Annotated in this window: 49 protein-coding genes (1 of these 49 running past the window's edge); 35 read left to right on the top strand and 14 right to left on the bottom strand. The window is 57.1% G+C overall.

The window, feature by feature from the left end:
- The coding region (locus H6G07_RS27100; protein WP_422393855.1) for a transposase-like zinc-binding domain-containing protein at positions 1-61 on the bottom strand (61 nt) is incomplete at its 3' end.
- A 1,322-nt stretch (positions 62-1,383) separates the two neighbouring features.
- Between H6G07_RS27100 and H6G07_RS14295 the strand changes: the two genes are divergently transcribed.
- From H6G07_RS14295 to H6G07_RS14310, 4 genes are all read left to right on the top strand, one after another.
- On the top strand, positions 1,384-3,489 hold the full coding sequence (locus tag H6G07_RS14295) for an AMP-dependent synthetase/ligase (RefSeq protein WP_199312102.1): 2,106 nt from the start codon (positions 1,384-1,386) through the stop codon (positions 3,487-3,489).
- Positions 3,490-3,693: 204 nt separating this feature from the next.
- Positions 3,694-6,066 (top strand): 3-hydroxyacyl-CoA dehydrogenase NAD-binding domain-containing protein, encoded by a 2,373-nt coding sequence (locus H6G07_RS14300; RefSeq protein ID WP_073611046.1) that lies wholly within the window; start codon positions 3,694-3,696, stop codon positions 6,064-6,066.
- 186 nt (positions 6,067-6,252) lie between these two features.
- Positions 6,253-7,437 carry a thiolase family protein gene (locus H6G07_RS14305; RefSeq protein ID WP_073611047.1) on the top strand — a complete coding sequence of 395 codons (1,185 nt, stop codon included), beginning with the start codon at positions 6,253-6,255 and terminating at the stop codon, positions 7,435-7,437.
- A gap of 156 nt (positions 7,438-7,593) precedes the next feature.
- Positions 7,594-9,927, top strand: a complete 2,334-nt coding sequence (locus H6G07_RS14310; RefSeq protein WP_073611048.1) for an acyl-CoA dehydrogenase — start codon at positions 7,594-7,596, stop codon at positions 9,925-9,927.
- 149 nt (positions 9,928-10,076) lie between these two features.
- On the opposite strand, the gene H6G07_RS14315 is transcribed toward H6G07_RS14310, so the two are convergent.
- From H6G07_RS14315 to H6G07_RS14325, 3 genes are all read right to left on the bottom strand, one after another.
- Positions 10,077-10,577, bottom strand: a complete 501-nt coding sequence (locus H6G07_RS14315; RefSeq protein ID WP_139297204.1) for a hypothetical protein — start codon at positions 10,575-10,577, stop codon at positions 10,077-10,079.
- A gap of 150 nt (positions 10,578-10,727) precedes the next feature.
- Positions 10,728-11,492, bottom strand: a complete 765-nt coding sequence (locus H6G07_RS14320) for a hypothetical protein (protein WP_190740716.1) — start codon at positions 11,490-11,492, stop codon at positions 10,728-10,730.
- A 169-nt stretch (positions 11,493-11,661) separates the two neighbouring features.
- The gene (locus H6G07_RS14325; RefSeq protein WP_073611050.1) at positions 11,662-12,726 is read right to left on the bottom strand and encodes a hypothetical protein; all 1,065 of its coding nucleotides are present in this window, start codon (positions 12,724-12,726) and stop codon (positions 11,662-11,664) included.
- A 416-nt stretch (positions 12,727-13,142) separates the two neighbouring features.
- Here H6G07_RS14325 and H6G07_RS14330 point away from each other — a divergent pair, with 416 nt between their 5' ends.
- Positions 13,143-13,619 (top strand): hypothetical protein, encoded by a 477-nt coding sequence (locus tag H6G07_RS14330; RefSeq protein WP_073611051.1) that lies wholly within the window; start codon positions 13,143-13,145, stop codon positions 13,617-13,619.
- Positions 13,620-13,751: 132 nt separating this feature from the next.
- Here H6G07_RS14330 and H6G07_RS14335 read toward each other — a convergent pair whose 3' ends face one another.
- Positions 13,752-14,567 (bottom strand): HNH endonuclease, encoded by an 816-nt coding sequence (locus H6G07_RS14335; protein WP_190740718.1) that lies wholly within the window; start codon positions 14,565-14,567, stop codon positions 13,752-13,754.
- A gap of 405 nt (positions 14,568-14,972) precedes the next feature.
- Between H6G07_RS14335 and H6G07_RS14340 the strand changes: the two genes are divergently transcribed.
- Entirely contained in the window at positions 14,973-16,193 is a 1,221-nt protein-coding gene (locus H6G07_RS14340; protein ID WP_073611053.1) for an ATP-dependent 6-phosphofructokinase, read from the top strand.
- Positions 16,194-16,315: 122 nt separating this feature from the next.
- Here the strand turns inward: H6G07_RS14340 and H6G07_RS14345 are convergent, their stop codons facing one another.
- The 6 genes from H6G07_RS14345 to H6G07_RS14370 all read right to left on the bottom strand — a co-directional run bounded on the left by H6G07_RS14345 (position 16,316) and on the right by H6G07_RS14370 (position 22,775).
- Entirely contained in the window at positions 16,316-17,854 is a 1,539-nt protein-coding gene (locus tag H6G07_RS14345) for a B12-binding domain-containing radical SAM protein (RefSeq protein ID WP_242026799.1), read from the bottom strand.
- A gap of 355 nt (positions 17,855-18,209) precedes the next feature.
- The gene (locus H6G07_RS14350; protein ID WP_073611055.1) at positions 18,210-18,662 is read right to left on the bottom strand and encodes a hypothetical protein; all 453 of its coding nucleotides are present in this window, start codon (positions 18,660-18,662) and stop codon (positions 18,210-18,212) included.
- Complete coding sequence (locus H6G07_RS14355) at positions 18,655-19,347, bottom strand: DUF5671 domain-containing protein (RefSeq protein WP_073611056.1); 693 nt, start codon at positions 19,345-19,347, stop codon at positions 18,655-18,657. The genes H6G07_RS14350 and H6G07_RS14355 overlap by 8 nt, the downstream gene beginning before the upstream one ends.
- A gap of 591 nt (positions 19,348-19,938) precedes the next feature.
- The gene (locus H6G07_RS14360; RefSeq protein WP_073611057.1) at positions 19,939-20,343 is read right to left on the bottom strand and encodes a DUF2281 domain-containing protein; all 405 of its coding nucleotides are present in this window, start codon (positions 20,341-20,343) and stop codon (positions 19,939-19,941) included.
- Entirely contained in the window at positions 20,340-20,696 is a 357-nt protein-coding gene (locus tag H6G07_RS14365; RefSeq protein WP_073611058.1) for a DUF6883 domain-containing protein, read from the bottom strand. The genes H6G07_RS14360 and H6G07_RS14365 overlap by 4 nt, the downstream gene beginning before the upstream one ends.
- A gap of 21 nt (positions 20,697-20,717) precedes the next feature.
- The gene (locus H6G07_RS14370; RefSeq protein ID WP_073611080.1) at positions 20,718-22,775 is read right to left on the bottom strand and encodes a prolyl oligopeptidase family serine peptidase; all 2,058 of its coding nucleotides are present in this window, start codon (positions 22,773-22,775) and stop codon (positions 20,718-20,720) included.
- A 143-nt stretch (positions 22,776-22,918) separates the two neighbouring features.
- On the opposite strand from H6G07_RS14370, the gene H6G07_RS14375 reads away from it, so the two are divergent.
- The 4 genes from H6G07_RS14375 to H6G07_RS14390 all read left to right on the top strand — a co-directional run bounded on the left by H6G07_RS14375 (position 22,919) and on the right by H6G07_RS14390 (position 27,347).
- The gene (locus H6G07_RS14375) at positions 22,919-23,206 is read left to right on the top strand and encodes a BrnT family toxin (RefSeq protein WP_073611059.1); all 288 of its coding nucleotides are present in this window, start codon (positions 22,919-22,921) and stop codon (positions 23,204-23,206) included.
- The gene (locus H6G07_RS14380; RefSeq protein WP_073611060.1) at positions 23,193-23,474 is read left to right on the top strand and encodes an antitoxin; all 282 of its coding nucleotides are present in this window, start codon (positions 23,193-23,195) and stop codon (positions 23,472-23,474) included. The genes H6G07_RS14375 and H6G07_RS14380 overlap by 14 nt, the downstream gene beginning before the upstream one ends.
- 171 nt (positions 23,475-23,645) lie before the next feature.
- Positions 23,646-25,754, top strand: a complete 2,109-nt coding sequence (ligA, locus tag H6G07_RS14385; protein ID WP_073611061.1) for an NAD-dependent DNA ligase LigA — start codon at positions 23,646-23,648, stop codon at positions 25,752-25,754.
- 330 nt (positions 25,755-26,084) lie between these two features.
- Positions 26,085-27,347 carry a sensor domain-containing phosphodiesterase gene (locus tag H6G07_RS14390; RefSeq protein ID WP_084173665.1) on the top strand — a complete coding sequence of 421 codons (1,263 nt, stop codon included), beginning with the start codon at positions 26,085-26,087 and terminating at the stop codon, positions 27,345-27,347.
- Positions 27,348-27,470: 123 nt separating this feature from the next.
- Here the strand turns inward: H6G07_RS14390 and H6G07_RS27105 are convergent, their stop codons facing one another.
- The gene (locus tag H6G07_RS27105) at positions 27,471-27,863 is read right to left on the bottom strand and encodes an endonuclease domain-containing protein (RefSeq protein ID WP_073611062.1); all 393 of its coding nucleotides are present in this window, start codon (positions 27,861-27,863) and stop codon (positions 27,471-27,473) included.
- 286 nt (positions 27,864-28,149) lie between these two features.
- Here H6G07_RS27105 and glmS point away from each other — a divergent pair, with 286 nt between their 5' ends.
- The 5 genes from glmS (at position 28,150) to H6G07_RS14415 (ending at position 33,469) form a co-directional block, all read left to right on the top strand.
- Positions 28,150-30,057, top strand: a complete 1,908-nt coding sequence (glmS, locus tag H6G07_RS14400; protein ID WP_073611063.1) for a glutamine--fructose-6-phosphate transaminase (isomerizing) — start codon at positions 28,150-28,152, stop codon at positions 30,055-30,057.
- 120 nt (positions 30,058-30,177) lie between these two features.
- The gene (locus H6G07_RS14405; RefSeq protein WP_073611064.1) at positions 30,178-30,513 is read left to right on the top strand and encodes a XisI protein; all 336 of its coding nucleotides are present in this window, start codon (positions 30,178-30,180) and stop codon (positions 30,511-30,513) included.
- Positions 30,514-30,591: 78 nt separating this feature from the next.
- A complete protein-coding gene (locus tag H6G07_RS14410; RefSeq protein ID WP_073611065.1) occupies positions 30,592-30,930 on the top strand; it encodes a hypothetical protein in 339 nt (112 codons plus the stop codon).
- Between the two features lie 36 nt (positions 30,931-30,966).
- Positions 30,967-31,089, top strand: coding sequence for a hypothetical protein (locus tag H6G07_RS26715; RefSeq protein ID WP_277882075.1), 123 nt, complete (start codon positions 30,967-30,969; stop codon positions 31,087-31,089).
- Positions 31,090-31,432: 343 nt separating this feature from the next.
- Positions 31,433-33,469 (top strand): DUF262 domain-containing protein, encoded by a 2,037-nt coding sequence (locus H6G07_RS14415; RefSeq protein ID WP_073611066.1) that lies wholly within the window; start codon positions 31,433-31,435, stop codon positions 33,467-33,469.
- Positions 33,470-33,742: 273 nt separating this feature from the next.
- Here H6G07_RS14415 and H6G07_RS14420 read toward each other — a convergent pair whose 3' ends face one another.
- The gene (locus tag H6G07_RS14420) at positions 33,743-33,955 is read right to left on the bottom strand and encodes a hypothetical protein (protein WP_073611067.1); all 213 of its coding nucleotides are present in this window, start codon (positions 33,953-33,955) and stop codon (positions 33,743-33,745) included.
- 58 nt (positions 33,956-34,013) lie between these two features.
- Positions 34,014-34,250 carry a helix-turn-helix domain-containing protein gene (locus tag H6G07_RS14425; RefSeq protein WP_073611068.1) on the bottom strand — a complete coding sequence of 79 codons (237 nt, stop codon included), beginning with the start codon at positions 34,248-34,250 and terminating at the stop codon, positions 34,014-34,016.
- A gap of 102 nt (positions 34,251-34,352) precedes the next feature.
- Between H6G07_RS14425 and H6G07_RS14430 the strand changes: the two genes are divergently transcribed.
- The 20 genes from H6G07_RS14430 to H6G07_RS14525 all read left to right on the top strand — a co-directional run.
- The gene (locus H6G07_RS14430) at positions 34,353-34,715 is read left to right on the top strand and encodes a hypothetical protein (RefSeq protein WP_073611069.1); all 363 of its coding nucleotides are present in this window, start codon (positions 34,353-34,355) and stop codon (positions 34,713-34,715) included.
- 599 nt (positions 34,716-35,314) lie between these two features.
- Complete coding sequence (locus tag H6G07_RS14435; protein ID WP_073611070.1) at positions 35,315-35,680, top strand: hypothetical protein; 366 nt, start codon at positions 35,315-35,317, stop codon at positions 35,678-35,680.
- A gap of 1,139 nt (positions 35,681-36,819) precedes the next feature.
- Positions 36,820-37,260 carry a hypothetical protein gene (locus H6G07_RS14440; protein ID WP_073611071.1) on the top strand — a complete coding sequence of 147 codons (441 nt, stop codon included), beginning with the start codon at positions 36,820-36,822 and terminating at the stop codon, positions 37,258-37,260.
- Positions 37,261-37,331: 71 nt separating this feature from the next.
- Positions 37,332-38,915 (top strand): phage tail sheath family protein, encoded by a 1,584-nt coding sequence (locus H6G07_RS14445; protein ID WP_073611072.1) that lies wholly within the window; start codon positions 37,332-37,334, stop codon positions 38,913-38,915.
- Between the two features lie 13 nt (positions 38,916-38,928).
- The gene (locus H6G07_RS14450; RefSeq protein ID WP_073611073.1) at positions 38,929-39,456 is read left to right on the top strand and encodes a phage tail protein; all 528 of its coding nucleotides are present in this window, start codon (positions 38,929-38,931) and stop codon (positions 39,454-39,456) included.
- A 19-nt stretch (positions 39,457-39,475) separates the two neighbouring features.
- Complete coding sequence (locus tag H6G07_RS14455) at positions 39,476-40,291, top strand: hypothetical protein (protein ID WP_073611074.1); 816 nt, start codon at positions 39,476-39,478, stop codon at positions 40,289-40,291.
- A 2-nt stretch (positions 40,292-40,293) separates the two neighbouring features.
- Positions 40,294-41,184: a hypothetical protein gene (locus tag H6G07_RS14460; RefSeq protein WP_139297205.1), complete on the top strand. Its 891-nt coding sequence runs from the start codon at positions 40,294-40,296 to the stop codon at positions 41,182-41,184.
- An 8-nt stretch (positions 41,185-41,192) separates the two neighbouring features.
- Positions 41,193-42,419, top strand: coding sequence for a Pvc16 family protein (locus tag H6G07_RS14465; RefSeq protein WP_073611077.1), 1,227 nt, complete (start codon positions 41,193-41,195; stop codon positions 42,417-42,419).
- Positions 42,416-44,665 (top strand): ATP-binding protein, encoded by a 2,250-nt coding sequence (locus tag H6G07_RS14470; protein ID WP_190740720.1) that lies wholly within the window; start codon positions 42,416-42,418, stop codon positions 44,663-44,665. Before H6G07_RS14465 ends, H6G07_RS14470 begins: the two co-directional genes overlap by 4 nt.
- The gene (locus tag H6G07_RS14475) at positions 44,658-44,954 is read left to right on the top strand and encodes a hypothetical protein (RefSeq protein WP_139297059.1); all 297 of its coding nucleotides are present in this window, start codon (positions 44,658-44,660) and stop codon (positions 44,952-44,954) included. The genes H6G07_RS14470 and H6G07_RS14475 overlap by 8 nt, the downstream gene beginning before the upstream one ends.
- Before the next feature lie 42 nt (positions 44,955-44,996).
- Positions 44,997-45,704 (top strand): hypothetical protein, encoded by a 708-nt coding sequence (locus tag H6G07_RS14480; RefSeq protein WP_073609005.1) that lies wholly within the window; start codon positions 44,997-44,999, stop codon positions 45,702-45,704.
- 192 nt (positions 45,705-45,896) lie between these two features.
- On the top strand, positions 45,897-46,157 hold the full coding sequence (locus H6G07_RS14485) for a hypothetical protein (RefSeq protein WP_073609004.1): 261 nt from the start codon (positions 45,897-45,899) through the stop codon (positions 46,155-46,157).
- 119 nt (positions 46,158-46,276) lie between these two features.
- Positions 46,277-47,392 carry a hypothetical protein gene (locus H6G07_RS14490; RefSeq protein WP_073609003.1) on the top strand — a complete coding sequence of 372 codons (1,116 nt, stop codon included), beginning with the start codon at positions 46,277-46,279 and terminating at the stop codon, positions 47,390-47,392.
- Complete coding sequence (locus tag H6G07_RS14495; RefSeq protein ID WP_084173218.1) at positions 47,392-47,919, top strand: phage baseplate assembly protein V; 528 nt, start codon at positions 47,392-47,394, stop codon at positions 47,917-47,919. The genes H6G07_RS14490 and H6G07_RS14495 overlap by 1 nt, the downstream gene beginning before the upstream one ends.
- A complete protein-coding gene (locus H6G07_RS14500) occupies positions 47,919-48,251 on the top strand; it encodes a hypothetical protein (RefSeq protein ID WP_073609002.1) in 333 nt (110 codons plus the stop codon). Before H6G07_RS14495 ends, H6G07_RS14500 begins: the two co-directional genes overlap by 1 nt.
- A complete protein-coding gene (locus H6G07_RS14505) occupies positions 48,248-48,628 on the top strand; it encodes a GPW/gp25 family protein (protein WP_073609001.1) in 381 nt (126 codons plus the stop codon). Before H6G07_RS14500 ends, H6G07_RS14505 begins: the two co-directional genes overlap by 4 nt.
- A 2-nt stretch (positions 48,629-48,630) precedes the next feature.
- Positions 48,631-51,117 carry a baseplate J/gp47 family protein gene (locus H6G07_RS14510; RefSeq protein WP_073609000.1) on the top strand — a complete coding sequence of 829 codons (2,487 nt, stop codon included), beginning with the start codon at positions 48,631-48,633 and terminating at the stop codon, positions 51,115-51,117.
- On the top strand, positions 51,114-53,702 hold the full coding sequence (locus H6G07_RS14515) for a baseplate J/gp47 family protein (RefSeq protein WP_073608999.1): 2,589 nt from the start codon (positions 51,114-51,116) through the stop codon (positions 53,700-53,702). Before H6G07_RS14510 ends, H6G07_RS14515 begins: the two co-directional genes overlap by 4 nt.
- A 1-nt stretch (position 53,703) precedes the next feature.
- Positions 53,704-56,097, top strand: coding sequence for a phage tail protein (locus H6G07_RS14520; protein ID WP_073608998.1), 2,394 nt, complete (start codon positions 53,704-53,706; stop codon positions 56,095-56,097).
- 10 nt (positions 56,098-56,107) lie between these two features.
- A protein-coding gene (locus H6G07_RS14525) for a DUF6519 domain-containing protein (RefSeq protein WP_073608997.1) crosses the window boundary here: on the top strand, positions 56,108-57,671 show its start. It continues 2,156 nt past the right edge of the window; the window shows 1,564 of its 3,720 coding nt (coding positions 1-1,564); it begins with the start codon at positions 56,108-56,110; its stop codon lies off the right edge, out of view.

The raw sequence follows: 57,671 nt of genomic DNA on the forward strand, positions 1-57,671 counted from the left end.
GCTTACCTTTCCGTTTACCATTCTTACGGATATGCGTGGCTCCACAGTCTGGACATTGCATCGCAGATTACCCTAATTCATCTCTCAATTATGCAACGCCGTCTCCGGGGCGTTGCTGAATTGAGGAATGAACCGGCAAAACCTTTAGCTGCTGCATGGCCCCCTAAATCCCCCAATGCTGGGGGACTTTGAGACTATGGCTCCCCCAGCATTGGGGGCTGGGGGGGCAAATCATACTTGCCTTAAGCAACGCCGCCCCTGCTGTTGGTTCAATAGCACTATTTCACCCATACGGGGCGGCTCTATTTGGTTGACCAACCGGAAATTGTGATCTGCATCATCCGGAAGGGAGGTATCGCTCACGTTCTAGGGCTAGAACTATCACCGCTCGACAATACCGCTATCACTTCCCAAATCGCGAATTTAGAAGACTATGAATACATTGAGACAAACCAGACATCACTCAGGAGCCTGCCGCGATGCAACTCAACTATTGTGGTGTTGCTTACGCCCGGTAGACAACCCAACGACTTTCCTCCTAAGTAACAACGACCTACCTACCCCGCTGGTAACAGTGGGGTTTTTTGTAGCTAGTCATGTCTTCCATGGTTTTCGAGTCATTTGACCATTCTCTTCCGTTGTCGAATTTTCGGGAATGTCCATTTGCGATGGCTATTTCTACCTATCGCAGAGATTGAAGATTGAAAAAGTGGTAGGGAAAGGTGAATTTTCCTGTCCTTTTTCCGTGATCCCCAAGGGTTTAGCAACGCACCTGATAAGTAGCCTGAGCATTTGTGCCAGGCTAGAGCACCTACTAGCCCAACCCTTCACAAAAGTTATTTGCGATAGATTTCGATTATGGATGGGGCAAAAACTGGGAAGCTATAATTAACGAAACAACGAACGTCGTCAGAGGAGCTAACGGGCTTTTTTGTGACAACCCTTAATAAAACCTGGCTCCCTTGAGTCAGTGACTAAACAGCTAAAGGCAATTAAAAACAAAAGCACTGCACCAATTTTCATCAACTATTGCCAGTAATTGACTTGCAATGATGCTGAAATGATTGGCAGGGTGTATGGATTTTAGTTTTTAATTGTCATCTTTAGATCATCAGATAATAGGCTATGAGATTAATGCTCTAACGCATCAGGCTTAATCCTTTAGTCATCGCCCCCGCTTCAAGGTCATCAAACCGGCAGTTACCTTCCTTACCTGGAGGTTGCCGTGAGTTTGTCCATTCTTTTAATTCCTCCGTCGTTTGCTGGCGAAGGAAAACGTTTGGCAGTTTCTCCATCCTTGGTTAGATTCTCAGCCCAGACAAACGCGAACGGGTCGCCGCTTTAGGTCTATATCCCCTCACTTTCCCTCACTTCCCAGCCGCCATGACTACCCCAACTCTCTTCAATCTCGCGCTTCGCGAAGCACATAGCCTGTGGCACCCCAAAAACGGGAGCCGACTCAAAACAAGTATTCCAGCGGGACTGGTCAGTCCCAGCCCTGACATTCTTCACCGCACCCTGCCGTCTTTGCTTAATGGCGTGGATGGCATAACCATTGCCAACGATCGCGCGCTCAACCAATGGCGCAAGGGAAGCTGGCAATCCTTTTCTACCGAGGCCTTTCGTCGGGCGGTGGAAGAATTTGCCCTGGGGTTAGAGACCTTTGGGTTGCAGCGAGGCGATCGCGTCGCTCTAATGATGCACAGCGATGTAGGGTTTGCGATCGCCGACCTCGGCACCCTGCTGGCCGGGTTCGTCAACGTGCCCATCGACCTGACCCAGACCATTGAAAACATTCTGCTAATTTTGCAAGAGGTCGAAGCGCCGCTGCTGGTCGTCTCTAACCCCGCCCTGCTCGACCAAATTCGCCCCTACCTGTGGGAAGTGCCCACCCTAAAAGCCGTGATTGTGGCTGAGGTGCCCGATGGTTGGCAGGCTGGTGCTCTCCAAAATTGGAGGAGTGGGGATGGAGGAAATGGCAGAGCAAACCCTGAAGATGCTCAGCTCACGCCGTCCCCTGATGCTTGTTTGCAGATTCCTCACTTGCTGTGTGAGGCTCAGACGCAGGCGTGTCCGCCAGTGCCAATGCCCCAGGCTTTGCGGGTGTGCGCGTTGGCAGAGGTGCGCCATTGGGGGCACCTGCGGTGGACGGTCGCGGCGGTGCAGGGATTGGGGAATGCGATCGCGCCCGCCGATCTGGCCACGATCATCTACATTGCCAGCGAAACCAAGCGCCCCAAGGGGGTGATGCTCAGCCATGAGGCGATCGCCGCCAACGTGCTGGCTTCGTTTTCTAGCTACCCCAATCTTCAAACCGGCCCCGACGAAGTGGCCCTGCTGTTTTTGCCCCTCAACCACATCTTTGCCCGCGTGTTTTTGTATGGCCACCTGGCCTGGGGCCACAGCATCTATTTCTCTGACCCCAACCATCTGATCAAGCACCTGCGTCGGGTCAAGCCTACGTTTTTAATTACCGTGCCTCGGCTACTCGAAAAAGTGCACGAGCGCATTCTCGACCAGGTCAACCACCTCAGCCACTTCGACCGGCGGGTGCTGCAATGGGCCATCAAGCTCACGGCTCGCTTCGACCCAGCTCAGCCGCCCCAAAAGCTCTACCGTCTGCAAATGCAGCTAGCCGAACGGCTGGTGTTTGTCAAATGGCGCGAGGTGTTTGGTGGGCGACTCAAAGCCTGTATCTGTGGCGGTGCCGCCCTGTCTGGCCATCTTGTCAAGTTTTTCTCAGCGGCGGGGGTGCCCGTCTATCAAGGCTATGGTCTCACCGAAACCAGCGGCGTACTCACCTACACCCGCGAGGGCCACAACCGCCCCGGCACCGTCGGTCTGCCCATTCCCGGCGTTGAGATTGCGATCGCCGCCGACCAAGAAGTGCTGGTGCGCGCGCCCTTTCTCATGGAGGGCTACTACCATGACCCCGCCACCACCGCCGCCGCCCTCACCCCCGATGGCTGGCTACACACTGGCGACTTCGGCACCCTCGATGCCGACGGCTTTCTCACTATCACCGGAGTGAAAAAAGCCCTCTTCAAACTCTGCACCGGCAAATATGTCTCTCCCCGACCCCTAGAGCAAGAATTAATGGCTTCTCCCCTGGTAGCCAAGGCCATCACCGTCGGCGCTAACCACAAGTTCTGCGCCATGGTGATCGTTCCTGAGCTAGACACTCTGCGTCAGCAAGTCGAGAGTTGGGGCCTTGACCTCACCCAACCCGACTGGTGGCACCATCCCCGCATCACCGCCCTCTACCAAAGCCTGATCGACAATGCCAACTGCCATTTCCCCTACTGGTCAACCGTGCGCAAGTTTGCCCTAGTTGAGCACAGCGAGGGGCTAGACGAGGTGGTGGAGCGGTTGTATGGCGATGGCGGAGTTAGGGAGGATGGGGGAGATGAGGTGGATGGGGGAGATGAGGTGGATGGGGGAGACGGGGAGAGTTGTCCGGTGTATGCGCGATCGCTAATGCGCTACTAAGGCAAGTTTTGAATTCTGAGTTTTGAATTTTAAGTGCGAAAGCTCAAAACTCTTCCTTTGAACAATACTCTCAGCCATTCCATCACCCCAAACCCGAACCCTAAATTCTCAACTTTCTCCGACTTTTCCCAACTTAAAACTCAAAATTCAAAACTCAACACTTATTCCCTCTTCCTCCAACTACGCCACATCAAGGAGTCAACCATGCGCCAGCCACTTCAAACCGCCGCCGTCCTCGGAGCCGGGGTCATGGGTACCCAAATTGCGGCTCACCTGGCCAATGCCGGGCTCACTGTTCACCTATTAGAATTGCCCTCTCAAAAAGGCAACAAAAATGACTTGGTAGAAGGAGCCTTCAAAAAAGCCTGTAAGCAGTCGCCGCCGATTTTCTACAGTCAGCAAGCGGTGAAGCGCGTCATTTTGGGCAACTACGAAGAACATTTCGATCGCCTGTCTACGGTGGACTGGGTAATTGAAGCGGTGGTCGAAAACCTCGCCGTCAAGCAGGAGTTGTTTGCGCGGGTTGAGCGCACCGTTGGCCCAGACGCGGTGATTTCTACCAACACCAGCGGGCTGCTGATTCGCCAGGTGGCTGAGGGGCGATCAAAATCCTTTAGAAAACGGTTTTTGGGTACCCACTTCTTTAACCCACCTCGCTACCTAAAACTGCTCGAACTCATTCCCACCGCCGATACCGACCCTGCCGTGGTTGAGCGCGTGGCCGCCTTTGGCCGAGACAGGCTGGGCAAAGGCATCGTCATCGCCAAAGACACCCCCAACTTCATCGCTAACCGCATCGGTGTGTTTGTGTCGATGCTGGGTCTGCGATCGTTCATCCAGGGCAACTACACCATCGAGGAGATCGACACCCTCACCGGCACCCTGGTGGGGCGACCCAAGTCGGCCACCTTCCGCACGGCAGATCTAGTGGGGCTCGACACGCTACTCTATGTCGCCGATAACCTCTACCCTGCCATCCCCCACGACGAGCGGCGCGAGCTGTTTCAGCCCCCCGAGCTGATGCGCAAGCTGGTGGCTACGGGCACCCTGGGGGCCAAGTCGGGCCAGGGTTTTTACAAAAAAGTAGGCGGCGAAATTCGCTCGCTGAATCCTAAAACCTTTGGCTACGACTCGCCTCGCCCGGTCAACCTGGGGAATTTGGACGGGCTGAAAAAACACGATTTAGCCGAACGCCTGCGTCACTTATATAAAGAGCGGAGCCGAGCCGGAGATTTCTTCCGCCAGACCATGCTCGAAACCCTGGCCTATAGCGCCAACCGCATCCCCGAAATTGCCGACAGCCCGGCTGACATCGATCGCGCCATGGCCTGGGGCTTTGGCTGGGAAATTGGCCCCTTCGCCATCTGGGATGCCCTGGGTTTTGACCGGGTGATTCACGATATGAACCAGGCCGGGCTGACTCTTCCCCCCTGGGTTGAGCGCATGCATGCGACCGGTGCAACGGGTTTCTACAATGCCGACCCGGCGATCGCCACACCAACCGTCTATGTGCCCGGTGAAAGCTACGTCTCCCTGGAAATCCCTACTAATGAACTCCATCTAGTCGAGTTGAAAGCCAAGCCGCCGCTCTGGCACAACAGCGAGGCCGCCCTGCTCGATGCCGGAGACGGGATTGCCCTGTTTGAGTTTCGCTCTAAGGCCAATACCCTCAGTACCAAAGTGGTCGAAGGTCTCGGTGCTGCCCTTGACTGGCTGGCCGCCCACGACAACTACCACGGCATGGTGATCGGCAACGAAGGCCCTAACTTCTGCGTTGGCATCAACCTCGCCGAGGTGGGCAAAATCGCCCAGTGGGAAAACCTCAACCCCCTCAACCGCAACCATCGCACCATTGCCAAGCTGCTCCACGATGTCCAAACCCTGGTGCAGCGGATTTACTACTTCCCTAAACCCGTGGTTGCCGCCATTCAGGGGCGGGCGCTGGGGGGCGGTTGCGAACTCGCCATGGCCTGCCCCCACGTCGTTGCCGATGCCGAAACCTACATCGGCCTAGTGGAATTGGGCGTTGGCCTCATCCCGGCGGGGGGCGGCCTCATGCGCCTCGCCCGCTGGGCTAGCCAGCGTGCTATCTCCGACGAACCCGCCGACATTCTGCCCTGGCTGAAGCAGGTATTTCGCACCGTCGGCATGGCCCAGGTCTCCAACAGCGCTCACGAAGGCATCGAGCTAGGCTTCTTGCCCGCCACCACGCAGATTGTGATGAACAGCGATCGCCGCCTCTACGCCGCCAAACAGGAAGTGCTCTGCCTGCACCGCATGGGTTACGCGCCCCCACCCCGCCAGCCCATCCCCGTCCTCGGCCAACCCGCCCGCGCCATCCTCGAACACATGGCCTACGTCATGCACGCCGGGAACTACATCAGCGACTACGATCGCAGCCTTGCCAACCGCCTCGCCTACGTCCTCACAGGCGGCGACCTCACTGTCCCCGCCGCCGTAGACGAGTCCTATCTCTTCAACTTAGAACGCGACAACTTCCTGCCGCTAATCGACGAACCCAAGACTAAAGAGCGATTGCTGCACATGTTGAAGACGAAGAAACCATTGAGGAACTAGGGCGTGAGGGGGTTGATGGAGTGATCGGGTAATGGGGTGATCAGACGTTCAAAATTCAAAACTAAAAATTCAAAATTTTGAACTTTGAACTTTGAACCCTCCACTCCATCACTCCCCCCCATCCTCTCCCACTCCCCACTCCATCATTCCCCACTCCATTACTCCCCTCCACCAGAGCCTCCCGCTATGAACACCACCGCCTACATTGTCAGCACCGTCCGTACCGCCGTGGGCAAAGCGCCCCGGGGTACCCTCCGCCACACCAGCCCCGATGACATGGGAGCCGCCGCCGTTCGGGGCGCACTGGAGCGCATCCCCGCCCTGGTCTCTGACCACATCGACGATGTGATCATGGGCTGCGCCATGCCCGAGGCCGAGCAGGGGTATAACCTGGGCCGGCTGATTGCTTTGCGAGCGGGTTTGCCCGACTCGGTTTCTGGCGTCACCGTCAATCGGCTGTGCGCATCAGGGCTGCAAACCATTGCCATGGCCACCCAAGCCATTGCCTGGGGGCAGTCCGACGTGATCGTGGCGGGCGGTGTCGAGTCCATGAGCATCATCCCCATGGGCGGACACCAGTTTTCTCCTAGCACCGAGCTGTTTGCGGAGATGCCCGATGCCTACATTCCCATGGGTCTCACCGCCGAGAGAGTCGCCGATCGCTTCCAAATATCCCGCGCTGATCAGGATGCCTTTGCCCTGCGATCGCACCAAAAAGCCATCGCTGCCCAGGCATCCGGTCGGTTCAAAGCTGAAATCGTTCCCGTCACCGTGCGCACCACTGAGTACATTGACGGCCAGCCCCACACCCAGGAGCTGACCTTCGACACCGACGAAGGCCCCCGCGCCGACACCAGTCTAGAGGCCCTGGCTCAGCTCAAACCCGTCTTCAAAGCCAACGGTACCGTCACCGCTGGGACATCCTCCCAAATGTCTGACGGCGCCGCCGCCACCGTCGTCATGGGCGAAAATACACTCCACGAACTCGGTCTGCAACCCCTCGGTCGCCTACTCGGCTTCGCCGTCGCCGGAGTGGCCCCCGAAATTATGGGCATTGGCCCCATCGCCGCCATTCCCAAAGTGCTGAAGCAGGTCGGCCTTACCCTCGCCGACATCGGCCTGATCGAACTCAACGAAGCCTTCGCCGCCCAATCCCTCGCCGTCATCCGCGAGCTGGGCCTCAACGAAGAGATTGTGAATGTCAATGGGGGTGCGATCGCCCTGGGCCACCCCCTCGGCTGCTCCGGTGCCAAGCTCACCGCCACTCTACTCCATGAAATGCAGCGACGCGGCACGCGCTATGGGCTGGTGACCATGTGCGTCGGTGGGGGAATGGGCGCAGCGGGGGTGTTTGAAAATTTGATGCGATGAAGTTGTTGCGTAGGTTGGGTGGCACGTAGCAAAACCCAACAAACTCTTTGGATTTCACAAAATCCTATTGCCGACCAGGTGTTGGGTTCCACTGCGTTTCACCCAACCTACCTCCCCCTTTCGAAACTCAAAACTTCCCACCACCCCAGGCTCACCATGCTCCTACCTACTCTGCTCCTCTCCCTCACCATCGTCCTCATTCTTTTGATCGCTGTCCCTTCGCTCCGGCGAAGTCTTATCTCAACCCCCCTTGGCAAAGTTGCTCGCAAACAGCTGCCCAAAATCTCCGACACCGAGCGAGCCGCGATCGAGGCAGGCCAAGTCTGGATCGAAGGCGAGTTTTTCTCTGGAAACCCCGACTGGCAAAGAATACTCAACGAACCCTACCCCTCGGTGCCGCCCGAGGTGCAGGCCTTCCTCGACGGCCCAGTGGAGCAGGTTTGTCAGATGGCGACCGACTGGGAGATCTACCAGCGCAAAGACCTGCCTCCGGCGGTGTGGAAGTTTCTTAAGCACGAAAAATTCTTCGGCATGATGATTCCCCAGGAGTTTAGCGGTCTGGGCTTTTCGAACCTGGCCTACAGCGCCGTAATGGTGAAGCTGGCGTCGCGCTCCTTTACCCACGTGGCCACGGTGGGGGTGACCAATTCCCTCGGCCCAGCTAAATTGCTGCTGCGCTACGGCACCCCCGAGCAAAAGGCTCGCTACCTGCCGCGCCTAGCCATTGGCGAAGAAATTCCCTGCTTTGCGTTGACCGAGCCTTTGGCCGGGTCTGATGCCGCCAGTCTCACCTCTCGCGGTGAAGTATTTAAAGGAGAAGACGGCCAGCTGTATCTGCGGCTGAACTGGAAAAAGCGCTATATCACCCTGGGGGCGATCGCAACGCTGATCGGCCTCGCCTTTCGCCTCTACGACCCCGACAACCTGCTGGGGCTGGGCCATGACGTGGGCATCACCTGCGCCCTGGTGCCAAGGGAAACCCCTGGCGTTGTCATCGACCATCGCCACGACCCCATGGGCGTGCCCTTCTTTAACTCCCCCATTGAGGGCCACGACGTAGTGTTACCCATCGACCAGATCATCGGCGGCGTTGCTCAAGCAGGCCAGGGTTGGAAGATGCTAATGCAGACTTTGGCAGCGGGTCGGGGTATTAGCTTCCCCGCCACCTGTACTGGGGTGGCCAAGTTAGTATCGCGGGTGGCCAGCGCTCACAGCGTCGTACGTCAGCAGTTTGGTTTGCCCATCGGTCGCTTCGAGGGGGTCGAAGAACCTCTGGCCCGCATTGCCGGATTGACCTATGTCGTCGATGCCGCTCGCCTCTACACCTGTGGCGCGGTGGATAGTGGGGCGCAGCCGGCGGTGGTGAGTGCGATCGCAAAGTACCAAAGCACCGAGCTAGCCCGCACCATCGTCAACGACGGCATGGATATCCTCGGCGGTTCCGGCATTTGCCGGGGGCCGCGCAACCTGCTGGCCAACGTCTACACCGCCATTCCCATCGCCGTCACCGTTGAGGGGGCCAACATTCTCACCCGCACCCTGATGATCTTTGGCCAGGGCGTTATCCGCTGCCACCCCTACCTCTACGATGAGATTCAGGCTCTCTACGACAGCGATTGGGTTGCCTTTGACCGGCTGCTGTGGGGCCATGTTGGCACGTTTATTCACAACGTCGGTCGATCTATTGGGCTGGGTTTTACCCAGGGGCGATTGGCCAAAGCTCCAGTCAGCGGCCCTACCGCCCCCTACTACCGCAAACTCTCCTGGGCTTCGGCCACTTTCGCCATCCTCACCGATGTCGCGCTGATCCGCTACGGCGGCAGCCTTAAACGCCACGAAAATCTTACTGGCCGCTATGCCGATGCCCTCTCCTGGCTATATTTGACCAGTGCCATGTTGCGCCGGTTTGAGGCCGAAGGGCGACCCGACGCCGACTTAGCAACGGTAGAATGGGCAGCCCAGTATGGCCTGGTTCAAATTCAAACCGCCTTTGAGGGCATCGTCAGCAACCTATCGCTGCCTGTGGTTGGGACGCTGCTTAAGCCGCTGATGGGGCTTGGGCTGAGGCTAAATCCCCTAGCGACCCTGCCCACCGATCGCCTAGGGCACCAGGTGGCGAAAGATCTGCAAACGATGGAGGGCATGCGCGATCGCCTCACCGCTGGCATCTATCTGCCCACTGACCCCACTGAAGCGCTGGGCCGCCTAGAGCAGGCCCATACCCTCAGCCACCAGGCCGACCCCATTCACCGTCGCCTCAAAGACGCTGTCCGCACCGGGCAACTAGCTACCGATGGTTCAGAATCCCTAGAAACCCTGGCCCACCGGGCAGGGCTGCTCACCCAGAGCGAATGGGATGTTCTGATGGCGGCGGATGAAGCCCGCAAAGACGCCATCCAGGTCGATGCCTTCACCTTTGACGAATACGAGGCTGGTAGCACAGTAGATCTAATTGACGCCCCTCAGCCGTTGCTGTCCGATCGAGGATAGAAGTTAATCCTGTTTCAAGACTCACAAACTTTAACCTGGGACTCCTTTAAATCTAAAAGAGTCCCAGGTTAAGACTTTCGGTTTGTCAGAACTGATCCCCTTGTCAGACTAACCAAGACGATACTCACCATAGATTTGTGCAGATCGGGCTAAGGCTGGCACACTACACTGACCGATTCGACCAGCTCGCCATCCACAGCAATTTTTAGCCAACATGAGGAGTCCGCTGTGTAGTATTCCATAAAGCTGCCATCCTCGCGATCGCTCACTACCGGCACACCATAGCGCTCGCGCACTTGCTCAAAATCCATGCCGGGGCACACTCCTGCTGGGGTGCAATATTGGTCGCTGGTGCTGGTCATGCCAATCACCGTCCCCTCCTCCAGCAAAACGGTGAAACCAGGGTAGTCGAGCTGACTATAAAACGAGCTGCTCACCTGACTCGGCTGCCCAAATTCACGAATAACCGTCTTCCCCTCAACCCCAAGCGAAAGACCGCCTAGACGAAGTTCCTGCTCTGGCAAATCTTGCGATCGCAACTCAGAAGTTTGCTCAGCCACAGCCTGCTTTTGGCCCAAGGTTGTAGTCGGACTTTCTTCTACGCTGGCCTGCTCTATCTGGAGTGATAAATCCGTTGATTCCTTGGGCAAAGAACTGCTAAGTGAGCTAGGTTCGACCGAAGAAATTGGTGCAATATTAGATGCAGTCGAATTAGTACATCCTATTAAAATCACTCCAGCCAAACCTGAACCAATCACTCTAGCCAAAGCCGGACAATTAGACTTCCAACTTTCCCACATTTAATTGCTCTGCTCAGATAAACTTTCTTCCACCGATCGCCACCCATTTTCAGTACAGACGCCAGCTTCATCAGGGCGAGGAAGACACCAGTAGTTTTCACCGTCAAATATCACCCCTTGCTGGATATAAGTTAGCTCTACCAGAGGATTCCACTCTTTCTCGCCCATTTCATCATAGTAGCGATACTGGTCGCCAAAAACCTCTAGGCCTTGATCGGTACCACCCAGCACATATAACCCATCCAAAATAGGCGGCGATGTCGTGGCGTCATAAAGCTCTGACTCACAGGGTTCACCCTCACCATTGCAGCCGCTGATAATATCCCCATCTTCAGATATTTTAGAGATGGTGTTTCCCTCTATCCGCAATCGCTCTCCATCATCTAGGATGAGAGGATTAGAAAACTGTCCCCGATAGAGCACAGAACTGCTTTCGGTGCCGTGCTGTTCCACGGTAGTCGCGCCATCTAATTCAATGGTGATCGATTGCCCGGTGCCATTGCCGCCGTAGAAGTTAAAGTAGCGATCGCCAAAAAATGGCGGTTCTTCTGCCGCTAACTCAACTGATTCTGAGTTTCCAGAAGACTCATTTGGGTCTATTTTTGAGGCTAAATCGGCATCTACTGAAGTGCTAGAGGGCGTGACGTTAGCACATCCAGTTATCAACCCAGAAAGCCCGATCAGGGCGACGGTGGAAATGCGAGTTAGACACAATTTCAAAAGTATTTTCATCATAAAAATCTCGTTTAATAGGCTGTGCTTCATAGGGGTTGCGGCCCTAACCAGAGAGGGCATCACCGTAGAAATAAACGAGCGATAGCGCCCGCCACCTCCATGCAAGCCTAGCAGCGGAGTTTTGTCCCTAGAAAAACGCCAGATTCCCAACTGGACTCGGTTTTCTAGGGAGAAACACCCCCTTTACAGTCATCTGGTATTACAGCCCTGAGAGCCGTACCTTGTAAGGAATTTCTTCGACTGGCACATCTTCAACATCCCAGTCGTCGTAGCGCAGCTGAAGCCGCTTTTCTCCGGCGTAGCCTACCAGCTTGCCGCCGTAGTGTTTGGCCTCAGTGCCCAGGCTTTGAATGCGCACCATACCGTTGAAGACCGTAGCGCGAGCCAGATAAATTACTAGGTCATCGCGAGAAGGGCGATTCACCGTCGTGCTGGCGGTCAGGTGGCCCAGGCCACGCTCATCCATTTCTTGCCCCAGGGCCAATGCCGTGTTGCGAATGCCGCGAATCGCCACGATCGCTGACGCCACCGCCATGGTGATATCGACCCCCTCATCAGTCAAAATCTGCTGGGACGACAAAAACTGAAAATTGCGCTCCCCCAGGTCACTGCGAATGCGGCGGTGAATCAAATTCTCTGACTGATAACTGGTCAGGGCACCCACGATCGCCCCGCAGGCCGCCCGAGGTTCTCGCCAGGGAGATTCGCGGGTCTTGCCGTAGACCTGCTTGCCATCTTCTTGAATGCGCCCCACGTGGGTTTTGAGATCGATCGCCACCAGCGAAATCGACTGCGGGTTGCCCTCATAGACCCGCCGTTTGAGCTTTTCATCCAGCTCGTGGGCCACGGTGACGTGGGCCAGGGTGGCCCCATTGTCGGTGCCGCCCCCAGCGGGGAAAAACGCCTCCAGCTTGAGTTCGCCAATCTCTGACAGGGTGGCAAACCGGGAGGCCACCACGTCGCGGTAGCGTTTGGTGGCCTCACCCTGGTGAATGCGATCGCCGCAGTTGGTGTAGGCTAGCGTCGTCACTGCGCTGGGCAGGCTCATATCGGCCCCGCAGGCCTGAATATCCGTTGGGCTAGCCCCAGCAAATTGCAGCTCGTCGCGCAGCAGCTGTAGCCCTTTGATCAGCGCGTAGCGATCGCTGACGATCTCGTTTAAGTAGTTGTGGTAAGCGTTGCGCTCCATGCCAAAGCTGGCGGGAAGCTGCCAAAATCGCTCAATCCGCACCTGACTTGGGGCAGCGTCAAAGGGCAAAACCATGGCAAGTAGACCCCTTTGGGTGAAATAGCTGGTTTGAACTCATGCCATAGTAAGCGGTCTGGCCCAAAAAACATCCCCTTGACCCGGGCTGACTGGGAGAAAACTGCTCTAAGGCGCAACGGCCTCATTCTAGGTCTATTCATTTTTTAATTGAGACTCAATCAAAGGCAAATGGGTCTCATCCCGAGATTTTGCTTTTGCAGGGTTTGCAGAGGGACGCGATCGCATCTCCGATGCCGCGCAATGTCTCGTATAAGAGTGTTCAGTTAGTTAATTCTCAGCCTGGCTCACCAGAAGTTCTGGCTGGCAAAAGGTTTCGGTAGTTAACAACAGCCTGCGCAAAGCCAATACTGTCCTATATTCTGAGTATTTTGTTGTCTTAAAGACATTAATAAGCCCTTAATTGAGATAAAAACATGCTTAAAAATCCTCTGATTCCTGCCCTGGCCGCCAGTGCGCTGTTGATTGCCTTGGCCGCCTGTCAGCCGACGGCCACCACCCCAGATACCGGTGGAGAGACCACCATCGAAGCCCCAGTCACCGAGCCACCGGAGGGGGATGCCGTAGGCGATCGCGCCGACTATACCGAAGTGCCCGTGCCTGGCGGGGCCGTCGGGGCAGAGCCCACCGAAGTTGCCCTGGCCGCCTTTGGCAGCACCGAACCGGGCGAAGGCAACTTTGAAGAAGACGTTGAAGTGGTCGAGCAAACCGACGCCATGGCCCTGGTAATTCTCACCCAAACCGGCCTCGCCGACGACTCCGTCAACGGCATGCGCTATCGCCTGGAGTTTGTGCCCGAGGGCGACCAATGGCGGCTCGACTGGGCCGGTAGCCAGGTGCGCTGCCAACCCGATCGCGGCTCCCAAGAATGGTCTACCGACTTGTGCATTTAAGCTAGCCCTAATGTTGTTAATCCCTGCCTTAGCTTAAGTAAACGGGCTTACCGGCTCAGCCAACAGGCCTGGGCTGTAGGCCCAGCTAATACCAATTCAGCAAACCCAGCGCTCCTAAAAGGAGCTTCGTCGTTAGGTCGAGGCCTGCGTTTCAGAAGCCATGGGGTTGTCTGCATCCTCTGCCTGACCGTTGTTCCCCAAACCGCTTGCCTCCAGGTGTCGCAGAATAGATTGCACGATAGGAAGCGCAATGCTAGCCCCAAAAAGAGCATTGAAACCGGTAATCACAGCGGGCGCTGATAAAACAACCGCAATTTCTGGAAAAAGCGCGATTACGGTAATCAAAATTAGGAAGAAAATTGGGGTGGCAATACCTGCACTAACAGCCGCCGCCACAATTTTGTCTCGAAATTCCTCTGATGTAATGTCGCCACGGTGGAGATCTAGCGTGTAGGCCACGGCTGTGACTACAGCCTGGGTTAATACGGCGGTGCCTGTAGCGGCTACCCCCAACTTGCCAATGGTCAACGAATTTTTGAGTACCGAGTCTACAGCGTTGTAGAGACGAATGTAGATCTGCTCTTGCCCTGTCATCAGGTCAGCACCCCGTCGCAGGTTATTCGTGCCGACTTCCCAAACGATGTTCTCAGCGCCGTTGCTGCCGCCTCGGGCATGGGGTCGAATGTGGCTACCGTGCTTATCAGAGAGAAATACCCGAATATTGCGTTCGCTCACCCCCAACTTAGAGGTGCCCGGAATTTTGTTAAATAGCGCCATAACATCGGCTTCAGACCGAGGCGTATCGCTCAAACGTACTCCCGCTGTTTGCACTCGCCGCGCCAGCTTGGGCATTTCTACCGCTAGTTCCTGAGCAGTGCGTGGCAGATCCTTCAACGCTTGGGCGATCGCCGCGCCAGAGGTTGCCGCACCAGCAAGGGTAGTTTGCATGGAGCCAACAGCAACTTTAGCTTCCGAAGTTGCTGCCTCAATGTGAGTGCCAAGCTGATGGGCAGCCTCAGCTGCTTTGGCAGAAAGAGCTTTGGCAGGATTGGAAAAATTCATCAGGGTTTAGCACTGTCTCTTATCAAAAATAAGCGTACCCTTTACGTCTCAAAAGCCTCTGGAATCGGCACAGCTTCATCGAGTATCGACCGTCAGGTCAAGACTTTGTTTGGGGATCCACCTAGATCGTCGAGACAGCAAACGGGCTATGGCAATTTATTGAAGGCGGCATAGCCGTGGTTATTAATGAAGATTATTCTGCGTTAAGACTGTTAAAGACTGTTGAAGAGGGCACTTCCCAGGTCTCAATTGGCCTGAGGATTGAGGAGATCAGCCTTTCGGATACCGTTTATGACATCTATTCAGCGCATTGGCATTCTCACCAGCGGCGGCGACTGCCCCGGCCTCAACGCCGTCATTCGAGCGGTGGTCAAATGCGCCAACCGGCGCGGGTGGGATGTCATTGGCATACCCTACAGCACCGATGGCTTTATGCAGGTAGCCGACGGTCAGTACGACCCCGAGCACCTGCTGCTCACCGACCACGGCTACGACATTCCCGGCATTTTGCAGGGGCTCGACGTGCTGCAATTTCTCAGCGGCACCATCCTCGGTTCGCTCAGCAAAAGCCGCTTTGACGGGCCTGACCAGGTCAGCAAAATTTTGGCGGGCTACGAAAAACTCAACCTCGACGCCCTAATTGCGATCGGCGGCGACGGTAGCCTCGACATCATCTACGACCTGGCCCAGCGCGGCGGCTGGAACCTGATCGGCATTCCCAAAACCATCGACAACGACGTGCCCTTCACCGAAAAATCCATCGGCTTTAACACGGCGGTGCAGACGGTAAATAGCGCCCTCTACGACCTCACCTTTACCGCTGCCAGCCACGATCGCGTCATGGTGGTCGAGGTCATGGGTCGCGATGCCGGGCATTTGGCTCTCCACGGCGGCATTGCGGGCGGGGCCGATGTGATTCTGATTCCTGAGCTGGTACCCAACCTCAGCCCCCTGGTGATCACTCAGATCTGTCAGCACATCGCCGATCTGCGCCAGCGGGGCCGCAAGTTTGCCCTGGTGGTGGTAGCCGAGGGCGTCCACGGCGAAGACGGCAAACCCCAGCACCTGATTGGCGAAGCTCTGGCCACGGCGATCGCCGATCGCAGCCGCACCCTCTGCCAAACCGGCGACACCGCCTACTGCGACATGGATCGAGTCGAAACCCGCGCCATGGTGCTAGGCCACATCCAGCGCAGCGGCATTCCCACCGCCAGCGATCGCCTGCTGGCCTCCGCCTTTGGCCGCAAAGCGGTGGATCTGATCGCCGAGGGCCGCTACAATCGCCTGGTGGTGTGGGAAGCGGGCCGCGTCCGCTCCAAAGACCTCAGCGATGTAATCGCCACCGTGCGCGAGTGTCACCTGCGCGGCATCTGCCCCAGCCCGGTGGAAACCGACAGCACCATGGTCAAAGTGGCCCGATCGCTGGGTATCTATGTAGGCGATCCCGATACGCTGCCCGACCCCAAGGCCGTCATGCAGGAAGTAGCGGCGATCGCGCAGCCCAGTTACTAACCAAACGCACCAGCATTGCTGTATGAGATGGCGTCTCAAGAGTCCTGTTGCTATTAGCAAAGGCGCAGATCCCCCTTAAGTCCCTCTTTTTAAGGGGCAGGGGGATCGACCGGTGACTAAACCTACCGACTGGCCACCAACGCCGACTGCGCCTCCACCACCGCATCTTCTGGCGGCGGCAGTAGGGGGTCGTAGCCCAACTGCCCACCAATGCGCTCCCGCGCCAACTCCCGGTATTCCCAGAAGTGTCCCCCAGCGGCACAGAGCCCCAGATACAGCCCCAGCAGCCGGGGTTTGGTGGTCGCCATCGTCCACAACTGCCGCCAAAACTGGCCACGAATCTCGCCCATGCGAATGCCCTGCTGCCACACTAGCCGGGCCACCAGCTTAGCCCCCTTCCACAGCGGGAACGAGATCTGCTGCTGAAAATAGTGGTTGGTTTTGATGTTTTGGCAGTGGCGCAGACATCGCGCCAGGTAGGCCGCCGGTTCATACATTGTCCACAGCGCCTCGACGTATTCGTGGGCGATTTCTGCCAGGGGTCGCGTCGGCACAAAGTTCATCAGCGTATTTTGGTCGCCATACTCAATGCAGCCGCGATCGTCCAGCAGGCGGCCCTCCTGTTCAAGCCGGTTCCACAGGGCGGTGTGGGGCGGCGCTTGCAACACCCCCAGCATGGGCTGGGGTAGAGCAGTTTCTTCCACAAAATCTTGAATGCGCTGGCCCGCCCCCGATCGCTCCCCATCAAATCCGATGATGAATCCGGCGTAGATCATCAGCCCGGCGTCGTTAATTTTGCGGCAGGCTTCAGTCAACGGGTTGCGGGTGTTTTGCTGCTTGCGGGTAACTTTTAGGCTGTCTTGGTCGGGGGTTTCTATGCCTAAAAATACGCCGTAGAAACCCGATCGCGACATCAGATCGAGCAATTCTGGATCTTCCGCCAGATTCACCGAAGCCTCGGTGAAAAAGGTAAAGGGATAATTGTGCTCCTGCATCCAGGGAATCAGCGCCTTCAGCAGCAATTTCACATTGCGCTGGTTGCCAATAAAATTGTCGTCAACGATAAAAATAGTACCGCGCCAGCCCAGATCGTAGAGGGCTTGCAGCTCGGCCAGCGTCTGGTCGATACCCTTCGTGCGAGGCTTACGGCCATAGAGAGTGATAATGTCGCAAAATTCGCAGTTAAAGGGGCAGCCGCGCGAAAATTGAATCGCCATCATCAGGTAGTCGTCGCGCTTGAGCAGGTCAAAGCGCGGCATGGGGCTGAGGGTGACATCGGGCTTTTCGTCCGCTCGAAAAACGCCGCTCTCCTGCCCGTCCGCCAGCGCTTGAAGAAAGGGCGCAATGGTGATTTCGCCTTCGTCTAGCACCAGGTAATGGGCTCCGGAAGCCAGAGTTTGCTCGGGAAAGGCCGTTGGGTAGGGGCCACCCACCGCCACTTTTTTGCCGAGCCGTACCGCCTTGCGAATCAGCTCATGAAAGTCTGCTTTCTGCACCGCCATAGCTGAGAGAATGACCAGATCGCACCATTCCCAATCGGCCTCAGTTTCGTAGCCCACGTTGCGATCGTAAAAGCGAATTTCCCAGTCTTGAGGCAGCATCGACGCGACAGTAATGATGCCCAAGGGGGGAATAAAAGCCTTGAGACTGGCCATTTCCATAAACCGATCAAAAGACCAGAAGGTTTTAGGAAAAAGAGGATATAGCAATAATGCTTTCATTATTTTTCCCTCAGACGATTAAAGCTGACACAAACTAAGCCAGCGGCCTAAACCGCTAGCTGGCCTGAAATCCCAGGGATATCCCTAGAATCATCTAAAAATAGGAAAGGTTAGCTGTGAAGTATGCTCGGTGGCGGTTTTCTCGACAAAGGCAATAGTAAACCTATCGCCTTCCTGCTCCGGTTTGCTTCATTACATTAGACTGATTTTGCTGACTGCCGTTAAGGCTTCAGCAACAATTCTTAGCCATAACAAACTCTGGTGGGCTATTTCTAGAACCAAAAAATAATGTCTCTCAATATACCAATGTCGGATACACCGTCACGTCAAACTCAAAGCAGTGGCGTCCCTCGGGGTGCTGCCAGCGCTGGGCATCGGGGTTTGACTCCTGATTGCCGAGGCGGTGAGTGCTGCTATCGGTATCAAAGGTAGCGCAGACCTCAAAGTCGCGATCGCTCAGCCGTTCATACTCGTAGGGCTGATTAGTTAGCGGGTCGTTGCGCAGTTCGATCGCATCCAGGTTAGCAGGCAGCTCGAAGCTGTCGTCATCAGCCAGATACTGCTCGTGGAGGCGCTGGGCAATGGTGCCCACATCCTGCAATCGCTGGCGATCGGCGGCAATTTCGCGCTGCCGACCTGGGGTGCCCAGCACCCAGAAACCGGCTGCGATCGCCGCAATCACCGCTGCCGTTGCCACGCCAGCAAAGGCCCGATCAAAGGACTTGTGACTCACTCTTTCGCTATTCATGGGCCAAATTTAAAACCTTAGGGGCAGGCTTGCGCCGAATCCAGTCGAAGTAGTACCACAGCACCCCGCCGTCGAGCACCAGTACCACCAGCACCTTAAGCAAAAAGCGCGGCGTCAGCTCACCCCGCAAAAACGAGGTTAAAAAGGCAATCACGGCGCTAATGGCAATAATTGCCGCTACCAGCAGCGTCAGATAGGTCAACCACTTGCGCACCCCAGAGAAATGCTTCTCTCGGTGATTGGCCAGATCGCGATTTATCTGCCGCATCAGCCCCAGATAAACCGGGTAGGCCACCAGCAGCCGAGCCAGGGCAAAGGCCACCTGCCACGACGAATCGTAGAAGCCATAGCCATTGTTGAGGCTGTCGGGGATCAAATGATCGATAAAAATAAAGGCCATCTCCCCTAGGGCCTGAATCCAGATGCCCAGGGTGACAAAGGCCAGCAGATAAAAGAACGCATCCCGCGCCAGCTCGCCCGAGGTGCCGCGCGGCGTGGGCAACGGGCGACCCACCAGCCCTTCGTACACCTCAAAAAAGGCCCGTTCGACCTCGCGGGAGGGCCAGCCGTAGTCGCGCAGCAGCTTGCTGATGAACTCGTCGGAGGAGCCGCGATCGCGCGCCAGCAAAATGAACTGCACCAGCTCGCTGCGACTGTCGGGGATAGGTGGAAGATCTGTACTCATAGCCCTACGGTAATCCGTTAGGAATACACTGACTATACCTAGCGATCCACCTGTTTAACTGGTCTGTAAAACCTAAAAACACTGGCTATACCCAGAAACGCCGTAGGGGCAAACAGCGTTTGCCCTGCTCAACGGCGAATCCATTTGGTGAGAATGTGCGGGGGTGGGCTGGTCTAATATATCGACCTTTTGTAGGCATCAGGTACATCTGGGCAATGCTGCACCTTCATCGTGTTTCTGTCGGTCGTGATCGCATGCTTGACACTCGCGATCGCGCACCTGACATTCACCAGCACTTGTTTGGCGATTGCGATTGTCTAAGATACGATCGCGATCGCGTACCTGACACTCACCATCGCTTGCTTGACACACCTGCGTAGTTGCTTCGCGATCGCGATCGCGAAGCAACTACGCAGGTGTAATTACAAAACCCTGCCCCTGCGAGGACAAACAAACGGGTTTTGTTACCACAGGTTATAGACCCCGAGAGGGCAAATAATCATTTGCCCTCTCGGCACGCGATCGCTGGAGACACAAATTAGGGTGACAATAGCCAGGGTAAATTTTTGGCCTGACAGCACTCTTAAAACCTTAACCATCAGCCGATAGAGGCTTTTGTCGGCGCTGCTTCAAAAACTCTGCAAAATCTAGCACCTCCGCTACCAAGTCATCAGATAGCTCATTGGCCAAAACCCGCAGAGAACTGCGATCGCCCATCACTTCCCGCGCTGCCGCCAAAAGCTTTATCTGATGCGGGTAGACCGTTTCAACTCCAAGGGTTTCCATAAAAGCAGTAGAGTCATCTTGGGTAGCAGGGATAAAATCTCCGGTGTCGTCGTACTTAACCCATTGGCCAAACAGCTCAACTAAGAAGGCTTCGCCCTTGTTAAACACTTCAACGATCGCCCCTGGTGTACCCTCTGGCGCAACATCACCTTCTATCAAAGGCACCGGTTCCAAAAGCTGCACACTATCAAAAAGCTGAAACTGCGTCATGATAAGCCTCCTGCGCGATCGGGCACAGCCGTTACAAACCGGGCAGCGCTCGTTCCAGATTCAACAATCCAAACAGTACGCACCCGCCTCACCAAACCAGATGGGCTATTGAGCAGTAGGTATGCTCGATAAATTTTGCCATATTCATTCTGGCTTTGGTATACCAAGTCTTCGGGGGTGACAGCCGATAGTATGGCGGTGCGAATTGCTGTGGATGAACGAAAACCCATAATGCCAGTCCAGAATCTCTGCTTATCTCCTCCTTGTCCAGGCTTGCCCGTAGCACTAAAAAGGTATTCTGCCTTCTCCAAGGGAAAATCAAATTTCTCTGGTAGTGACTCTGCACTGGCCATGCCTATTTACCTATTCACTGCCTACATTCCCAAATTCGTGGCCAAAAACGCCCACTTATCTGACACCTCTTCGATCACCTTTGCCGTCGGCTTGCCCGCCCCGTGGCCCGCCTTCGTCTCAATGCGAATCAGCACCGGGGCCTCGCCCTGGTGTGCCTCTTGCAGCGCCGCCGCGAACTTAAAGCTGTGGGCGGGTACCACGCGATCGTCGTGGTCAGCGGTAGAAATCAGCGTCGCCGGGTAGGCTGTTCCTGGCTCCAAATTGTGCAGCGGCGAATAGCTGTAGAGCACTTTAAACTCCTCCTCATTCTGAGGCGAGCCGTAGTCTGACTCCCAGGCCCAGCCAATGGTGAACTGGTTAAACCGCAGCATATCCATTACCCCCACAGCGGGCAGCGCCGCCGCAAACAGATCGGGCCGCTGGGTCATGCAGGCACCAACAAGTAGACCGCCGTTGCTGCCGCCTGCGATCGCCAGCTTTTTCGCCGACGTATAGCCCTCAGCGATCAACCACTCTGCCGCCGCAATAAAGTCGTCGAACACATTCTGCTTATTGAGCTTGGTACCGGCCAAATGCCACCCTTCGCCGTATTCGCCGCCGCCGCGCAGGTTCGGCATCGCATACACACCGCCCATCTCCATCCACACCAGGTTGCTGACCGAGAACGAGGGCGTCAGCGAAATGCTAAAGCCCCCATAGCCGTAGAGCAGCGTCGGGTTCTGCCCATTCAGCTCAATCCCGGTTTTGTGGGTGATAAACATCGGCACGCGGGTGCCGTCTTTGCTGGTGTAAAACACCTGGGTCGTGGTGTAGGCACTGGGGTCAAAATCGACTTCAGGCTGGCGGTAGAGGGTGCTTTCCCCCGTCACCATGTCGTAGCGATAGATGGTGGGCGGCACCGTAAAGCTGGTAAAGCTGTAGAAGGTTTCGGTATCGTCGCGCTTGCCGTCAAAGCCCCCCGCCGAGCCAATCCCCGGCAGCTTTACCTGCCGCACCAGTTCCCCGGTCAACGAGAAAATGCGAATCGTGGTGTAGGCATCCTTGAGATAGTCGGCCACAAACTGGTTATTTAGCAGGCCCACCCCCTCCAGGGTGTCGTCGCTTTCGGGGATGATCTCCTGCCAGTGCGCCTTCTCTGGCTGGTGAATATCGATCGCAATCAGTCGCCCCTTTGGTGCATCTAAATCCGTGGTGAACCAAAATAGCGACCCCTCGTTGTCCACAAAGCTGTAGCTAGCCTCAAATTCAGAGATCAGCTCTACTACCGGGTTGTAAGGGTTGCTCAGGTCTTTGTAAAACACCAAATTGTTGGGGTCAGTCCCCTTCCACACCGAGATGATCAAATAGCGCCCGTCTTCGGTGACGCCGCCGCCAAAGCCCCACTCTTTTTGATCGGGGCGATCGTAGATCAATACATCTTCACTTTGAGGCGTGCCAAGGCGGTGGTAGTAGAGCTTTTGGTAGTAGTTAACGGCCTCTAGCTTGCTCGCCTCATCCGGCTCATCGTAGCGGCTGTAGAAAAAACCCTGGTGGTCGTGGCTCCACGATGCGCCCGAGAATTTCACCCACTTCAGCAGGTCGTCGGTGTCTTCGCCGGTTTCAATATCGCGCACGCGCCACTCGACCCAGTCTGACCCCGCGCTCGACAGGCCGTAGGCCATGTAGGCCCCATTCTCGCTCACCTCCATGCCGCTGAGCGACACCGTGCCATCCTCCGACAGAGTGTTGGGGTCGAGCAGCATGCGTGGCTCAGATTCCAGGCTGGGCAGAGTGTAGAGCACGCTTTGGTTTTGCAGCCCGTCGTTTTTGAAGTAAAAATATCGCCCGCCCCGCTTAAAGGGGGTGCTGTAACGCTCGTAGTTCCAGATCTGGGTGAGGCGATCGTTAATTTCTCTACGCTTCGACAGCGTTTGTAGATAGCCCTCAGTAACCGTATTCTGAGCTGCAATCCACTCCTGACTAGCGGGCGACTGGGGGTCTTCGAGCCAGCGGTAGGGGTCGGGCACCACCACGCCGTGGTAGGTATCGACCTGGTCTTGCTGGGGGCTGGGGGGGTAAGCGAAAGTGGAGGAAGTCATAGGAGCCTGAAAGGGGCCAACAGTATTCATCCTAGGATGGGCAACCCACCCTCACATTAAGTCGCTCAGGTAGTTGGACGGCGAAGCCTGCGCTCATTCTACAACTTTGAATACAAAAGGCACACATCTGCTATGGTTTGTCTATGAAAACCTTCGCTTGGAACGTAGAAAAAAATGAGCGTCTCAAACAAGAGCGAGGGATTACCTTTGAAGAAATTATTCTGAATATTCAGCTAGGTAATGAGGTAGACGTCTTTGACCACCCTAATCAAAATCGCTATCCAGGGCAGAAAATCTTAGTAGTATTAATAGAAAGCTATGCGTACTTAATTCCCTTCGTTGAAAGCGAGGAAGAAATTTTTCTCAAGACAATTATTCCTAGCCGCAAAGCAACCCAACAATATTTAGGTAGCAAAGATGAACAACCTTGACTCCGAAGAACAAGAGATTCTCGATGCTTTTGAGACAGGAAGACTTCAGCAATCGGCAACCGTAGCTGAGGAACTCAAGTTGCACCAGGCGATCGCCGCCGCCACTTTCAAAAAAGATGCCCGAATCAACATTCGGCTTTCCTCAAAAGACCTGCGGGCACTACAGGCTCGAGCTTTCAAGGAAGGCATTCCCTATCAAACGCTAGTGGCTAGCATTTTGCACAAATTTGTTGATGGCCAACTCATCGAAAAACCTACTAGTAAATAGCATCACCTCAGGCAAGATGCTGCTGCGTTAGGCAATAAGGTAGAGATCTCAAACTTGACGAGATGGGGTGCTATCGTCACCCGTGAGCAGACCAACAACCCTAACCAAGTAAGCTGCACTGAGCCACGGCAGCGCTACACTAGCCACCGGGCGATTTTAGGAAACCGAGCCATGGGCGACAAAGGCACCGACAACACAGCGGCCAGGGTGCAGACCCTCAGATCGCAGCTGCAAGCCGCCAGCTACGCCTACTATGTGCTCGATGCCCCCGATCTGCCCGACGAGGTCTACGATCGCCTCTACCGCGAGCTGCAAGACCTCGAAGCCTCCCACCCCGAGCTGGTCACCCCCGACAGCCCCACCCAGCGCGTCGGCGAAAAGCCCGCCAGCCAGTTCACCTCCGTTCGCCACAACATCCCCCTCTACAGCCTAGAGAATGCCTTTGACCTGGCCGAGTTTCGCGCCTGGGAAGACCGCTGGCGTCGCCAGGCCCCCGACGCTGGCGAAGTTGAGTATGTGGCCGAGCTTAAAATCGACGGCAACGCCCTCGCCCTCACCTACGAAAACGGTCTGCTGGTGCGCGGCGTCACCCGAGGCGACGGCACCGCAGGCGAAGACATCACCCCCAACGTTCGCACTATCCGCTCGGTGCCCCTGCGGCTAGCGATCGAGAACCCGCCAACCATGGTCGAAGTGCGCGGCGAAGCCTTCTTGCCGCTGGATGTGTTTGAGCAGATCAACCGCGATCGCACCGCCAAGGGCGAAGCCCTCTTCGCCAACCCCCGCAACGCCGCCGCTGGCACCCTGCGCCAGCTCGACTCCCGCATTGTTGCGGCCCGCAAGCTCGACTTCTTTGCCTACACCGTCCACTGGGGAGAAGCTGTGGATGAAACGGCGGTTGCAAGAGTTGACGGCGCTCAGCTGGCCCAAATTGAGGCCACCAGCCATGCCCCGACTCAGGCCCTCACCCACCCGCCCACGACCCAGTGGCAGGCCCTCGAATTCCTCAAGTCCCTCGGCTTTCGCGTCAACCCCAACCGCCAGCTCTGCCAGTCTGCTGACGATGTACAGGCCTACTACGATGACTGGGCCACTCAGCGCCTACAGCTCTCGTACCTCACCGATGGCGTGGTGGTCAAGCTCAACGACTTTGCCCTCCAGCAGCGGCTGGGCTTTACCCAAAAGTTTCCGCGCTGGGCGGTGGCACTCAAATATCCGGCGGAAGAAGCGCCCACCATTCTCGAAGCGGTCAGCTTTCAGGTGGGGCGCACGGGGGCGGTGACGCCTGTGGCCGAGCTGCGCCCGGTGCAGCTAGCGGGCACCACCGTCGCCCGCGCCACCCTGCACAACGCCGATCGCATCACCGAACTCGACATTCACCAGGGCGACACCGTGGTTGTGCGTAAGGCTGGGGAAATCATCCCCGAAGTGGTGCGGGTGCTGGCCGAGCTGCGGCCTGAAGCTGCGGCCAAAGTCACCATGCCCGACTGCTGCCCCCAGTGTGCCAGCGCCCTGGTCAGGCCCGACGATGGTGCCGTCACCCGCTGCATCAATATCTCCTGCCCGGCGATCGTGCAGGGGGCGATCATCCACTGGGCGCGGCGCGATGCCCTCGACATTGAGGGTCTGGGCGAAAAGTGGGTGAAGCAGTTAGTGGAGCAGGGGTTAGTTCAGTCTGTGGCCGATTTGTACAGCCTGACTGAGGCTGATTTAGAACCCCTCGATCGCATGGGTAAGCGACTAGCGGAAAAGCTGGTGGGGGCGATCGCCGCCTCCAAAACTCGCCCCTGGGCCTCGGTGCTCTACGCCCTGGGCATTCGCCATGTGGGGGCCGTCAACGCCAAAACCCTGGCCCAGCATTTTCCCAGTGCCGCCGCCCTGGCCACCGCTAGCCCCGAAAAAATTGAAACCGTCCACAGCATCGGCCCCGAAATCGCCCAGGCTGTCTACCAGTGGTTTCAGGTGCCCGCCAACCAAACCCTAATCGATCGCTTACAACAGGCTGGCCTACAACTGATTTCCACTGAAGCCGAATTTTCTCCGGCGGCTGGCCCCCTGGCAGGTAAAACCTTCGTGCTCACCGGCACTCTGCCCACCCTTACCCGCCAGCAGGCCACCGACATCATCGAAGCCGCTGGCGGCAAAGTCACCAGCAGCGTCAGCAAAGCCACCGACTACCTAGTGGCGGGCGAAAAAGCTGGGTCAAAGCTCGCCAAAGCCGAGGGGCTAGGCGTTGCCATTCTCACTGAAGCCGATCTGTTGACCCTAGGGGAGGCCTAGGGTGGCGGCGGAATTTGTATGCTAGGCGCAATGGCCAAAGCTGTAAATAAAAAAATCCTCCCCTTTGTAGAAATTTGGGTAACCTCAGTAGGTCAATAATAGTATCTGACTGATACAAAATAAGAAACCCCCTAGCCTGCGGCTGTAGGGAGGGGGTGCTCGTTAGGGTTTAGGTCGAGCGTGTCGGCGGTGCCAGGCCCCAGAGCGGGGATGGCCCGAACACGGAGCCTTTGCCATTGGCAGGGCTCAGCCGTTGGGTGATGCCTAAGACCATCTGAATCTGAAATCGTCTGAAATACTACTGCGGGTTGCTGTTTGGAGTGCCGCTAAATGCCTGGACAACCGACTCCGGATCCGGTAGCTAACAAGCTATCGCTAATACCCTACGTCTTTTTGTCAGCGTCTAGTTCTGGAGAAGAATCGCTCGATGAGGTCGTGCTCGATGCCCTCTGTGCCATTCGCCTTTACCTCGATATGGAAGTGGCGTTTGTGGCTGAATTTGCGGGCGGTAGACGCCGATTTCGCTACGTGGATTCATCCCTAGAAAATCCTCCGATCGCCGTGGGTGACTCCGATCCGCTCGAAGAGAGCTACTGCCAGCGGGTTGTCGATGGTCGGCTGCCAGAGCTAATTCAAGATGCCGCGTTGGTTCCAGCGGCGCTGGAGATACCGGCCACAACGACTCTGCCGGTGGGAGCGCACCTTAGCGTGCCCATCCGGTTGGACAACGGGCAGCTCTACGGCACCTTCTGCTGCTTTAGCACCCGGCCCGACTTCACACTGGGCGATCGCGACCTGTCTCTTATGCGCTTGTTTGCCAGTTTTGCCTCCCGCCAGATTGGTCGAGAGCTAGATGCCGAGCGCCAGCACCGAGAGATGCACCAGCGCATTAGCTCAGTGCTTGAATCTGAATCGTTTACCATCGTTTACCAGCCGATTGTTCACCTCATAGACAACAAAATCATCGGCTTCGAGGCGCTGACGCGGTTTTGGTCTAGGCCCATTCGCAGCCCTGACGTGTGGTTTAACGAGGCGGCGGCGGTAGGCCTGAGCGAAGCGCTAGAGATGGGGGCCATTACCAAGGCCCTCACAGGTTTTGACCATATTCCCGACGATATCTATTTGTCTCTCAACGTCTCGCCTGACAATATTCTCAGTGGTGCTATTCATCGCATCCTTGAGGATGCGCCCCTGCATCGCGTTGTGCTGGAGGTCACCGAGCATGTCCCCATCCCCGACTATTCTCAGTTTGATCAATCCCTAGCGCCCCTGCGCGATCGCGGCATTCGCCTCGCCGTTGACGACGCTGGGGCGGGCTACGCGAGTTTTCTGCACATTCTCAAGCTCAAGCCAGAAATCATCAAGCTCGACATCGGCCTGATTCGCAATATTGATACCGACCTTACCCGCCGCGCCTTAACTGCCGCCCTGGTCGGCTTTGCCCAAGAAAGCGGCAGCCAACTCGTCGCCGAAGGGGTAGAGACCGATTCAGAACGCGTCGCCCTAGAGCAGCTTCGCGTTGATAAAGTGCAGGGCTACCTGCTTGGGCATCCCCTACCCATTGGCGAAACCGCAGCGCTGTTTCAGGGCTAGGGCTAAGCAATTTTGAAATTGATCTCCGCTACTCAAAGTCCCCCAGAATTGGGGGATTTAAGGGGGCCAGATAGCTTTGGGCAAACCCCTATGAACCCTTTTAACCCGCTGTAGTTTGGCTTCCTAGCCCCTCAATCCTGAGGAAGACCGGGCGTCTGCGACTTGAGCAATGCGATCGAGAACAACGGCCAGATTGTCCACGACCTCTGCATTTGAGAATCGCAAAACGCAATAACCGAAGTCTTGAAGATGCTCTGTTCGAGCTTTGTCGTAGGTTTCTTGCTGGTTATGAACGCTACCATCAACTTCAATAACCAATTTGCAGGATGGGCAGTAAAAGTCAACAATGAATCGTCCCACAGGATGCTGACATCGGAACCTGAGTCCGTTCAACTGCCGTCCTCGCAATTCTTTCCACAGTCTTGTCTCAGCAGGGGTAAGGTTTTGCCTTAACTCTCGGGCAGCCTGCTCAATCGATCGGGTAGTACCACGAATCCTTGGAGAGTCCTTAGCCATCGATGGGTAATAATAAAATTTCCTCCATCGAGAATGCCCAATGCCACTCAAAGTCCCCCAGAATTGGGGGATTTAGGGGGCCAAATAGCTCTTGGCAGGCTACTAAGACTATTTGTAACCTGCTCAGGTTTTGTGCCCCCCTGCCCCCCAACTTTGGGGGGTTCTGACATACCTTACCGATCTCACCCGCCGAGACAGCGTGTATTCTAGAGTGTCAGTCTGACCCGAGACACCCGCCCGTAACCCAGGCAGTTAACCCCCGGCAGTTACCCAAGGAGACAACGCTATGTGTGGCATTGTGGGATACATTGGCACCCGGCCCGCCGCCGACATCTTAATGGATGGCCTGCGTAAGCTTGAATATCGCGGCTACGACTCCGCTGGCCTCGCCACCGTGCTCGAAGGCGAGCTGCACTGCGTGCGTGCCAAGGGCAAACTGCAAAATCTGCAAGACAAGATCGACGGCGAAGAGAACCCCGCTCGCCTGGGCATTGGCCACACCCGCTGGGCCACCCACGGCAAGCCGGAAGAATATAACGCCCACCCCCACCGCGACGGCAGCGGTCGCCTGGCGGTGGTGCAAAACGGCATTGTCGAAAACTACCGCGAGCTGCGCGAAACCCTCAAGGCCCTAGGCCACCAGTTTGTCTCCGATACCGATACCGAGGTGGTGCCCCACCTGATCGAATCGCACCTGAGCCAGCTCAACCCCGACGATACCCAGGGCAAGTCGCTCCTGCTAGAGGCGACCCGCCGCGCCTGTCAGCAGTTGCACGGGGCCTTTGCCCTGGCAATTGTCTCCGCCGATTTCCCGGATGAACTGGTGGTGGTGCGTCAGCAGGCTCCCCTGGTGATTGGCTTTGGCCAAGGCGAATTTTTCTGCGCTAGCGATACCCCGGCGATCGTGCCCTACACCCGCGCCGTGCTGCCGATGGAAAATGGCGAACTGGCCAGCCTGACACCCCTGGGGGTGGAGGTGTATAACTTCGCGGGCGATCGCCAGCGCAAGCACCCGATCACCCTGAACTGGAACCCCATCATGGTGGAAAAACAGGGGTTCAAGCACTTCATGCTCAAAGAAATCTACGAGCAGCCCGGCGTGGTGCGCACCGCCCTCGAAACCTATATCAACAGCGCTTGGACGGTGGATAGCGCCAATACGCCCCTGTCGCCCATTGCCCTGGGCCTGCCCGACGCCCTGCTCGACGGTCTAGAGCACCTGCAAGTTGTCGCCTGCGGCACCAGTTGGCACGCCGCCCTGGTGGGCAAATATTTAATCGAAGAGCTGGCTAACCTGCCGGTGATGGTGCAGTACGCCTCCGAGTTTCGCTACTCGCCGACGCCGCTGATTCCCAATACCCTGACCATTGGCGTCACCCAGTCGGGGGAAACCGCCGACACCCTCGCCGCTCTGGAAATGGAGCAAGAGCGTCGCGCCGCCCACCCCGATCCCCGCTTTGCCCCCCGCATGGTGGGCATCACCAACCGGCCAGAAAGCTCGCTGTCGCGGCTGATACCCCACGTTATTGACACCCACGCAGGCATTGAGATCGGGGTAGCGGCAACCAAAACCTTCACTGCCCAGGTGATGGCCTTTTATTTCTTGGCGATCGATTTGGCCTACCGTCGTGAAACGCTGACGGGCGATCGCATCGAGGCGATCCTGAACGGGCTGCACCAGCTACCCGCCTTCATTGAGCAAGTGCTCGAAAGCCAGGAGCGCTACATTGAAGAGCTGGCCCACGAGTTTAACGAAACCCAGGACTTTATCTTTTTGGGCCGGGGCATCAACTTCCCCATTGCCCTCGAAGGAGCGCTGAAGCTCAAAGAGATCAGCTATATCCACGCCGAGGGCTACCCGGCGGGCGAAATGAAGCACGGCCCGATCGCCCTGCTCGATGCCAAGGTGCCGGTGGTGGCGATCGCCATGCCCGGCAGCGTCTACGACAAAGTGCTCTCTAACGCCCAGGAGGCCAAGGCCCGCGACGCCCAGCTAATCGGCGTGGTGCCCATAAACGACACCGACGCCCAGGAAACCTTCGATCGCCTGCTGCCGGTGCCCGTGGTCGATGAGCTGCTGTCGCCGATTGTGGCGGTGATACCGCTGCAACTGCTGGCCTACCACATCGCCGCCCGGCGCGGTCTAGACGTCGATCAGCCTCGTAATTTGGCCAAATCAGTCACAGTCGAATAGGGCAAGATTCCGGGGTTCTTAGATTTTTTTAAGATTCCTGAAATCTTAAAAAAATTGAGGATGTCGTTCTACACCAGCTTAAGTTTATCGTCTATAACCAGTCTCAGAGGAGATTGTTAGATGGATAAGTTAGAGCACTTTCGAACCTGCATTCAAGAGCTGCTAGAGCAGCATAGTCAGTACAAAACGCAGGAGGAAGGGATCGATAATCTTCTTGTGTTTGACACAACTCGTGACCACTACCAGTTGATGCGCGTGGGCTGGAAGGGGCTAAGTCGGGTGTACCATACGGTGCTTCATTTCGATATTGAGGATGGCAAAATCTGGCTTCAGCAAAATACAACGGATATTGATGTTGGGCAAGAACTCATCGATATGGGTGTTGCGAAGGAGGATATTGTTCTGGGGTTGCATCCTAGCTACAAGCGCCCCTATACCGGCTATGGAGTCGCCTAAAACATCAATCGCGCAGATGAGCTATTTCGAGAGACTATATTCGAGATATGAAGCTGAAGCGTTAGGAGCTAGCTGATCATGCCGAAGAAGAAAACTGCGTCAGTTGTCGGAACCTGGCACATCTACGAAATGGAGCAGTGGGATGAGGCTTATTTCAATATGGAGGTGCAGGCCTACATCACGATCAATCAAGGTGGGGCTGGAGATTTTCAATTCGGATTGGTCGCCGGAGGTTTGGATGGAGAGTTTGTCCGAGATGGCAACACTGAACGGTTTGAGTTTACCTGGGAGGGTAATGATGAGTGTGATGAAGCCTCTGGTAGCGGCTGGCTGAGGCTAAAGTCAGCGGATGAGGTGGAAGGGAGCATTACGTTGCATGGGGGCGATCGCTCTGCCTTTGCCGCCCGGAGAGCTTGATGGTTCGATCGCTGCCTTTAGAACAGCGCGTTTGCTGTGCAGATCAGATATGAATCACTGCTAGAGACGGATGAATCGCTTGACTGGGATGGTGCGATCGCACTGGTCAGCAGTTTGTATGTTGCTGCGGTTAGCCAGGTGAGTCTGGCGGGGGAATAAGGCGATCGCCGTTAATGAAGCATGAGTGTAGGCTTATCAGAAAACTTGGCGGCTAAGTTCATATCAACTTGAATTGATACAAAAGCTCTGACTGACTCGGATGTAGCCGATTACAATGGGTCAGAGCTAAGAAATCAAGTGCATCATAGTGCGGTAGGGCACCTATTCAGCTGTTTGCGGAATTACATAGTAACCTGTTCATAAAGGAGTTAGTGCTCTGCAAAGAATCACCTTTGTATCTTATCAAGCTAGTTCGCAATGGACACTGAACACTAACTCTAAATTTCATTGTACAAAACTAAAATAATTCAAAATACTCGGTTTTTTTGGAGACTAATTAAATATGGAACAACAGTTATCGTCTTTGTCTAAAATTTTCACGGAACGTATATATAGAATTCCCGATTATCAGAGAGGATATGCGTGGACTGAGAAGCAGCTTAAAGATTTTTTAGGAGACTTAGATCAACTCGAGAATGGGAAAAATCACTATTTAGGAGTTCTCACTTTAGAAGAAGTCCCAGAAAGTATATACTCAAGCTGGAAAGATGATATCTGGATTATAGATGCTAAAAGCTATATCCCTTATTACATTGTCGATGGACAACAAAGATTGACAACCGCAATTATCTTGATTCAATCAATAATTGAGTCAGTCAACTCAGAATTGATGCTGAATTATAGCACCATTGGCGAGATCAGGAAAAAATTTATTTATGATTCTAAAGATAGTGGAATCTCGCGATCTTATATTTTCGGGTATGAGCGTGACAACCCTAGCTATGAATTTCTTAAAACCAAAATATTCCTAGAGCATTCTGAGACCAGCGAAACACCTCAAGAAACTATATACACTCACAATCTTGAATTATCTAAGAAATTCTTCCTTGAGAAACTAGAAGGAAACTCAGTGAAAGAGAAGGAGACTCTATACAAAAAACTTACACAGAATCTTCTTTTCAATATTTACACAATTTCGTCGGATATTGATGTCTTTGTCGCATTCGAGACAATGAACAACAGAGGAAAGCCTCTATCGTATTTAGAATTACTCAAAAATAGGTTAATATATTTATCCACAAAATTTGATGTAGAAGATTACGAAAGAGAAAAACTAAGAAGAAGCATCAATGAGGCTTGGAAGACAATTTATCATTATTTAGGAAGAAACAAAAACAAGCCCTTGGATGATGATCTATTTCTCTCCAACCATTTCTCGGTTTATTTTGAGAAAGCATCTGACAGTCGAGAAGCATTTATATACGATGTTGATCCAGTCACTGCCAGAATCTTGCATAGAAGATCTAGGGGCAACTATAGTACATATCTTTTAGAAAAGAAATTTACAGTAAAAAGCCTGAAATTAGAAAAAGAAAAATCTGAGCCCAAAATCTCTTCTCAACAGAAAAATGATTTGCCCGCCCTAGAGCCTCTATCACTAAATGAAGTATATGATTACGTTACCAGCTTACAGAAATCCGTAGAACTTTGGTATAAGATTCTCAACCCAGAAGATAGCGACTTCGCCCCAGAAGTGAAAACATGGTTAGACAAATTGGTTAGACTTTCTCGCAGAAGTGATTTTTTCCCATCCGCCCCTCTCATTATGATTTTCTTTTTAAAGGAGACTCATAGCAGGGAAAGAGTGAGACTCTTAAAGGTACTTGAGAATATTGGCTTCTTTGAATTAATTTTTGATCCTCAGGAACTATACTTCTTCCTCGAACTTCCTAGGCTTAACATGACAGATCTAGCCATAAAGTTGAGCAAAGACGAAATTAGCCCATCAAAACTAATAAAACAGTTAGAAGAAGTTTATGGGAAGTTCTCAAGCAGCAAAGCATTAAAATTCGGCCTTAGCACGAAAATAAAAGACAACGGTTTCTATAAATGGCCCGGAATTAAGTACTTTCTTTTTGAGTATGACTTGGATCTTCAAAGCAGGTCTAAAACAAATAGGAAGAAATTAAACTGGCAGGACTTTGCGGATTTTGATTATAAGACAATTGAGCACATTTATCCGCAAAATCCTCGGAAAGAGTGCTGGACTAGTCTTTTTGAAAAGTATTCATCAAAGGAGAGGAGCCTTCTAAGGCATTCCTTAGGAAATCTGCTGCCTTTGTCAAGTCCTAAAAATTCCAGCTTTAGCAATAAATGTTTTAGCGAGAAGATATCAAATGACAAGAATACTACAGGATATCGATATGGCTCTTATTCCGAAAATGAGATAACAAAATATAAAGATTGGACTTCAAAAGAGATTTTAGAAAGAGGAATAAGGCTGTTAGATTTTATGGAAAAACGCTGGAATTTCTCCCTAGGTACAGAACAAGAAAAAATAGAATTTCTGAACCTTGGATTTGTTCTTGAAAAGGAATAATCAGCTATATCTTTAGAATAAGATGGTGTACTAACGTGAGTTCAGTAAAGATTTAGCGTAGAGGTGATCACTACCTGCCACTCAATCCATTTACTAACAAATGGTACAGTGCTGCTATCTCTAGCGAGTAGCTAGCTGATCCTCGTAGGCTGCAAAATCCCTGGGCAGCAGAATGTCCATGGTTTCAAACTTGCCGAGTGTCAGCAGATCCTTATCACCTGTGATGATGCAGGCTGCATTGCCAGCGATCAACTTTGGTATCCAACACCAGGTTCATGACACCATCTCAAAGATGTCATCATCTGTGTAGTCAGCCTGCACTTTTTGCAAAAGCTGTTCGCGCAGCGACCTGAACTGATGAACAAACACAAACTCTTGCAGTGCCCTTTGTAGCACTCCCTCGGGCGACAAGCCCTCAGTCTGGGTCAGTCGATCTACAGCAGCCCTGAGTTCTGGTGTAAGAGGAATCGTGAGAGTATCTTCCATCGCCCTAGACCCACTAAAACTACACCCACGATAGCAGTCAACAACAGCAGCATCCACCCTACAAGTCTTTTACTTCTTCACCTAAGTAGCGCTCTACAAAAGCCTTAGCCGCTAAAGGATGCAGCGTCTTCAAGGCTCTAACGATGTCTACAATCGTTTCGCCCGATGGGTCGCTCTTCTCATTCGCCCATCGGTACACACTATTGCGTTCAATATCGAGAGCCGCCGCAAGGCTGTATTGGCTCACCTCAAACTCCTCAAGCACTTGCCTGAGCACCTGTCCTGCTTTTCCCATGCCTTCATGGTGTCAGACCAGTACAAGCCCGTAAACAACTGATCTGTTGACGGCAACTAACTTGTTGACTATGATGCTAGTCATCGTTTCTGTTGACGCGCTATGCAAAACCACCCTCCAATAGGCTCAGGGCAAGACTTTAACCCCGCCGCCTGCTACAGTGCCCGCATCATCACCCCCGACCCTGCCACGGGTGCAGAGCCAGCCGACTCTGGCCAAGTCCATCTCGAACTCACCCTCAAGCTCCATAGCTACCCCAACCCCGATCGCGAGCCCGTCAAAATTCTCGTCATTGGCAGCAAGCGATCGGTTAGCTCCATCGTCGTCGCCCTTCACCAGCTCGGCTTTGCCGAAATCTTTGAGTGGACAGACTTTCTCAGTGCTCCCAATGCCGATAAACCGTTCCAGTTCCAGCCTGGCGAAGTGATGAAAGCACTGGTGAAATTCTTGCCCCGAGAAGAGTAGCGGGCAAAAAGTCGGCTTGGCTATCCTGATCGAACAGCCGAGCCGACCACACAACTACACTACCAACCCCTTCGCCCCAGATCTTCTACCTCAGCACTCAGCAGTTAACCACAGCCGCGATCGCCCACTCCCCAACCGCTAACGCTAATACCCTAAGCCTTAAAACATAAGCAAACCAGATTAATACCTACTCCCCAGCTGCTAACGAGTTCGACCTAGCGCCTAACCAGTTCTGCTCAAGCGTAAAGTAGTTCTCCCTAGCTGCCCATGGGTTCTGCTTAGGGGCAAAGTAGTTCGCCTTAGCAGTTAATGGGGTCTCAGTAGAGCTTAGCTAGCACCCTAGCTGCATTAAGGCTTAGATCTTTGCCCCTGTAGCCCAAACAGGCGAGTCTATTTTTTCTTCCTCAAGACATTAAGCGTAAAACTACAGAACTTTTTTTACTCCACTTGAAGAGTTCTCGCCCCCTGTATAAAGCTTCTATATCTCCTCAACCCGCCCAGATGCTTTTGAAACGCGAGCGTCAACTCTGAAGCCAAGTTGATCACCCGGTCAGCCCCTCCAGTTCTCTTATTCAAACTCCCAAGGAGGGAGTACAACCATGGCACGAGCCAAACGCACATCTACCTCTCTACAAAAAGCAGAGCGTCGCGCTGCTGGAATGGGCTCCATCGCCCGCGACCTCAATCTGGGTAACGGTATGACCCTCGCCTCATTCTGGGCCGATATCGACGACATGCGCGATCGCCAGAACAAATACAACGAGATGCTTTCCACCGTCGATCAGCTCTACAACGAAATGCTCGCCGCCGAAAAAGCCCTGGCCGAAAAGTCGGAAAGGATGCTGAATGCCGTAGCCGTGGTCTATGGCCGCAAAAGCTCTGAATATGAAATGGCAGGCGGCAAGCGGCGGCCTGAGCGGCGACGGTCTAGCCAGTCTGCTGCTGATCAGCAATCAGTTGCTTAGGAGCTTGCCCCAAACCCAAGTCAGTTTAAAGGGCGATCGCATGGCATGGTGCGATCGCCCTTGTTTTTGAGGGCGTTGCTGATCAGCGGTATGATTTGCTCCCCTAGCCCCCCCGTTCTGAGGGTAACCGGACAACTTCAAAGTTCCCCAAGATTGGGGAGTGAAGGGCCGATGCAGCAACTGTTGCTTTTGCAGATTCATGCTTCAATTCAACAACGCCTGGTTTGAAACCCTGCTAATCGCGTAGCCTGGCGGCACCTTGAGGAGCAACTGGCAGAGATGGTCTAAATGCCCCTCTGCAATTCTCTGACCCAGCTTCCCTGAGTTCTAGATTGGCTTGGCTCAAACAAAAGTTTGGACTGCCCAGTTGCAGAACAGAAGCTAAAGATTTGTTGACATCTCCTACGAAATTAAACAAATTTAGATAGGTGGATACCAAAGAACCTTAAACGAATTAATTTAGTTACATTAGAGCTAAAAGCCACTGGGAGTATCGTCACTTCTGAGGAAGAGCAAGAGGTTTTTACGTCTATGCTCAAGTCTGGCAAAGGCAATCAGGGCATTAATCCTTGTGATATTTCAGGTAGGAGTTCCTGAACGTCTACCGATAGACTTTTCTAGAAGTCTGAAATGGTCATCGCTTTGGTGTAAAGCATCTTGCCACAAAGTAGTAAGAACATGATCTTTAGTGTTGTCTAAAAATAAAGCCCAAAAAGCCTTGCATCCCCTTGCCAGCAGGGCTTTCAGTCGTTTTATTTGAGGTTACTAAAGAGCCATAGCGGTTCTCGTTAGGGTGAGCTATGCGGCAAGGCTTTTGCTTGCCTTATCGAGTTGCGAGCCGCAATAACCATTTTGGGTTGCAGATAGCTTGGGCGCTATTTCCCACCAGGCCTTTTTGGTTAGCGTCCTCATGCACTAGCTTGATTTTGGTGATTTTCATGGCTCTTTCGGGTTCGCGGGTGATGGTGGGGCTGATAGGCAAATTGGCAGGCTTCGGGCTCCTAACAGGAATAAATCGTCTCTTGCTATAGAGTGTCCACCATTAATTAAAAGAACCAATTTTATTTCTTTTGGGGCAGCATATTTCCTCAATCTAATCGCTCAAATATTCACTGACGAGACGATGGAGATAGTGTTTTATGGCCAGTCTCAATCTAACGCTGAATGCTCAAGTTGTCGGAGGCCCCCAGGTCAGTGCCTCTCGTACTAAGCAAATTGAAGCCTACGACAAAGTCGATGTGATGATCAATCCTGGCGACACTGATGTTGAGGTGACTATTCAACCCGGAGCCGCTGGCCAGGTTGGTTTTTTGCTGATCAAATCGAGTCTCTACAGCCAGGCTGCGGCTGATCAAAAGCTGACCTACTTTGTGGTCGATGGTGGTAGCGATTTTCCGGCGGCGGGCGATGGGCTGGAATTGAATGACCCCCATGTCTATATCGGCGGAGCACTGGCGGTGTTTGGGCTGGCCCCCAGGGCTCTGCGGTTTACCAGCACCTACGTGGCTGATCCGACAAATCCCACGGTGAATCGAGCCGTGGTCGAAATTTTGGTGGGACGCAGTGCGATCGCCCCCTAACCAGGCCTCAGTCCCAAGCCAACGCCACCCGTGAGCCAGTTCAACATCTCATCATCTGAGAGGACGTGACTATGCCGATTACCCCCACCTATCCAGGTGTTTATATTGAGGAAATTTCCAGTGGTGTGCGCACCATTATTGGGGTCGCCACGTCGATTACGGCGTTTTTGGGCCGAGCCAAGCGTGGCCCCGACAATACCGCTGTGACCCTCAACAGCTTTTCTGACTTTGGCCGTGTCTTTGGCGGGCTTTGGGAGGAAAGCAGCCTTGGGTTTGCGGTCAAAGATTTTTATCTGAATGGGGGTAGCCAGGCGATCGTGGTGCGCCTTCACAATGGGGCTACCGCCGCCATACTAGATCTGCCGACCGGTGCCGTGGCCCCCGATGATTTTCTGCAATTAGAGGCGGCTAGTGTCGGGAGCTGGGGCGGCAGTCTCCGCGCCACAGTCGATTACGACACCAAAGACCCCGCCACTCTCTTTAACCTAGTTGTGTTTGAGGCCGATAGCACCACAGGTGAGTTGCTGGGGTCGCCTGAAGCCTTTCTGAATGTGTCGATCGACCCCAGCAACCCGCGCTATTTACCCATCGTGCTAGAGCAACAGTCGCAGTTGGTGCGGGTGATCAGAGATATCAACGATGAGTGGGTCGTGCCCAACGCCCGGCCTAGCGAAACGCCCACCGGGCCAGACGTGCCAGTGCTGGCGACGGGCGGCGGCAACGGCACTGCTCTAACATCCGTGGAGTTTGATGACCCGGCTGACCCCACCATGCAAGATGACAAGCGGGGGCTCTATGCCCTAGAGCAGGCCGATCTTTTCAACCTGCTGTGCATTCCGCCCTACCTGTCCACGGGCGATGTCGATACCGGCGTGGTGGCGGCGGCGGCGGTGTACTGCGAAACGCGGCGGGCCATGCTGCTGATCGACCCGCCCAGCGACTGGACGAACAAGACCACCGCCCGCAACGAAATTCGAGATCCTGTGGCCAACCTGGGTACGCAGAGCAAGAATGCTGCGGTCTTTTTCCCTCGGGTGAAGCAGGCCAACCCGCTGCGGGAGAACCAGTTGGAGGAATTTGTGCCCTGCGGCGTAGTGGCTGGTATTTTTGCTCGCACCGATGCCCAGCGGGGGGTGTGGAAAGCCCCGGCGGGGCTGGAGGCGACGCTGACGGGCGTATCGGCCCTGAGCGTCAACCTGACCGATGCGGAAAACGGCGAACTGAACCCGCTGGGGGTAAACTGTCTGCGCTTTTTCCCTGGAGTGGGGCGGGTGCTTTGGGGCTCGCGCACGTTGCAGGGAGCCGATCGCCTCGCCTCAGAGTGGAAATACATTCCGGTGCGGCGGCTGGCGCTGTTTTTAGAAGAGAGCCTCTATCGCGGCACCCAGTGGGTGGTGTTTGAGCCCAACGACGAGCCGTTGTGGGCGCAGATTCGCCTCAACATTGGGGCGTTTATGAACAACCTGTTTCGGCAGGGTGCGTTTCAGGGGACAACGCCTCGGGAGGCCTACTTTGTTAAGTGCGACCGGGAAACTACCACCCAAAACGATATCGATCGCGGCATTGTCAACATCGTGGTGGGTTTTGCGCCGCTGAAACCGGCTGAGTTTGTGATTATCAAGTTCCAACAGATTGCGGGCAACATCGCTACCTAAGGGAGACGGTCAAATGGCTCAATTTAGCGTTAACGCGCAACGGTTTGACCCCTACAAAAATTTCAAATTTCGGGTCAAGTGGGATGGTCGCTACGTGGCGGGCGTCAGCAAGGTGGGGGCGCTCAAACGCACCACGGAAGTGGTGGAGCACCGGGAAGGCGGTGACCCCAGCACCTCGCGCTTTTCGCCGGGTCGCTCAAAGTTTGAGCCGATCATGCTGGAGCGCGGCGTCACCCACGATACAGAGTTTGAGAAGTGGGCCAACAAGGTCTGGAACTTTGGCTCAGGCCTGGGGGCTGAGGTGTCGCTGGCCGACTTTCGCAAAGACATCATCGTCGAAATGATGAACGAGGCCGGGCAGGTGGCGATCGCCTACCGCATCTACCGCTGTTGGGTGTCGGAATTCACCGCCATACCGGAGCTAGACGCCAACGCCAACGCGATCGCCATTCAGAGCATTCAACTGCAAAACGAAGGATGGGAGCGGGATTTAGATGTCACGGAGCCCTCAGAACCCAGCTTCACCGAGCCCGAGCAGTAGCCCCCTGGGGTTTCTGGCGGTGTCTGCCACCCTGGCTAGCGCCTTTGGGGTGTCGCTGCCGCTGGGGCTGCGGCGCTACGGCCAGCGGTGGGACGATCTGGCGATCGACTTTCAGCAGCCGCTGCGCCCGCAGTTAGAGACCGACCTGCTGGCGGTCTGCATTCGCGATGCCCAGGGCCACAGCCTCGACCCAGAATTTTTCTGGCGCTGGGGGGTGAGCGATCGCACGGCGGGGTTGCTGAGTCTGGTGGCGCTGGAAATTGGGCCAACCTTGCCCTTGACCCTGGCCTGCCCTCAGGAAAACTGTCAGCAGGTGATGGAGGTGGCGATCGCCCTGGATGCCCTGCACCAGCTTCAGCCAGAAGCCGCCCCAGAGGTGGCCACCGTATCCCTAGGGGAACAGCAACTCCAGGTGCGCCGCCCCACCGGGCAAGATCAGCTCACCTGGCTGACTCAGACGACCCAGGGAGATCCACCGGATTTACGAACCATGCTCCAGAGCCTGATTCAAACCCCTAACTCAGCCGAGCAGGCCAACCCGCTGCCCCCAGATTTAACCCCAGCGCTGCCCGCTTTGAACCAGGCGCTCGATGACCTGGATCCGCTGGTGAACTTTAGCCTGGCGGTGACCTGTCCCCACTGCGGTCAGCCCTCGCAGCCGGAGATTGACCTGGGGGCCTGGGCGTTAAAAATTCTCCAGCGGGTGCAGCAGCGGCTGATTGAAACGGTGCATCGGCTGGCCTGTCGATACCACTGGACGGAGGCGGAAATTTTGGCTCTGCCGGAGTGGCGGCGCGATCGCTACCTGGCTCTGATCGATCGGGAGGTGCGCTAGGCATGAGCTACCTAACTCGCCTCAGCCAGCAAACCGGCCTCGCGCCTGTCGCGCCGCAGATTCACCCTGCCGAATCGTCTCCAATAGGATTGCGCCAGGTTGAGGAATTTGTCGCGCCTGCGTCGTCAGACCACAGCCTTACCGTCGAGCAACCTATTCTCCCTACCAATCTGTCCTCAAGTCCAGCGGTACTGAACTCAGAACCCGCCCCGTTCTCGGTATTGCCGCTGCCGCCATCGATTTCCTTGGATTTCCCTCAACCTGCGGCCCCAGTTCCACCTGGCTCAGATTCATCAACTCAGGGATTGCCTGCGCCCGATCTGCCTCGCCTAGAAGATTGGCGGGTAACAAATATTGGGGAGACGGAACCGTCTGCTTCGTCAGAGACAACGGTTGATGCTTCTCAGCCCTCGGTGAGGCTGCCGGAGAGGAGGGTTGCGCGATCCCCTGAGACGTCTTCCGTGGCAGCGTCATCCCCCCCAGCCATGACCTATCTGCAAACGCTCCAGACGGTGCGGGACTGGGTATCGGCCTCGCCAGAGGAAAGCCACCAGGTCGGGACGAATTCCCGTGCCGAGGCGGTTCCCGATTCGGATTTACCTCAGGCTGTACCCACTGCTCCTGTCACGGTTCAGGTCATCAATCCGACAGAATTAGCGATTTCCCCCTCTAATCGTCTGAATCTGGATCAGGCTTCCTATCCCTGGGATAACGCGACGAATTTCACCCCATTCCCTGCATCTACTACCGAACCCACCACCGTGATCTCGATTGGGTCGATTCAGGTCATGGTTGAGGGGCCACCGCCCCCTGTAACCCCTGCCCCCGTGAGGCGATCGGAGTCGCACTCTCCACCGGTTCGCCTTAGCCGCCACTACCTTCGTCTGCGCTAGAAACTACTATGGCCCTTACCGAGACTGGAAAAGCCATTGGTGCCGTCACCCAACTGCTGAAGGAGCATCTGCTGCCCCCCACGGTGCCCGAAATCGATGTCACCGTGGGGCGGCCTGAGGATGTGGCGACCTCCTCCCAAACCCCTAAGCTCAACCTGTTTCTCTACGAAATTCAGTTTGACGCCAGCCTGCGCAATCGGCCATTGGATCATGGGCAGCCCTTTCCGCTGTGGCTGGTGCTGAAGTATTTGCTCACCGCGATCGATACCACGGGTAACAGCGACAGCATTTTGGCCCACGGGCTGCTGGGGGAAGGGCTGCGCGCTCTGCAAGAGCTGGCTCTGCTGCCGCTGATTAGCTCTGCCAGCCCGCTAAATACCCGCGCCGCCCTGCAAGACAACCCCGAACCGCTAAAAATCACCTTCGACCAGACCCCCTCCGACCTGCTCTCGAAGGTAATGCAGGGCTCGGAGGAAAAATATCGCTGCTCGGTGGGGTTTGAGGTGCGCCCGGTGATGATTGCCACCCGTCAGCCCTCTTCTTACTCGCTGCTGGTGGGCATCAACTACGAAACCAATACGGTCATCGGCGCAGAGGGCATCAAAATTCCGGTGCTGCCGTCGATGGGGCCAATGCTGAAGGAGGTCTTTCCCCTGCGGATTACTCCGGTGGATCCTGACGTACTGCCACCCCAGGCTATCCCTACCGTGACGATGCGGGGGCAGAATTTGGCCCTAACGGATCTCTCGGTGCAGCTGGGGGATGTGGAATTGGCAGTTGTGGCGCGATCGCCCGGCGAAATTCAGGCGGCGGTCAACGGCGACATTAGCGATGGAGCGGTAATCTCGGCAGGCAGCCACGCCCTGCGGGTGGTGCAAGCCCTGCCTGAAAACCACCAGCGCAGCAGCAATTTGCTGGTGCTAAATCTGCTGCCCCTGCTGAATAGCGCTGACTATGCCGTGAGTGCCGACCCCGATTTGCAGGGGGTGCTGACCCTGACGGGCCGCCTGCTGGGCACTGCCGACGACGATATTTTTGTCGCCCTCTACCGAGCGGGCACCACTGTGCAGGTGTTTGATACAGCGGAACCTGTGGTGCCGCCGCCGCCAATCACGCTACAAACCCAGCTGCGGGTGCCCATTCGCACCGTTGATGCGGCTCCGGTGGCGGGCGATCGCATCATTCTACGGGTCAACGGCCAGCAGGCCAACCATAGCCCCCTGGTGACGCTATGAAAACTGGTGATGCCATGACCACCCTGAGCCAGCCGATCGCCTTTTCCCCTGCCCTGCGGGCCACCGATGCCAGCGCCAACCACTGGCTGCGCCAGGTGACCCTGCGGCTGCGGCGAGAAATTTGTTGGCGCTGGCACCAGCAGGGCTACGCCACCTCCCCCGACTCAGCCACCTTGCCTCCCGTGGTAGATCCGCTCAGTGAAAGCCTCGATCTCAGCCGCTACGGGCAGGATAAGGCCCATTTCTTCGCCACCGATGTCACCGCCCAGTATTTGACCGAACAGCTTGCGGTGGCCTCCCCTGCCGCTGGGCTCAGCCCCCAGGGCAGCTTCGGCTGGGTAGTGGAAACCCTGGGCCTGGAGGAGGCCGCCGCCTTTGTGCTGGCCCTGGCGTTGCTGGCCGCCTTTGATCCCGCCGCCGGGGCCGTGATCGCCACCTGCCAGAATAATTTGGCCGCCACCCAGCCCACCCTGGCTCTGGCCCAAAAACTGTGGGATGCACCCGCCGAGCTGCTGGTGTTGTGCGATCGCCGCCACCCGCTCTGGCGCTCTGGCCTGCTGCAAGCCACCCCAGACACCATGGGCGACTGGCAAACGCCGCTGATCGTGCCGCCGCTGCTGGCCCACCAACTGCTGTTTGCACCATCGACATTGCCCCCCGCCCTCACCCTCTGGCCCCTCGACACCCCGCTTTTACCGGAGCTTTCTGCCACCGGGCAGATGGTCGCCAACCGCCTGGGCATGGCCTCGGCCTACCTGCGAATTGTGCCAATTCAGGGGGCAGCCGGGGCACCGGCCCAAGCCACCATTCAAGGCATTGCCGAACTCACCCAGCGACCGGTGGCGGCCCTCAGCGAAACAGCGGCGGCCAGCGGTGACTACCTCGCCACGCTGATTACCCTCTGCTGGCTGCGGGGGCTAGATGTGTTTTTGCCGGAGCGCCCGGAGAAGATCGGGGGTGGCACTGGCGGATACCCCGAGCTACTGGCCCTGGCAGCGCTGCCGATCGCGGTGTTTTGGCAAATTCGCGATCGCGCCCAGCTGGCCCCCTTCGCCAGCGAGCAGGTGCTGCCGATTGTGGAACTGCCCCGGTTGGGGTACCGCGATCGCATCCAGACCTGGTACCGCGCCCTGGGGTTAAAGGAAGCCGATACCAACCCCGAGATCCAGCAGGAAATTGCCGAATGCGCCCGCCGCTTTCGCTACGAACCCCAGACCATCCACCGCGTCGCCCAAAGTGTGGCGCGTCCCCAAGACCTGAGCCGCCTATCGACCCTGCACCTGGCCACCGCTTGCCGAGCCGAAATGGCTCTAGATATCGGCGACCTGGCCCAGCCCGTCATCCCTCGCTTTAGCGACGATGAGCTGGTGCTGCCGCCCAAACAACACCAGCAATTTCAAGACATTCTCCAGGCCATGACCGCCCTCACCCAGGTGCATTACCAGTGGGGCACCGCCCGCGCCTGGAACGAGTGCGGCATTTCGGTGCTGTTTGAGGGGCCGCCCGGCACCGGCAAAACCATGGCCGCCGAAGCCCTCGCCAACCAGCTGGGACTGCCCATGTACCGCATCGACCTCTCCCAGGTGGTGAACAAATACATCGGCGAAACCGAAAAAAACCTCAAGCGCCTCTTCGACACCGCCGACATTTCCGACACCGTGCTCTTTTTTGACGAAGCCGACGCCCTGTTTGGCCGCCGCACCGAAGTCAAAGACGCCCACGATCGCTACGCCAACCTCGAGATCAGCTACCTGCTCGAACGCATGGAGCGCTTTAAGGGGCTGGCCATTCTCGCCACCAACCGCCAAAAAGACCTGGACGAAGCCTTTCTCCGCCGCCTCCGCTACATCATCGAGTTCCCCCTGCCCGACGAGCGCGATCGCCGCCGCCTCTGGCAGCAGGTGATTCCTCCCCAAGTCGATGCCAGCCAGCTCGACTTCGACTTCCTCGCCCGCCAGTTTCCCCTTGCGGGGGGCCACATCCGCTCCATCATATTCAACGCCTGCCTCCAAACCGCCACTCCATCCCCCCTATCTTCCCCCATCCATCCACCCATCCACTCCATCACTCCCCCCCCCCCCCCCCCCCCCCCCCACGCCCCACTCCCCACCCATCCGCCCCCCACCCTCACCATGGACCACGTCATGATCGCCATCAAACGCGAGTACGACAAACTCAACCGCTCCGTCAGCCAGACCCAGTTTGGCCCCTACGCCCCCCTCATAGAGAACCTCGACCGTGCCTGACCACCCTCCCAACCAACACATCCACATAGAACGCTTGGTGATTCGCACCCGTGGCCTGCCCGAATCCACCGTACACGCCGCCCTGGCCGGACTAGACACCGCCCTACTCGCCGCCGTTGCCCACCATCCCGGTTTCCCACAAACTCCAGCAGTCATTGATCACCTGAACGTGGCCCCAGTACAAGCCCGAGGCGATAGCCAACAACTCCGCCAGGCGATCGCCCACCAAATCGCCCACACCCTTACCTCCCCCCCTCCCCCATCACCCCCACCCTCCCAACCTTCCTAACCTTCTAACCCATCCACCCCCCACTCCCTACCCCCCTCCCCCATGAACCCCCTCGTCCGCGGCGCCATCATCGAATACGGCAGCGACTTTCTCGGCCCCCTGCCCAATGTCGTCATCTTTCAGTTCAACCCCGACAGCCTCTCCCGCAGCCTGCAAATCCCCGCGCCGCCCGAGCGATCGCGCCAGCCCGAGCGCAACCAAACCGGCGACAGCCCCCACGAAACCATCTCCCTCACCGCCCACTTCAGCGCCGCCGACCAGCTCAACGTCAGCAACCCCCTGGCCAAAGAATTTGGCATTGGCCCCCAACTCGCCGCTCTAGAACAAATGGTCTACCCCACCAGCACCCTCAGCGGCCTGATCGGCAAAGCCCTCGATGCCATTGGCGATGCCCTCGGCGGCAGCGACCCCACCACCCAAGCCACCCAACCCATCCCCCGCGTGGCCCTGCCCAACCTGCTATTTATCTGGGGCAAGGCCCGCGTTCTGCCCATCACCATTACCGCCCTCTCCATCACCGAGCAACAGTATGACAACCGCCTCAACCCCATTCAAGCCGAAGTCGCCCTCACCCTCGCCATCCCCACCCAAGAAACCTTCCAGGTGAATGACGATGCGATCGGTCGCGGCGCGCTGGAATACTCCACCCTTGCCAGAGAAGCCCAGGCGATCTTGAACCTGGCCAACACCGCTGGGCAAGCCGCTGAGTTAGCCGTTAACCTCGCCGCTGATCTGGTGGTGCCGTTCTAGTTGAAGCAGATGCGGGAGGTGGGGAAGGTGGGGAAGGTGAGGGGGATGGGGAAGGTGACGAAGGCACCAGAAAAATCTAAACTTTCTCCCCTCTATCTCCGCCACTCCATCACTCCCCCATCTCCCCATCTCCCTTATCTCCCCCATCTCCCCAACCCTCCCACCCCATCACCCCATCACCCCCCAACCCCCATGTTCCTCGAAACCTCCCGCTACCACCGCGTTCCCCAAACCAATACCGTCCTCAACGGTCGCACCGTCCGTGCCATTCGCCTGCGCCGCCTGCCCACCGTCCAGGGGGTTCCCTACACCGTTCAGGGCCAAGATCGGCTCGATATTTTGGCCCATCGCCAGTACGGCAACTCGACTCAGTTCTGGCGCATCGCCGATGCCAATACCGAGTTGGAGGCCAATGAGCTGGTCAAAACGCCCCTGAGAGAAATTCAGATTTAGGGGATTTCCAACTCAATTCAAAACTCTTTTATTCAGCATTCTCGCTTGGTGGGCAGTGCCCACCCTACGGTTTCAACCAATTCAAAACTCAAAACTCAACATTCAAAACTTTCACTCCCATGATCGAATACCGCCTCTTCTTCAACAACACCCCCGCCACCCGCGAGCAGCTTGACTTGGTGGAAGAGATCACTGTGGAGCAGGCGGTGGATATGGCTTGGGAGGCGCGGTTGCAGGTGCCGGTTGGCACCGACGCCCAGGGGCAGTGGACGGGGGAAACCGAGGCGCTGTTTGCCGAGTTTACGCCGGTGCGGATTGAGCTGCGGGTGGCAGAAAGTGGCTTTGTGCCGCTGATCGATGGGCCGATTGTGGAGATTGAACGCGATCGCCAGACCGAGCCGGGCCAGAGCATGATAACCGTGGTGGTGCAGGACGACAGCGTGTGGCTCAACCGGGAAGACCGCATCTTTCGGTTTGATGAGCAGCTCGATCACGAAATTGCCGAGGAGCTGTTTGATATTCCTCAGATCGCCTCGACGGAGATTGAGACCACCCCGGCCCCGACCAGTTCGACGGAAATAGCGGTGGTGCAGCGGGGGACGGCGATGCAGTTGCTGCGATCGCTCGCCCAGCGCCAGGGTCTACACGCCTACGTGCTGCCCGGTTCATCGCCCGGTGAAAGCATTGGCTGCTTTAAGCGCTTTACCACCGAGCCGGGGAACCTGCCGACGCTGACGCTGACGGGGCCAGAGCGCAACCTGGCCAGCTTTTCGCCCCGCGACGATGCCCAGCGTCCGACGCGGGTGACCACCTACGCCCTCAGCCTGCTGGATAAAACCGTGACCCAGCGCACCTCTGACTTTGCCAGCCTCGATCGCCTCGGCCCCGAAGATCCCTTTGCTGACGAGGCCAGCACGGCGGCCCAGATTTTGCCGCCCCGCTTTGGCGATGGGGTGGATCTAGACCAGGCGGTGGCCGCCGAGGCCGAGCGGGCCAGCTACGCCTCGGAGGTGACGGGTATGGTGCTGGGCCACTACTACCGGGGGGTGCTGGTGCCCTACCAGGTGGTCACGGTGAAGGGGGTAGACGATCGCCGCAGCGGCAACTACCTGATTGCCCAAGTCACTCACAGCCTGTCGCGCACCGAATATTCCCAGTCCTTTACCCTGCGGCGCAATGCCCGTTCGGAGGGGGCCGGAAGCAACTTTGCCGATCTAGCGGGAGCGATTTTCTAATGCCGACCTCAGACTACGAACAGATGGTTGTGGAACTCTCGGAGTTTCAGCGATCGCGCTATTTCGGCAAATATCGCGGCCTGGTGCGCGATGTAGACGACCCCCAAAGCCTCGGGCGCATCAAGGCCCAGGTGCCCGAAGCTCTGGGGGAAGAAGACTCGTCCTGGGCCTGGCCAGCGGTGCCCTTTGCCGGGGCTGGCCACGGCCTGGTGCTGCTGCCAGAAGTGGGCGACGGCGTGTGGATTGAGTTTGAGGCTGGCGATCTCTCCCGCCCGATCTGGACGGGGGGCTGGTGGGGCGAGGGCGAACTACCCGAGCCCGGCGGCACCGAAACCCGTGTTCTAGTCACCAGCGGTGGCCACAAGCTGGTGCTCGACGACAGCAACAACCAGGTGCAGCTGCTCCACGCGGGCGGGGCCGAGCTGACGATGACCAACACCGACATCACCCTCAAAATTGGCGCTACCCAGGTGGTGCTCTCCTCCAGCGGCGTCAACATCAACAACGGAGCATTCCAGGTGCGCTAATGCCAGGCTCTTACCTCACCACCGCCAGTACGATTATGTGCCCCCACGGCGGGCAGGCGATTCTGTTTACCGCCAACGCCGACGTGCTGGCCATGGGCGCGCCCGTGCTGCTCGAAACCGATGTGCATCCCGTGGTGGGCTGCCCCTTTACCGTCGGCCCCAAATATTCCCCCTGCGTGCGCATTGAGTGGTCGGCGGGGGCAGGCCAGAGCGACATCGGCGGCACCCCCGGCCTGGTCAAAACCAGCATTGGCCAGTGCTACAGCGCCGAAAACGCCGTTCAGGGCGTGGCCGTGATAGTGAACACCCAACCCAAGGCAGACTCCCGATGACTCCTCCCGACGGACGACACCTCTCCTTTCCCTTTCGCATTGGGGTCGACGGGCGCACCGCCCAGGTGAGTTCCCTAGAGCAGCACGTGCGCGACGAGCTGATGCAGCTAGTGCTGACCAACCTGGGCGAGCGGCTGTTTTTGCCGGAGTTTGGCACCGGGGTGCGGCGGCTGGTGTTTGAGAATGCCGGGGAAATTACGGCGGCGGCGGCCAAGGCTACCCTCACCCAGGCCCTATCGCGCTGGCTAGGGCAGCGAGTGACTCCGGAGGAACTGACCGTGGAGAGCAACAACGAAACCATCACCGTCGATCTGCGCTACCGGGTGGCAGGCACCCCCGACCAGCGCCGTCTGCGGTTTGAGCGGCAGGGAGGTTAGCGATGACTATTCTCAACCCCGAAGCCCTGGCCGAGCGGGCCAACAACCTGGGCAGCTTTAACGGCATGGAGCTGGTGCTGGTGGAGCTGACCCCAGCGATCGCCCCCACCGAAGCCCACCTGCTGGTGCATTTCTTCAACAACCAGGAGCTGGCTGATATTGTGGCCGATGTGACCGCTGACCCTGCTCTGGCGCGGCAGATTTTTACCATCACGGGCGGCCAGCGGATTCGGGGGGGCGATCTGGCGGGCGAGGTGCAGGTGGTGGCGGTGGCAGCCACCAGTGATCCTAACGTGCTCGACCTGACCGTGACCCCGATCGGCGACTATTCCACCTACACCCTCAGCCTCGATCGCGAGAATATCGACCCCATCTTTAGCGAGCTGCCCTTTAAGTTTCGCCCCGGCTGCTTTACCAACAACTGCGCTCCTGACTGGGAGCCGGGGGCAGCTCCGCTAGACAACCCCACCATTGACTACCTGGCCAAAGACTACGACAGCTTTCGCCACACCCTGATGGCGGCCATGGCCCAGCGGGTGCCGGGCTGGCAGCCCACCAGCGAGGCTGATTTGGATCAGGTGTTGCTCAGCCTGTTTAGCGCCGCCGCCGATGAACTCAGCGATTTTCAAGACCGGGTGATGGGCGAAGCCTACTGGAGCACCCTGCGTAAGCGGGTTTCTCTGGCCCGCCACGCCCGCCTGGTGGATTACCACGTGCACCAGGGCAACCAGGCCAGCACCTGGCTGGCGCTGATTTTGGGGGCTGGGGAGAGTCTAGAGCTGCCCAAACCCCATCCGGTGCTGCCTGACGTGGCCCTGCCTCTGCTGGTGTGGGCTGGCTCTCCAGATTTCAACGAACCGGTGGCGGTGGTGTTTATGAGTCAGCCTCCCCTGGGAGAGCCGCAACAGTTGGATAGCCTGGTCAACCAGATGGGCCTCTACACCTGGGATGGCGCGATTCCTGCACTGGCGGCGGGCAGCACCCAGGCGGATCTGCTGCTACTTGCCAACGGCCCCGATGGCCCCGGTATCCCCATCGTTGACGAAGCCTCGGCTCGGCAGGTGGAGGATTTAGTTCGCACCGGAAAAATCCCCACCCTGCTGATTCAAGAACGGCTGAACCCGGCCACGGGGGAATTGGCGGGTCGCAACCCCAACAAGCGCCAGCTCCTGCGGCTGCTGCCGGGGGCAGCCGGGGCCACGGCCAAGCTCGACCCGCTGAGAACTATTTGGTATGTGGAGGTGCACTGGCGGCAGGAGGACGCGCTGAGGTTCAACTACTGCTTTACGGTGGGCTGTGCGGGCGGTGCTATCGAGCATGTGTCACTCTTCCACGGCAATCTGGTGCCAGTGCACCATGGCAGGCCCCGTGAAATTCTGTTTGAAGAGCCGGTGGCACCGCTGGATGAGGGACGCTTCTATTTTGAGCGCACCGATCGCTGGGGCACTCTTTGTCGCCTGCCCGCCGAACCCCTGGCCTACCAGAACACGCTGCCGGGGGGCGAAATTCCCCCGCTCTCGACCCTGGCGGTGGAGGTCATCACTGAAGGCCAAGCCGACCCGTGGGATGAGGTGATCGACTTGATTCACAGCGATGACAGTGCGGAAAACGGCGATCGCTTCATGGTCGAAATCGACGAGCTGGGCCAGAGCCTGCTGCGGTTTGGCAACGGCATCAACGGGCGCGCCCTGCCACCAAATGCCCAGGTGCGCTGCCGCTATCAGGTGGGTCGGGGGCTCGACGGCAACATCGGCTACGATCAGCTCCAGTTTTTCAACGGCGGCACCTACCCAGAAATTCTCGCCTGCTGGAACCCCTTCGACGTGGTGGATGGCCGCGCCCCGGAGCCCGCCGCCGAGGTGCTGCGCCGCGCCCCCGAAGCCTACCGCTTCCGCCAGCTGCGGGCGGTGACGCTGAAGGACTACGTTCACCGGGCCGAGGAACTAGCCGGGGTGTCGCGGGCGGCGGCTCGCTACGCCTGGACGGGGAGCTGGCGCACGGTGCAGATCGCCATCGACCCGGTGGGCACGACGACGCTTTCGAGGGAGCTGCGGGAAAAACTGGCCCGCCACCTGGATGCCGTGCGGCTGATTGGCGAAGACCTGGAGATTCGCCCGCCCCGGTTTGTGCCGCTGGATATTCAGGTGGCCCTGTGCATTCACCCCGACTACTGGCCAGAGGATATTCGCTTTGTGCTGGAGCAGGAATTTTCCGACGGGTACACCCCGGACGGACGGCTGGGCTTCTTCCATCCCGATTTATGGACCTTTGGGCAGCCCCTCTACGCCAGCCAGATTGCCGGGCGGGTGCAGGCGGTGGCGGGGGTAGAACATGTGATTTCTATGGTCCTCAAGCGCTGGAATGAGGCCACGCCGGGCACCGAGGCGATCGCTACTCTGCGGCCCAACGAGATTATTCAGGTGCGCAACGACCCCGATCATCAGGAAATGGGCGCGATCGCATTCGACATTCGAGGAGGCCGCCAATGAGTGACCCTTGCCGCAATGACTGCCCCGAGCCGCTGGGCTTCCCGAAACGGCTGTTTAACCGCCCCGGCCTGAGCCAAATCGACTACCGCATTGGCACCTACGCCGACATCCGCGCCGCCCTGCTGCGCCAGCTCGACGCTGACTCGCTGCTGCAAGACTGGACCCACCGCGAAGCTGACGACCCCGGCATTGCCCTGCTGGAGGGGGCGGCGATTCTCGGTGACATTCTCACCTTTTATCAAAACCTCTATGCCAACGAGGCCTATTTGCGCACGGCCCAGTGGCGCGAGAGCGTGGCCGACTTGGTGCGGCTGCTGGGCTATCGCCTGTCGCCCGGCCTAGGCGGCAAGGCCACTTTTGCCGTGGGCATTAAGGGCACAACGCCTGTGGTGGTGCCCGCCGGGTTTGGCCTCAAAGCCCAGGTGGAAGGCTTGGCGAAAACCGCTGACTTCCAGACTGAGGCGGAGATTATCGCCTACCCGGCCCTGTCGCAGTTTCACCTCTATCGCCCCTTTCAGCTGCCGAGCATCGACAACGGCACCTCACGGTTTTCTACCGAGACAATTGCGCTTCAAACTACAGGGGTTGAGCTAAAAAAAGGCGATCGCCTATTTCTGGCGAATGTGCCGACCAATCCCCAGACTGAACGGCAAATTGTGGTGGTTAAAGAGATTCAAGAACGATTTGACCGCACAGAAATTGTCATTGAGGGCAGTTGGCAGCAGAATTTTGCTGGCCAAGTGGTCAGTGCTTATAAACTAGGCCGCTCCTTCCGCCATTTTGGCTATAACAGCCCCCCCGAATTTGTTCGACTCCAAGGTGATACCGCTGTGTCTACAGCGGTTAACTTCAGTCGGCAGATGGGGCCAGTACCCGGCATTCTCATCCTGTTTTTAGATGGCTATAGCCCGCTCAACAGCTTTAAAGCGCTACCCCTCGATGCTCAGGTAGACGACCTGACGGTGGGAACAACGCTGCTGGTGCAATTAATTCTAAATAGCCAGCCAGCGTTTGATGGGCGATCGGTCAGCGGCGAAACCTACTTCTTTGAGCGGAGCATTCAACAGGTGAATCAGGCTTCTGTCACGCGGGGAGCCATCTCAGGAGGCACCACCATAGTCGAACTAAATGCCAATTTAACGACTGGCAATAAAGCCTATACCGACATTCGCAGCGTTGAAATGCTGGAGGTTATTGGCCAGCGATTTACCCTCCAGGGAGCTTATCAAGAAAAAGCCTCTGGAGATCTGAGGACGCTGTTTTTCTTTGGTGACTTTGCCAGTTATAAACAGCTCAACAACCGCTCTCTGGCCTTTGCAACATCAGCGGGAATGGCCGAGATTTTGACCTCAACCCTGCCATCCGGTGATCTTGATCCCGATGGGCACATCAAGCTGCGCCCGGTTTTGCTGCCAGAGTTTGAAACTTCCGTTGACATCAGCGATTTTTCCCTCTTGAGCGAGCCCAAAATCACTGTCTACGGCAACCTGGTTGAGGCCACCCAGGGCAAGCTCGAAAAAGAAGCGGTGCTGGGCAACGGTGACGGTCGCCAGGTATTCCAGACCTTTAAGCTGCCGAAGGCCCCCCTCACCTACTTTACCGATAAGGGCGAGACACCCCCGGAGGTGCCCGAGTTGGAGATCTTCGTCAATGACCAGCGCTGGACGCGGGTGCAGTCGCTCTTTGGCCAAGACCCCAAGGCCGAGGTCTACATCGTGCGCGAAGACGCCAACGGCGAGAGCTGGGTGCAGTTTGGCGACGGCAAAACCGGGGCGCGGCTGCCCTCGGGGGTGAAAAATATCAAGGCGCTGTTTCGCACCGGCACGGGAGCCTATGGCCCGCTCAAGCCCGAGACTAAGGTGCAGGCCAGCGATCGCCTCACCGGCCTCGACCAGCTCTGGCTGCCGGGGGTGGCCAGCGGCGGCACCGAGCCCGAAAGCGGCGATAGCGCAAAAGTCGCGGCCCCCGGCAAAATTCAAAGCCTGGGGCGACTGGTGAGTTTGCAAGATTTTGAGACCGAAGCGCTGGCGATCGCGGGCGTCACCAAAGCCACAGCTGCCTGGCAGCTGGTGGATAACCTGCCCTCGGTGGTGCTCACCGTGCTGATGGAGAATGGCCGCGAAAAAGAACTCGCCGAAGTTCAGGCCATGCTCAACGCCTACAACCGCTGCCGCGGCCCCCAGCGGTTCCCGATTTTGGTGAGGCCGGGGCAGGTGCGCTACCTCTACCTACGGCTGGTGGCCAGCCTGCACCCCGCCTTTCGCCAGGAGCTACTCAGCCAATCTATCCACACCGCCCTGGGCACCAGCGGCACCTCAGGATTGCTCAGCCTCAGCCAGCGGCGCTTTGGCCAGGCTGAATATGCCACCCGCATAGAGGCCACTGTTCAGCAGGTGGAAGGGGTGGTCTGGAGCCGAGTGGAAGCCCTGGGCTGGTTCTCGCCCACCGATAAGCCCGCTGAACTAGCCTACCCCAACCCCGAAGCTGATCTGGCTGTGGTGCCCTGCGGGGCCGATCAGGTGCTGGCGCTGCTGCCCCAGCACGTGCAGCTCCAGTTTGCCGCCGCCCCCCAGGAGGACTGTTGAGATGTCAGATCTAAGTGAATCTAAACGAGTGCCCCTGTACGATCGCCTGCCGCAGATCTACCACATCCGCGATGCCGAGCAACGGCCACCGGGGCAGCTTCAGCACTACCTGGCCACGGTGGAAAACGTGTTTGGCGACATCCACGCCAACATCGAAGCCCTTTACCACGACCTGTTCATCGACACCTGCGACGAGTGGGTGATTCCCTACATTGGCGATCTGCTGGGCACCACCCACCTCAAGGGCGATGCCCGCACCCTGCGCGCCGACGTGGCCGACACCATTTCTCTGCGGCGGCGCAAGGGCACCCTGGGGGCGATCGAGCGACTCACTTACAACCTCACCGGCTGGGGCATCCACGGGGTCGAGCTGCGCGAAAACCTGCTGTGGAACCAGCACCTCAACCACCAGCGGCCCGATGCGGGCGGCGACCCGCCCTACGGATTGTCCACGGTGACTCGCTTTACCCCGATTCGCGGTGGCACCGCTACCCTGCGCGACCCGGCCATGCTCAGCCTGGTCAACACCCCCTTCGACCCCTTTGGCCACACGGTAGATGTCAAACCACCCGCTCTGGATGCGATTCGCTACAACCTACCCAACCTGGCGATCTTTCTCTGGCGGCTGGCGGCCTATCGAGTGGCCGTGTCGCCCCCATTAATTCGCGCCGTCATCGACAACAGCGCGGCGGGCACTGGGGCCAGCTTCATCGTGCGGGTGGATGTGCATCCCCTGGGGCTGCCGGTGCGACTGCTTAACACCAGCCGATTTGACCCGAACCTTCAGCCTCCCGTGGTTTCTCAACTGGATGCCACCCCTGGCCCCGTGCCCCTGGCTCGGCTCACCGAGGATTCGGAAGCTGGTGCTCCCGAGCAGTACGTGCTGGTGGAAGACTACAACCCGATCGCCCTGGCCAACCCCGACTTGGAAACCCTGGAGCGCATTGACATTGGCGAGGTGGGCCTTCAGCTCCACCTACCGCAGCCAGAATTTAGCGATCGCCCCTGGCCTCGCACCGACCCACCCTCCGTCTGGACTTTGCGCGGCGAAAACCTCTGCGCCTGGGAAACTGGCCTGGCTCGCCCCTTTGAGAACAATGAAATCGCCGTTGACCCGGTGATTGGCCGCCTAATCATTGGTGTGGAGACCGCTGAGGAGGCCGAGGCCCTGGAAACTGGCCTATTGCTCACCTACACCTATGGGGCGGTGGGGCCGGTGGGTGCCCATCCCATTTCTAGGGGCGCTATTCCTACCACCTTTCAGGGCGAGACTGTCGAAGTGCGCCCGGTGAATTTTCATGTGGATCCTAACGGGTTGCAGGCGGCTCTAAGCAATATTCAAGATTCCACAGTGCCCATCGTGGTCGAAATTCGCGACAGCATGGTGCACGAGCTGGATCTGGGGGCGATCGCACCTCCCTTCCCCGAAGCCGGTGGCCCCAACCTGCGCCTTAACCGCAGCCTGATCATTCGCGCCGCCAGCGGTCAGCGCCCAATTCTTCGCCTGGCCCAGCCCCTGCGAGTTCGCCCCACCCAGGTATTTGACGCCGATCCAGCGGTACAGAACCAGCTCAACGGTTTGATGGATCGCCTCACCCTGCGGCTGGAGGGACTTTATATCACGCGGGATGCCGCCTTTCCGGCGGGGGAACCGCTGATCGCTCGCGCTGCCCTGCACAGCCTGGAGCTGGTGAACTGCACTCTGGAGCCGGGCGGCTTTCTGCAACTCGACGGCGATCGCGCCCCCATCCTACCCGCCCTCCAGTTAGCTAACGACTATGGTTTTGCCGACGCCGATGAACTAGAGGCCTTTAACCAAACTCCCGAAATTCACCTTAACCGCACCGTCAGCGGCCCGCTGCAAATCGACACCGGCTACTGCCTGTTTCTCACCGATGCTTTACTCGATGCCGGGAAAGGCGTGGGGGAAGACCCCGAAGAGGCCTTTGCGGTGGCGGGGTTTGGTGCCCTGCCTGAGGAGCACTGGGGGCCACCCACCGTGGTCAACGGCCTGACCGTGCTGGGCCGTATGCGGGTGCGGGAAATTCGCGGCAAGGGCGGTATTTGGGTGCATGCCCTGGAGGTGCTCAACAACCAGAAGGGCTGCCTCAAGTTCAGCTACTTTTCGGGTCAGGGCGATCGCCTGCCCCAGCACCACGCCTGTGTCTTTGGCACCGAGGCGCGGCTGCGGTTTACCAGCGAGTTTTTTGGTCAGCCCGGCTACGGCCAGCTGGCCCGCACCAGCGATGTTCGCATTCGCGATCGCGGCCCTGGCGACGACGCCATGGGTGCCTTTGGATTTTTGCTCGAAGCCCATAAATGGAGAAACCTCCAGATTCGCTACCGCGAATTTATGCCTGTGGGTGTGAGACCGCTACTCATTCCAGTGACCTGAGGAGGCCCCCATGAAAGGTGATTTTTCCAACTGGTATTTTGACCCCAACGACAACTTCAACGGCGTTTTAGAACAGCAGGGCCGGGTGCGCCTCGATCGCGACGGGCTGGCCCAAACCCAGATCACCACCCACTGGCAAGACACCGCCGGGCAAGACATCATTGGCCCCGGCGTGATGGCGATTCCCACCAGCGGGGTGAATGCCTTTAAAGTCACCACCGCCAGCCTCAACGATGGGGCCGTCGTCCTCACCCTGGGCTCTGGCCACGGCTGGGCCGATGGCCTGCTGGTCCACCTCAACGGCAGCGACCCGGTGACGCGGGTGGCCACCTATCTAGCGCCTCCGATTCAATCCCCGGGGGCCACGGTCGATAGCATCGACGACAACGTACGCGATGCCGTTGTGCTGGAGGTCTGGCGTGAAGAAATTAACGGCTTTCAGCGCCCCGATCTGCTGATCGAACCGGCCCTGGGCGGCCCCGACACCACCGAGCGCATGCACACGGCCATGGCCCTGCGCCTGTTTCGGCTGCGCCCAGGCCAAACCTGCCGCAACATCCGCAGCCTGCTGAAGGACAATTTCGACAACCTGGGCAAACTCACGGTCTCGCTTCAGCCCACGGAGGTGATCGACGGCGACTGCCCCGTGGTGGCCGGGGGCGGCTACACCGGCTTTGAGCACCTGCTCTACCGCCTCGAAATCGCTCAGCTCGACACCGGCATCCCCAGCTTTAAGTGGTCGCAGTTCAACGGCGGGCTGGTGGGCCGAGGCCTGTTTGACACCACTGACCCCGCGACCCCCCGCGTGCTGATTACCGCCAACCTCCAGGCGATCGCCACCAGCGGGCTCGACCAGTTCTACCTAGAAACGGTGGAGTTTGACCCGCTCGCCCCAGCCACCCCCGGCCTGGGCCACTGGCGCGTCACCTACGGAGCACCGGCCACCCTCAACAACGACAACGAGCTGGAGCTGGCCGCACCCCTGTTTGGCGCCCTTCCCGGCAGCGGCAGCACGGTCTTCTTTCGACTGTGGAATGGTGTGCGCGCGATCGCCGACTTTTTGGCCCCCGTGCCCGGCGGCGACCCCACCGACCTGCTCGACGGCATTCGCCTGGTGTTTGACGCCCCCGCTGCCGCCAACTACCGCCCCGGCGACTACTGGACGTTTCCGGTGCGGGCCGGTGAAATCGGCAACCCCGAAACCCTGATCGACGCCCAGCCCCCGGCGGGCATCCACTACCACCGGGTGCCCCTGACGGTGCTCACCTGGAATGCGGAGCGCCGGCTAACCTTTGAGGCCGGAGACATTGAAGACTGCCGCGATGTCTTTAACCCCCTCACCAACCAGCGGGTGTGCTGCACCTTTACCGTGGGCGATGGCCGCTCGACCCACGGCGACTTTGACACCATTGAAGACGCCCTGCGCCACCTGCCGAGCCAGGGCGGCGAGATCTGCCTGCTGCCCGGCCTGCACGAAACCAACGCCCAGATTGAAAACCGCCGCCACGTCAAAATCAAAGGCTGCGACTGGCAAACGCGGGTGGTGCCCCGCGATCGCGAAGCGCCGATCTTTC

Origin of the sequence: Phormidium tenue FACHB-1052, assembly GCF_014696675.1 — a bacterium.
Lineage (GTDB): Bacteria > Cyanobacteriota > Cyanobacteriia > Phormidesmidales > Phormidesmidaceae > Nodosilinea > Nodosilinea tenuis_A.

Excerpts from the sequence above, each read along its gene's own strand:
- H6G07_RS14355 (WP_073611056.1), bottom strand. The coding sequence starts at position 19,347 with ATGAGTACAGATCTTCCACCTATCCCCGACAGTCGCAGCGAGCTGGTG.
- H6G07_RS14410 (WP_073611065.1), top strand. The coding sequence starts at position 30,592 with ATGCCGAAGAAGAAAACTGCGTCAGTTGTCGGAACCTGGCACATCTAC.
- H6G07_RS14490 (WP_073609003.1), top strand. The coding sequence starts at position 46,277 with ATGATCGAATACCGCCTCTTCTTCAACAACACCCCCGCCACCCGCGAG.
- H6G07_RS14510 (WP_073609000.1), top strand. The coding sequence starts at position 48,631 with ATGACTATTCTCAACCCCGAAGCCCTGGCCGAGCGGGCCAACAACCTG.
- ligA (WP_073611061.1), top strand. The coding sequence starts at position 23,646 with ATGGGCGACAAAGGCACCGACAACACAGCGGCCAGGGTGCAGACCCTC.
- H6G07_RS14495 (WP_084173218.1), top strand. The coding sequence starts at position 47,392 with ATGCCGACCTCAGACTACGAACAGATGGTTGTGGAACTCTCGGAGTTT.
- H6G07_RS14440 (WP_073611071.1), top strand. The coding sequence starts at position 36,820 with ATGGCCAGTCTCAATCTAACGCTGAATGCTCAAGTTGTCGGAGGCCCC.
- H6G07_RS14465 (WP_073611077.1), top strand. The coding sequence starts at position 41,193 with ATGGCCCTTACCGAGACTGGAAAAGCCATTGGTGCCGTCACCCAACTG.
- H6G07_RS14335 (WP_190740718.1), bottom strand. The coding sequence starts at position 14,567 with ATGCAAACTACCCTTGCTGGTGCGGCAACCTCTGGCGCGGCGATCGCC.
- H6G07_RS14375 (WP_073611059.1), top strand. The coding sequence starts at position 22,919 with ATGAAAACCTTCGCTTGGAACGTAGAAAAAAATGAGCGTCTCAAACAA.
- H6G07_RS14430 (WP_073611069.1), top strand. The coding sequence starts at position 34,353 with ATGCAAAACCACCCTCCAATAGGCTCAGGGCAAGACTTTAACCCCGCC.
- H6G07_RS14405 (WP_073611064.1), top strand. The coding sequence starts at position 30,178 with ATGGATAAGTTAGAGCACTTTCGAACCTGCATTCAAGAGCTGCTAGAG.
- H6G07_RS14365 (WP_073611058.1), bottom strand. The coding sequence starts at position 20,696 with ATGGCCAGTGCAGAGTCACTACCAGAGAAATTTGATTTTCCCTTGGAG.
- H6G07_RS14340 (WP_073611053.1), top strand. The coding sequence starts at position 14,973 with ATGACATCTATTCAGCGCATTGGCATTCTCACCAGCGGCGGCGACTGC.
- H6G07_RS14500 (WP_073609002.1), top strand. The coding sequence starts at position 47,919 with ATGCCAGGCTCTTACCTCACCACCGCCAGTACGATTATGTGCCCCCAC.
- H6G07_RS14470 (WP_190740720.1), top strand. The coding sequence starts at position 42,416 with ATGAAAACTGGTGATGCCATGACCACCCTGAGCCAGCCGATCGCCTTT.
- glmS (WP_073611063.1), top strand. The coding sequence starts at position 28,150 with ATGTGTGGCATTGTGGGATACATTGGCACCCGGCCCGCCGCCGACATC.
- H6G07_RS14330 (WP_073611051.1), top strand. The coding sequence starts at position 13,143 with ATGCTTAAAAATCCTCTGATTCCTGCCCTGGCCGCCAGTGCGCTGTTG.
- H6G07_RS14485 (WP_073609004.1), top strand. The coding sequence starts at position 45,897 with ATGTTCCTCGAAACCTCCCGCTACCACCGCGTTCCCCAAACCAATACC.
- H6G07_RS14295 (WP_199312102.1), top strand. The coding sequence starts at position 1,384 with ATGACTACCCCAACTCTCTTCAATCTCGCGCTTCGCGAAGCACATAGC.
- H6G07_RS14425 (WP_073611068.1), bottom strand. The coding sequence starts at position 34,250 with ATGGGAAAAGCAGGACAGGTGCTCAGGCAAGTGCTTGAGGAGTTTGAG.
- H6G07_RS27105 (WP_073611062.1), bottom strand. The coding sequence starts at position 27,863 with ATGGCTAAGGACTCTCCAAGGATTCGTGGTACTACCCGATCGATTGAG.
- H6G07_RS14310 (WP_073611048.1), top strand. The coding sequence starts at position 7,594 with ATGCTCCTACCTACTCTGCTCCTCTCCCTCACCATCGTCCTCATTCTT.
- H6G07_RS14505 (WP_073609001.1), top strand. The coding sequence starts at position 48,248 with ATGACTCCTCCCGACGGACGACACCTCTCCTTTCCCTTTCGCATTGGG.
- H6G07_RS14515 (WP_073608999.1), top strand. The coding sequence starts at position 51,114 with ATGAGTGACCCTTGCCGCAATGACTGCCCCGAGCCGCTGGGCTTCCCG.
- H6G07_RS14380 (WP_073611060.1), top strand. The coding sequence starts at position 23,193 with ATGAACAACCTTGACTCCGAAGAACAAGAGATTCTCGATGCTTTTGAG.
- H6G07_RS14345 (WP_242026799.1), bottom strand. The coding sequence starts at position 17,854 with ATGGAAATGGCCAGTCTCAAGGCTTTTATTCCCCCCTTGGGCATCATT.
- H6G07_RS14520 (WP_073608998.1), top strand. The coding sequence starts at position 53,704 with ATGTCAGATCTAAGTGAATCTAAACGAGTGCCCCTGTACGATCGCCTG.
- H6G07_RS14360 (WP_073611057.1), bottom strand. The coding sequence starts at position 20,343 with ATGACGCAGTTTCAGCTTTTTGATAGTGTGCAGCTTTTGGAACCGGTG.
- H6G07_RS14370 (WP_073611080.1), bottom strand. The coding sequence starts at position 22,775 with ATGACTTCCTCCACTTTCGCTTACCCCCCCAGCCCCCAGCAAGACCAG.
- H6G07_RS14305 (WP_073611047.1), top strand. The coding sequence starts at position 6,253 with ATGAACACCACCGCCTACATTGTCAGCACCGTCCGTACCGCCGTGGGC.
- H6G07_RS14445 (WP_073611072.1), top strand. The coding sequence starts at position 37,332 with ATGCCGATTACCCCCACCTATCCAGGTGTTTATATTGAGGAAATTTCC.
- H6G07_RS14415 (WP_073611066.1), top strand. The coding sequence starts at position 31,433 with ATGGAACAACAGTTATCGTCTTTGTCTAAAATTTTCACGGAACGTATA.
- H6G07_RS14435 (WP_073611070.1), top strand. The coding sequence starts at position 35,315 with ATGGCACGAGCCAAACGCACATCTACCTCTCTACAAAAAGCAGAGCGT.
- H6G07_RS14325 (WP_073611050.1), bottom strand. The coding sequence starts at position 12,726 with ATGGTTTTGCCCTTTGACGCTGCCCCAAGTCAGGTGCGGATTGAGCGA.
- H6G07_RS14450 (WP_073611073.1), top strand. The coding sequence starts at position 38,929 with ATGGCTCAATTTAGCGTTAACGCGCAACGGTTTGACCCCTACAAAAAT.
- H6G07_RS14480 (WP_073609005.1), top strand. The coding sequence starts at position 44,997 with ATGAACCCCCTCGTCCGCGGCGCCATCATCGAATACGGCAGCGACTTT.
- H6G07_RS14320 (WP_190740716.1), bottom strand. The coding sequence starts at position 11,492 with ATGAAGCACAGCCTATTAAACGAGATTTTTATGATGAAAATACTTTTG.
- H6G07_RS14350 (WP_073611055.1), bottom strand. The coding sequence starts at position 18,662 with ATGAATAGCGAAAGAGTGAGTCACAAGTCCTTTGATCGGGCCTTTGCT.
- H6G07_RS14300 (WP_073611046.1), top strand. The coding sequence starts at position 3,694 with ATGCGCCAGCCACTTCAAACCGCCGCCGTCCTCGGAGCCGGGGTCATG.
- H6G07_RS14460 (WP_139297205.1), top strand. The coding sequence starts at position 40,294 with ATGAGCTACCTAACTCGCCTCAGCCAGCAAACCGGCCTCGCGCCTGTC.
- H6G07_RS14420 (WP_073611067.1), bottom strand. The coding sequence starts at position 33,955 with ATGGAAGATACTCTCACGATTCCTCTTACACCAGAACTCAGGGCTGCT.
- H6G07_RS14390 (WP_084173665.1), top strand. The coding sequence starts at position 26,085 with ATGCCTGGACAACCGACTCCGGATCCGGTAGCTAACAAGCTATCGCTA.